This is a genomic window from Streptomyces sp. NPDC052701 (assembly GCF_040678355.1).
GTDB lineage: Bacteria > Actinomycetota > Actinomycetes > Streptomycetales > Streptomycetaceae > Streptomyces.
In genome coordinates this window covers 1-55,829 of the sequence record NZ_JBFATO010000007.1, presented here as the reverse complement: position 1 = coordinate 55,829, position 55,829 = coordinate 1, and the positions used below count along the sequence as shown (strand labels likewise).

Genomic DNA, 55,829 nt, shown 5'->3' with positions numbered 1-55,829 from the left:
GCGAACTGCGCGAGGAGGTCGAGACGGTGTCGCCCCGCGTCGGCCTGATGGACGGTTACGAACGGTTCATGAAGGTCGTCCAGGACTCGCCGGCGCTGCGCTCCCGGATGTGGGCGATCGGCCAGGAGGTGCTCCTCGACCTGGAACGGACCCTGCGCGAGGAGACCGGCGCCCCGGCCGACGACCCGATGCCCGCCCTGATGGCCGGTCAGATCAACTGGCTGCACGAAACCGTCATCGCCACCATCGGACAGCGCATGCTCGCCGGCGGCCGCCCCTCCGAGGTCTCCCGCGAGGTGCTCGCGCTGCTGGACGACATGGAGGAGCTGCTGAGCGAGAAGGTGCTCGGCTACGCCGTCCGGGACGCCGGATGAGCCGCGCCGGTGTGATGTCCGTCATGTGAGACGTGACGCGCATTACTTACCGGTCACACGGGCCCTCACGAGCGCTAGTGTCCGCCGGAGAGAAGAACGACAGCGCGTATCAGGGGAGTCGCACAGTGGCACGGAAGCTCGCCGTCATCGGAGCCGGCCTGATGGGTTCCGGCATCGCCCAGGTCTCCGCGCAGGCGGGCTGGGACGTCGTCCTGCGGGACGTCACCGACGAGGCGCTGACGCGCGGCACCGACGGCATCAAGGCCTCGTACGACAAGTTCGTGAGCAAGGGGAAGATGGAGGCGCACGACGCCGACGCCGCCCTCGCCCGCATCACCGCGACCACCGACCTGGACGCCGCGGCCGACGCGGACGTCGTCGTCGAGGCCGTCTTCGAGAAGCTGGAGGTCAAGCACGAGATCTTCCGCACGCTCGACAAGCTCGTGAAGCAGGACGCGATCCTCGCCTCCAACACCTCCGCCATCCCGATCACCAAGATCGCGGCCGTGACGGAGCGCCCCGAACGGGTGGTCGGCACGCACTTCTTCTCGCCGGTGCCGATGATGCAGCTGTGCGAACTCGTGCGCGGCTACAAGACCAGCGACGAAACCCTCGCCCGGGCCCGGGAGTTCGCCGAGTCGGTCGGCAAGACCTGCATCGTCGTCAACCGGGACGTCGCCGGCTTCGTGACGACCCGGCTCATCTGCGCCCTCGTCGTCGAGGCCGCCAAGCTGTACGAGTCGGGCGTGGCCAGCGCCGAGGACATCGACCTCGCCTGCAAGCTGGGCTTCGGCCACGCGATGGGCCCGCTCGCCACGGCGGACCTCACGGGCGTCGACATCCTGCTGCACGCCACCGGCAACATCTACACCGAGTCCCAGGACGAGAAGTTCGCCGCACCCGAGCTGATGCGCCGGATGGTTGACGCCGGTGACATCGGGCGCAAGAGCGGGCAGGGCTTCTACAAGCACTGAAACCGCACAGGCCCCGGGGGCATCACACCCCGGGGTGAATTCGGTATCGGTTCGCCCGCAGACGGCAACCTCCGGAGGCTTCAAACAGTCAAAGGTTGCATCACCGGTATCGGAACGGGATCGGAACAACGCGGAGTACGAGACGCACGCACGGGGAGCGCATATGCACATCAGGGGCGACCACGTCGAGCTGGTCGTCGGGGGCCGCCTCGACGTGCGCAGCGCGGCGGACGCCCGTACGGTCCTGCACTCGGCCGTCGACGGCGGAGTCGGCGACCTGGTGCTCGACCTGTCCGAACTGGACTCCTGGGACGCCACCGGACTCGGCGTGATCATGGGGGCCCACCGGCGGGCCGGCCGCTGCGGCCGGCGGCTGGTGCTGCGCGGCGTGCCGCCGCAGATGCAGCGCCTGCTGGTGGCCACCCGGCTGCACCGGATCCTGGCGATCGAGGGGGGCATCGGGGTGGAGAGCCTGCCCCGCGTGTGACCCCCGCACGGGTGTGAACCGGATGACCCGGGAGACCCGGCCGACGTCGGCGAATCGTGCGACGCGCACAATCCTCACGAGACTGTGACGTCTCGGACGGCACGGTACCCCGGACTGTCGTGGATACTGAGCGAAGGTTTAGGGTTCGGCTGCCCGCTGCCTTGCCACCCTCAAGCGGGCCCGGACCAGAAGCGACAGCGCGGTGTGCAGCAAGGCCGGGAGGGGCTACAGGCACACGACGCTTTTGGGGGCTTGGACCTATGGACCCGAACACCCGTGGACCCGAGGAGCACGGCCACGACGGCGGGAGCACCTTCCGGTCGAGTGAATCCGAGACCGGGGGAGGCCACCCGGCGCGCCAGCGCCCGCCCAGGGAATCCCTCGCATCCGACTTCGGACAGCACGCACCCGCGCTCGCCCGCACGGTGCAGCTCGTCTCCGGCGACTTCCTGCTGACCGTCAACCCCGTGGACGGCAGCGAGATCGAGGTCCGTCCGCCCGCCGAGCGGCCCGGCCCGCCCGCCAGGCTCGCCGCGGACAAGCGCGCCGAGGCCGACCGCGCGGCCAAGCCGTCCGCGCCGCCCGGCCCGGCGCTGCCCCCGCTGCCGCTGCTGGCCCGCCAGGACGAGCGCGAGCGGCTGGTGAGACTCCTCGCCCGCGGCCGCTCCGTCCGCCTCACCGGCCCCGCCGGCTCCGGCCGCACCCGGCTCCTCGACACCGTCGCCGAGGACTGCGCGGACCTCGCCCCCGACGGCGTCGTGCGTCTCAACGGCCACCACCGCACGGCCGACGACCTGCTGTACGACCTGTTCTACGCCGTCCACGACGCCCCCCTGCACCGCCCGGACCGGGACGAACTGCTGGAGGCCGTCCGGCGGATCGGCGCGGTCGTCGTCCTGGACGACGTCGAGTTCGGCGGCGCCGCCCTGGACGAGCTGCTGGCGGCCACCCCCGAATGCGCCTTCCTGATCGGCGCCACCCCGGACGTCCCCGCGCCCCTGGCCGACACGGCCGTCGAGGAGGTCCTCCTCGGCGGCCTCGACCGCGCGGCCGGCCTCGACCTGATCGAGCACGCCGTCGGCCGCCGCCTCACCGACGACGAGGCCAACTGGGCCGGCGACCTGTGGTTCGAGTCCGAGGGACTGCCGCTCAGGTTCGTCCAGGCCGGCGCCCTGCTGCGGCAGCGCGACCGGCTGCGCGCCGGCACCGGCACCGTCGACGAGTTCGGGGTCTTCGAGGACGCCCGGCCCGGCGACCTGCCCCACGACGCCGCCGAGGGCGACGAGACAGCGCTGCCCCCGCTCGGCGAGGCCGCCGCGCCCGCACCGCTGCTCGCCTCCCGGCTGAGCCCCTCCGCACGGGCCACCCTGCGCTTCGCCGTCGCCCTCGGCGGCGAGGTGCCGCACCAGGCCCACCTGCCCGCCCTGGTCGGCGACACCCACGCGGACGCCGCGCTCGGCGAGCTGGCCGCCTGCGGCCTGGTCTCCCCGGTCGGCGCCCGCTACCGGCTCGCCGCCGGGGTACTCACCCAGCTGGAGGCCGCCGGGTACGCCGACGACATCCAGGACCGGGCGCTGGCCGCCGCCCGGCACTACGCCTGGTGGGCCGGACACCCCTCGGTCACCCCCGAGCGCGTGTGCGCCGAGGCCGACGCGGTGCTCGCCGCCCTCGCCGTCCTGGTGCCGGCCACGGCCCCGTCCGCCGAGGGTGAGGACAGCGCCGCCGTGCGGCTGGCCCGTACGGCCGCGCCCGCCTTCGCCGCGGGCCTGCACTGGAGCGCCTGGGAACGGGCGCTGCGCGCCGGCGCCGAGGCCTCCCGGCTCGCCGGGGACGTCGCCGAACAGGCCTACTTCCACCACGAGCTCGGCGTTCTCGCACTGTGCGGCGGGCAGCTCGAGCGGGCCCGCGCCGAACTGGAGGCCTCCATCGGGCTGCGCGGCGCCCTCGCCGACAAGCGCGGCACCGTCGCCGGCCGCCGCGCCCTCGCCCTGGTCGCGGACCGCTCCGGCGCTCCGCTGGCCCTCGGCGCCGCGGGGCTCGGGCCGACGGCGGGGGAGGAGGTGCCCGACGCCCGTCACGAGGAGTCGGCCTCCCCGCCCCGCGGTGCCCCGGTGGCGTTCCCCGAGCTCCAGCCGCCCACCGACGTGCCGGTGGTCGCCCACCGCGGCGCGCCCGCGCGTCCCGCGCCCGTGCGTCCCGCGCCCTCGCGCAAGGCGCGCGGCGGCCTCAAGGGCCTGGCCCGGCGCAACCTCGTCGCGGCCGGTGCGGGCGCGATGCTCGTCGCCGTGCTCGGCACGGTGGTGACCCTCGGCGCCACCTCCGAGAACGACGCCGGCACCCCGTCCGACCAGGTCGGCGTCAACCCGTCCGCCAGCCAGGGCGTGGACGACGGCACCCTGGGCGCGGACGTGCCCGTGAAGGACGACGGCGGCGACACCGGCGTGGCCACCGGCCGCCGGACCGACCCCGGCCCGGACGGCACCCTCGGCACCTCCGACGATCCGACGCCGACGGGCACGGGGTCGGCGCGGCCGTCGGACGAGCCGAGCGGTACGCAGGGCTCCGGCGATCCGACGCCGACGTCCAAGCCGTCCACGTCCACGCGGCCGTCGTCGCCCACGTCGAAGCCGCCGTCGTCCCAGCCGCCCACGTCCCAGTCGCCGACCTCCGAGCCGCCCACGTCCCAGCCGCCGACGTCCCAGTCGCCGACGTCCGAGCCCCCGCCGTCGACGCCGTCCACCTCCGACTCGGCCAGCGGCCCGGCGTCCAGCGCGCCCGTCTCCTCCAGCGCGCCCGCGAGCGCGCCGGGGAGCGGCGCGCCCGGCAGCTCCGGCCAGGTGATCTGAGGGCCCGTGAGAATCCCCGTGCACGAAAGTCCGTGCACGGAAAGAGGGGCCGGGTCCGTTCCCCGGACCCGGCCCCGCGAACCTCCTGCCGTCGCTCAGAACAACCGCAGCTTGTCGTCCTCGATGCCGCGCAGCGCGTCGTAGTCCAGCACCTGGCAGCCGATGCCCCGGTCGGTCGCCAGGACACGGGCCTGGGGCTTGATCTCCTGGGCGGCGAAGATGCCGCGCACCGGGGCCAGCCGGGGATCGCGGTTCAGCAGCTCCAGGTAGCGGGTGAGCTGCTCCACGCCGTCGATCTCGCCGCGCCGCTTGATCTCGACCGCGACGGTCCGCCCCTCGGCGTCCCGGCACAGGATGTCGACCGGCCCGATGGCCGTCGGGTACTCGCGGCGGATGAGGGTGTAGCCCTCGCCGAGCGTCTCGATGCGGTCGGCGAGCAGCTCCTGGAGGTGCGCTTCCACGCCGTCCTTGATCAGGCCCGGATCCACGCCCAGTTCGTGCGTGGAGTCGTGCATGATCTCCTCCATCGTGATGATGAGCTTCTCGCCCGCCTTGTTGGTGACGGTCCAGACGCCCTCTTCGTCGCCGGAGCCCTCCTTCAGCGTGCAGGGCGGCGACATCCAGTTCAGGGGCTTGTAGGCCCGGTCATCAGCGTGAATCGAGACGCTGCCGTCCGCCTTGACCAGGATCAGGCGGGGAGCCGAGGGGAGGTGGGCGGTGAGCCGCCCGGCGTAGTCCACGGAGCAGCGGGCAATGACGAGACGCATGGTCGGCAACGCTACTCGACGGGCGAGGGTACGCGCGATTCGCCCACCCGTCTCCCGCCACCGCCTCCGTCCGGGCCCGGCGGACCGCCCCACTTGTTCGGGAAAACACACGTTCCCCGATGGCCGATTACCTGCCCACGGGAAGTCCCCCATCTGGGTTCTCCTGGTGCCGTCACGGTCCGTTGCTTACGGTAGGGAACGGGAGGTCGCGGGGCGTGCACGCAGCGTGTCGGCACCGCGAGCTCCCTCATCTGTCCGGCAACCCCTGCTGGTTGGGGGTGCGAGAGGAGAACCCATGTCGCTCGACGTCTCACCGGCCCTACTCGAGCAGGCCGAGCGAGGCGAGGTCGACGATGCAGCCTTCGTCGACTGCGTCCGGACCTCCCTGCCCTACGCGTGGGAGATGATCAGCTCTCTGGTGGCCCAGCTGAAGGTGGACGGCGGCCAGTTCGCCGACAACCAGACGCCCCCGCCGGACGAGCAGGCACGCGGTCAGCTGCTGCGTGCACTCGCGAGTGACGCGATACGCGGTGCGCTGCAACGGCACTTCGGTGTGCGGCTGGCCTTCCAGAACTGCCACCGCGTGGCGGTGTTCCCGCTTGACTCCTCGGTCGACGAGACGCTGGCGCGCTTCACCTCGGTCCGCAGTCAGCTGCTGAACCAGTCGCCGGAGCTGCGCGACTGCTGACGCAGACAGCCGTCGGGCCGCCGCTTCGCACGCGGGAGGGGGGTACGTACCGGAGGGCAGGCCGTCCGTGACGTACCCCGGGGGACGCGAGTCCTCCGGGGGCACGCCCGTCGCAGGACGGGCGGCCGGCTCAGCGGAGTTGGGGCAGCACCTCGGCCCCGAGCCGCCGGACGTTCTCCTCGGTCGCCGCCAGGTCCCCGGAGCCCTCGACGAGCAGGGCGAAACGGGAGATGCCGGTCCGCTCGCTGGTCGCCGCGAGCCGGTCGGCGCACAGACGGGGGCTGCCCACCGGGTGCAGCCCGCAGAGCAGTTCGGTGTACGCCAGCGGATCGCGCATCCGGCGCGCCCGGCCGTCCACCGTGACATGGGCGTCGAGTCCCTGCCTGAGCCAGCCCGGCATCGTCTTCAGCAGGGTCTCCGCCGCGTCCGTGCGCCGGTCGGCGATCTGGCAGACGCCGGCGGACACGTGGGCCGCGGTGTGGATCTCCTCCGCCGGCCGTCCGCCCGCGCGCGCGTGCTGCCGCCACAGGGCGATCATCTCGGCCTTCTCCTCGTCCCCGACGTGCATCCCGAGCAGCATCGGCAGCCCGCGCTCGGCGGCCAGCCGGACACTCGTAGGCGACGTGCAGGCCACGACGACCTCGGGCCCCTCGGTGTCCGTCAGGGCCTCCGACGGCCGCGGTACGACGGGGACTTCGCGGAAGCGGTAGCGCTCCCCGTCGGCCGCCACGGACGGTTCGCGCAGCCAGCGCACCAGCAGATCGAGTGATTCCGGGAACCCCTCCTCGTACGCCCGCAGGCCCGCGCCGAAGACCTCCAGGTCCACCCAGGGCCCGCCGCGCCCCACGCCCAGCGTGAAGCGCCCGCCGCTCGTCAGGTGCAGCAGCGCGGCCTGTTCGCCCAGGGTCACGGGGTGCGTGGTGGGCAGCACGCTCACCGCCGTGCCGACCCGGAGGCGGCGGGTACGGCCCAGCAGCAGGGCGGCCAGTGTGACGGCCGACGGGCAGGTGCCGTACGGCACGAAGTGGTGCTCGGCCAGCCAGACCGTGTCGAGCCCCGCCTCCTCGGCCACCTCGGCCGAGCGGACCGCGCGGTGCAGTGCCTCTCCCTCGCCCTGACCGGGGAACCGGGCCGCCAACACGAAACTTCCCACGCGCATGCTTTCCTGCTTCCTTGACTCCGACGCGGAGCTCCCCACAGGACATAACCGTCCGACACGTACCGAGGACACGGTCGGACGAAGGGATGTGCGGATTGTCTGCAGAACGGGCCGCTCCCGGGGGAGTCCCGGACACCCCGCGGAGGGAGGGCGGCGACGGGTGGCGTACACCTGCCCCCGTCGGCGCCGCGTAGGCTGGACGCGGCCCCTGCTTCCCGTACAGCCCCGTGAGGTGTCCCGTGTCCCCGCGTCGCAACCGACCCAAGGGCGCCGGTTCGTCAGGCCGGAGCGCCGAGGACGACCGCCCCGGCCGCTACGGCGGCTGGCAGTCCTCGGAGACCTGGCAGGGCGAGAACTGGAGCGTGCGTCACGTCGCGGGAGCGAGCGCGCAGGGCAAGTCGTACCGCTGTCCCGGCTGCGACCAGCTGATCCCGGACGGGGTCCCGCACGTGGTGGCCTGGCCCGAGTACGCGGGCGTCGACGACCGGCGGCACTGGCACAGGGCCTGCTGGAACGCCAAGGACCGCCGCACCATGCGGGTGCAGCGGTCCCGGAACGTGCCGAGGTTCTAGGCCCTGCCGGCGGGCTCAGACGTCCCGCCTCTCCAGCAGCGCGAAGGCGCCGGCGAAGACCGCGGCCGTCACGCCGAGGATGATCCACAGGGGATCCCAGCCGGACGGGCCGGACTGGGTGAGCGAGTTGGAGTAGAAGACGCTGAGCTGGTTCGGGATCGAGTACTCGAACAGGGCCTGGCGCACGTCCTCCAGCGAGGACGAGAACATGAACAGTGCGATCACCAGCGGGGCGAGCACGGCGCCGATCATGATCGTGATGGCGCCCGCCGAGTGGCGGATGATCGAGCCGACGGCGAGCGAGACCATGCCGAGCAGCGCGATGTAGAGCGCGATGCCGACCGTGCCCTTCAGCCACTCCCCGGTGGTGGGGTCCTCGATGCCGTTGTCGCTGAGCAGGGCCATGTGCGCGAAGGCGACGAGTGAGGCCGACACCAGCGTCGCCACGAAGGCGACCAGGAAGAAGACGAGGGCCTTCGCCGCGAGGACCCGCCCGCGGCTCGGACAGGCGGTCATCGTCGTGCGGATCATGCCGGTGCCGTACTCCGAGGCCGTGGTCAGCACGCCCAGCGTGATGATGCACATGCTGCCCAGCAGCAGTCCGAAGAAGCCCAGGGACAAGGGGTTCTCGCCCGACAGGTCGGGTTCGGAACCGGCCACCACCAGACCGGTCAGCAGTCCGATGCCGACCACGAGCAGGACGAACACGCCCAGCGTCCACATGGTGGAGCGCACCGATCTGATCTTCGTCCACTCGGAGGCGATCGCGTGCCCGAGGTGCGTGCGCACCACGGGGATCGGCGAGGTGTACGCGGCGTACGGCGAACCGGGGGCCGCCTGCCAGTTGGGCGCGGCCTGCGGCATCGGGGGCTGGGGCGTGCTCATCGGGCGTCCTCGGACTTGGTCAGGTCGGTCGGGGCGGCGGGCTGGGCGGCGGCCTGCTGCTGCGCGGCCGGCGGGGCGGAGGGCCGCGCGGGAGCCGGGTCCACGGGCCGGGCCGGAACCTGGCCCTGGGGCGCGGGCTGGGCGTACGGGTTGGGCACGCCCGCGCCCGGTGCGCCGGCGGCGCCCCCGGGCACGCCCGGCGCGCCGTACGGTCCCGTCGGCGCCTGGGCCGGCGCGCCCTGCGGCACGCCGAACGGCTGACCGCCCTGCTGGGGCGGCGGCGGGGCGTACCAGCCGGGCTGCCCCTGGCCGGGCACCGGCATCGGCGGCTGCGCGCCGGGCGGCAGCGGCTGCTGGAGCCCTTCCTTCTGGTCGATGGTCGAGCGGTAGTCGACCGCGCCCTGCGTCATCCGCATGTACGCCTCCTCCAGGGAGGCCTGGTGCGGCGACAGCTCCCACAGCCGCACGTCGGTCTCGTGCGCGATGTCGCTGATGCGCGGCAGCGGCAGGCCCGTGACGCGCAGCGCGCCGTCCTGCTCGGGCAGGACGTGGCCGCCGGCCTCGGTGAGCGCGGCCGACAGCTTCTCGCGCTGCTGCGGCTCGGTGTCGGGGGTGCGCACTCGCGCGAAGTCGGCTGAATTGGCCGAGATGAAGTCCTTCACGCTCATGTCGGCGAGCAGTTGCCCCCGCCCGATGACGATGAGGTGGTCGGCGGTGAGCGCCATCTCGCTCATGAGGTGGCTGGAGACGAACACCGTCCGCCCCTCCGCCGCGAGCGACTTCATCAGGTTGCGCACCCAGAGGATGCCCTCCGGGTCGAGGCCGTTGACCGGCTCGTCGAACAGCAGCACCTGGGGGTCGCCGAGCAGCGCGGCGGCGATGCCGAGCCGCTGGCCCATGCCGAGGGAGAAGCCCTTGGAGCGCTTGCGGGCCACGTCCTGCAGGCCGACGACGCCGAGCACCTCGTCCACCCGCCGGGCCGGGATGCCCGAGAGCTGGGCCAGGGAGAGCAGGTGGTTGCGGGCGGCCCGGCCGCCGTGCACCGCCTTGGCGTCGAGCAGGGCACCGACCTGGCGGGGGGCGTTGGGCAGTTTGCGGTAGGGGTAGCCGCCGATCGTCACGTGTCCCGCGGTGGGGTTGTCCAGGCCGAGGATCATCCGCATCGTCGTCGACTTGCCCGAGCCGTTCGGCCCGAGGAAGCCGGTGACGGCTCCGGGCCGCACCTGGAAGGAAAGGTTGTACACAGCGGTCTTGTCGCCGTAGCGCTTGGTCAGGCCGACTGCCTCGATCATGCTCCGCACCCATCGCAAGGTTCAGGACAGCGGGGCACACGCCCCCGTAAGGGTTAGGAGGATATCCGCGCGCTGACGGTTCCGCCCAAGAGCGAGTAAAAGGCCGTCCGGCCGCGGCGGCCGCCGCGGCGTCACTGGGCGTCCCGCTTCCTCAGCAGCACGTAACCGCCCGCGAGCGCCGCGAGCACCCACAGCGCCATGATCCCGAGCCCGCCCCAGGGCCCGTACGGCACGTCGTCGTCGACGGGGGGCACCACCTGCATGATCCTGCTGCCGGCCTGGTCGGGCAGGAACCGGCCCACCTTCTCCGTCGCGTCGACGTTGCCCAGGACGGTGGAGATCAGGAAGAAGAACGGCATCAGGATGCCGAGCGACAGCATCGGGGAGCGCAGCATCGTGGCGACGCCCATCGAGAACACCGCGATGAGGGTCATGTACAGGCCGCCGCCGATGACCGCCCGCAGTACGCCGGTGTCGCCCAGGGACGCGCTGTGCTCGCCGAGCATCGCCTGGCCGAGGAAGAACGCGGCGAAGCTGGTGACCATGCCGACGGCCAGGGCGAGCCCGGTGGCGACCGCGATCTTGCTGAACAGGAAGGTGCCGCGCCGCGGCACGGCGGCCAGCGAGGTGCGGATCATGCCGGTGCTGTACTCGTTCGACACGACGAGCACCCCGAACACGATCATCGCGAGCTGACCGAGACTCATGCCCGCGAAGCTGATGAACGTCGGGTCGAAGCCGGCCCGGTCCCGCGCGTCCATGCGGTCGAACTCGCTCCTCGACAGCGCCGAGATCAGCATGCCGAGGGCGATGGTGACCACCATCGCGAGGGAGAGCGTCCAGACGGTGGACGCCACGGAACGGATCTTGGTCCACTCCGATCGGATGACCTGGGTCGCCGCCATCTCAGCCCTTCCTCCAGCCCTCGCCCCACGGCGCCTGCGCCTGCGCCTGCCCGTCGGGCGGCGTCCCGGTGTGTGCGTGGTACTCCACCGACTCGGCGGTCAGCTGCATGAACGCCTCCTCCAGGGAGGCCTGTTGCGGGCTGAGTTCGTGCAGGGTGATCCGGTGCCGGGCGGCCAGCTCACCGATGTGCTCGGCCTTGCCGCCGTCCACCTCCAGCGTCCCGTCCCCGCTCTCCACGGCCGTGATCCCGGCCCGCTGGAGCACATCGAGCAGCAGCTCCCGCTGCGGGGTGCGGATCCGCACGTACGACCGCGAGTTCTGCTCGATGAAGTCGGCCATGGAGGTGTCCGCGAGCAGCCGCCCCTGTCCGATGACGACGAGGTGGTCGGCGGTGAGCGCCATCTCGCTCATGAGGTGGCTGGAGACGAACACCGTCCGTCCCTGTTCGGCCAGGGACTTCATCAGCGTGCGGATCCAGTGGATGCCCTCGGGGTCCAGGCCGTTGACCGGCTCGTCGAACATCAGGATCCGCGGATCGCCCAGCAGCGCGGCGGCGATGCCCAGCCGCTGCCCCATGCCGAGGGAGAACCCCTTGGCCTTCTTCCTCGCGACGGCCGTCAGCCCGACGGTGTCCAACACCTCGTGCACCCGCCGCTTCGGGATGCCGTTGCTCTGCGCCAGGCAGAGCAGGTGGTGGTAGGCGCTGCGGCCGGGGTGCACGCCCCGGGCCTCCAGCAGGGCGCCGATGTACGTCAGCGGGTCCTTGAGCTGGTGGTAGTGCTTGCCGTCGATGCGGACGTCCCCGGCGGTGGGCCGGTCCAGGCCGAGGATCATCCGCATGGTCGTCGACTTGCCCGCGCCGTTGGGACCGAGGAAGCCCGTGACGATGCCCGGCCTGACGGTGAAGCTGAGGTTGTTCACCGCCACCTTCTCGCCGTACCGCTTGGTCAGCCCCTCGAGCTCGATCATGCCGCCCACGCTAGAACGCGACGGTGCCCTCTGCCACCGCAGTGACGGAGGGCACCGAAGGTTTTCAGCCGCCGTGGGCCGGGGCGTTACCGGGACTGCTGGGCCGGGACCCCGCGGGAGATCGGCTCGTCGTCCGTGGACGGCGTGCCGGCCGCGGCCACCGCGGCGCCGGTGAGCGTGGCGAGCATCTCGCGGACGTTCGTCAGCTGGGCGTTGATGGAGTCGCGGCGGTTGGTGAGGGCCGCGAGCTCGCGCTCGGATTCCGAACGGATGCGGTCGGCCTTGGCGTTGGCGTCCGCCACGATGTCCTCGGCCTGGCGCTGGGCCGTCTCCACCGTCTGGCGGGCGCGGCGCTCGGCGTCGGTGCGCAGCTTCTCGGCCTCCAGGCGCAGCTGCTCGGCGCGGTGCTCGATCTCGGCGAGGCGCTTTTCGGCCTTGGCCTGACGGGAGGCCAGGTCGCGCTCGGACTGCTCGCGGCGCTTGGCGAGGTTCGTCTCGAAGTCGGCGGCGGCCTGTGCGGCCTTGGCGCGGGTCTCCTCGAAGAGCGCGTCGGCCTCCTCGCGCTTGGACTGGGCGTCCCTCTGCGCCTCGGACCGCAGCTGGGCGGCGTCGCTCTTGGCCTTCTCGACGATCCGCAGGCCCTCGTCCTCGGCCTTCGCCTTGCGCTCGGCGGCGTACGACTCGGCGTCGTTGCGCACCTGCTGGGCGGCCGACTCGGCGAGCTCACGGTGCTGCTCGGCCGCGCGCCGGGCCTCCTCGCGCAGCTCCTTCGCCTCCTCCTCGGCGAGACGGAGGATCTTCTCCACGCGTGCGCCGAGACCCGCGTACGACGGCTCCGCGTCGGTGACCTGGGCCTGGGCGTTCTGGGTCTCGAGGTGAAGCTCTTCGATGCGCTTTTCCAGAGCGGTGATGCGGGCGAGAGCACTGTCACGGTCGGAGACGAGCTTGGAGATACGTTCGTCCACCTGAGCGCGGTCGTACCCACGCCGCACAAGCTCGAAGCCGTAGGGGGAAGTGTCGCTCATGGGGTTCCTGTCGAATGAGACCGGTGAGGTGATAGAGGGAATCCTAGGGCCCGGAACGGTGTGTCATCGAGCGGATGCACGTTTGATACGGAGAATGAGACCCCTTTTGAGTGGCGAACCGCCGGACGGCTTGCCAAAGAGTTGGTCAAAGGTCCTAGCAGACACCGGATTCGTCCTTCCTGGCTAGCTTTCCGACGACTTGCCACCCGATCGGGTTGCGCCCGCCGCGGCGCCCGCCTTGACCCCGCTGTCCTTGTTCGACGCCGGGGCCTCGAAGGACTCCAACGCCTCCAGGACGTCCTGGACGCGGGAGATCTCGGCGTTGATGTCCTCGCGGCGCCGCATCAGGACCTCCAGTTCGCGGCGGCCCTCCTCGACCGTGCGCCTGGCCTCGCGGATCGCCTCGGCCTTGAGCTCCTCGGCCTCCTTGACGAGCGCCGCCTTCTTCTGCTCGGCCTCCTTCAGCAGGCCCTCGGCCTTCTTCACCGCGGCGATGCGCACCTTGCCCGCCTCGGTGTTGGCCTCGGAGACGAGCTCCTTGGCCTTCGCCTCGGCCTTGGCGAGCTGCTCCTCGGCGGCCTTGATGAGCGCGTCGCAGCGGTCGCCGGCCGACTTCATCGTCTCGGCCGCCTCGCGGCGGGCCCGCTCGTGCAGCTCCTCGATCTCGGAGGTGAGGCGGTCGCGCAGCTCCTCGGCCCGCTCCCTTATCCGGCCGGCGTCCCGGCGCGCGCCGACCAGCAGCTCGTCCGCGTCCGTACGGGCCTTCTCCACCAGGGAGTTGCCCTCGATCGTGGCCTCGGCGACGATCCGCTCGGCCTCCGTGCGGGCCGCGCCGACCATCGTGTCGGCCTGCGCCTCGGCCTCCGCCGTGGTCTTCAGCGCCTGCTGCTGCGCCTCGGTCAGCAGCTTGTCCGCCTCGGCCGTGGTCTCCGTGATGAGCTTGTCGACCTGCTCGGCCGCCTCGGAACGCCGCTTGTTGGCCTCCTTGCGGGCCTCGTCGAGGGTGCGCTCGGCCTCCTCGCGCGCGGAGCCGACGAGCCGCTCCGCCTCCGCCTCGGCGTCCGCCTTGAGGCGCTCGGCCTCGGTGCGGATCCGCTCGGCGTGCGCCTGCGCGGAACCGACCGTCTCGGCGGCCTCGGCGCGCAGCCGCTCGGCCTCCGCCGCCGCCTCGCCGCGGACCCGCTCGGCCTCCGCCGCCGCCTCGCCGCGCAGCCGCTCGGCCTCGGCGACCGTCTCCGTGCGCAGCCGGTCGGTGTCGGCGATCGTCTCGGCCGTGAGCCGCTCCGCCTCGGCGCGCGCCTCGGTGATCAGGGTGTCCGCCTGCGCCGCCGCGTCCGAACGGATGCGGTTGGCGTCCTCGCGGGCGTCCGCCCGGGTGCGCGCGGCGGCCTGGTCGGCCTCGGCGAGCGCGTCCGACGCCTCGGTGCGCACCCGCTGGGCGTGCTCGGCGACGTCCGCGCGGATCCGCTCCGCCTCGGCGATCGCCTCGGACACCGTGCGGTCGGCGAGCGACTTGGCGGCCTCGGACTCCTCCCGGGCCTCCCGGCGCACCCGGTTGGCGTCCTCCGTGGCCCGCTCCCGCTCGGCGTAGGCGTCGGAGCGGACCCGGTCCGCCTCCTCCTCGGCCTCCCGGCGCGTACGGTCCGCCGCGTGCTCGGCGGCGCTGCGCAGCCCGGCGATCTCCTCCTGGGCCTGCTCGTGCAGCCCGGCGACGGAGTCCCGCACCTGCTGGGCGTGCTGCTCGGCCGCGGACACCATCTCGCCGGCGCGCCGGTCGGCCTCCTCGACGAGGCGCACCGCCTCGGCCTGCGCCTCCTCCACGCGCTTGCGCGCGGAGGCCAGCAGTTCCTCGATCTGCTCGCGCGCCCGCTCGCGCTCCTGGTCGGCCTCCTGCCGCGCGGCACCGAGGAGCTCCTCGGCCTCGCGGCGGCGGCGGTTGGCCTCCTCCTGGGCGGCGGCCAGCGTCTCGGACGCCTCGGCGGCGAGCCGTTCGGCGGCGGCCTGCGCCTCGGCCCGCACGCGGTCGGCGGTCTCCTGCGCCTCGGTCTTGAGCCGCTCGGCCTCGGCGGCGGCCTCCGAGCGCAGCCGTACGGCGACGGCCTCACCCTCGGCGCGCGAGGCGGACGCGTCGGACGCGGCCTCGGTGCGCAGCCGGTCGGCCTCCGTCTCGGCCTGCTGCCGCAGCGTACGGATCCGCTCGGCGGCCTCGGTGCGCAGCCGCTCGGTCTCCTCGGCGGCCTCCCGGCGGATCCGCTCGGCCGCCTCGCGGGCGTCGCTCAGCGCCTGCTCGGCGCCGGCCAGGCGCTCCTCGGCCTCCTTCTGGAGCCGCGTCAGCTCCTCGGCGGCCTCCGCCCGCCGGGCCGCGACGGCCCGCTCGGTCTCCTCGCGCAGCTCGCGCGCGGCGCGCTCGGCGTCCGCCTTGAGGGCCTCGGCCTGCTCGGCGGCCTCCTCGCGGTGCCGCTCGGCCTCGGCGCGGGTGCGCTGCAGGGTCTCCTCGGCCTGCCGGCGCAACGTCGTGGCACGCTCGATGGCCTCGGTGCGGACCTTCTCGCTGTCGCTCTGGGCGGTCTGCCGCAGCTCGTCGGCGTCCGCCTTGGCCTTGGCCAGCAGCTCCTCGGCGGTCCTGGCGGCCTCCTCGATCTGCGCCACGGCCTCCTTGCGGGCCTCGGCGCGGATCTTCTCGCCCTCCTCGACGGCGTCGGCGCGCAGCTGCTCGGCCTCGCCGCGCAGCCGGCGGGCCTCCTCCTGCAGCTCGACCGTCTTGGCGCGGTACTCCTTGGTGTCGTCCTTGGCCGCGCCCTTGAGCTGCTCGGCGATGTCGTGCGCCTCGGCGCGCAGCCGGTCCGCCTCGGCCTCGGCCTCCTTGCGGATCCGCTCGGCCTCCTCGGCCGCGGCCCTGGTGGTCTTCTTGGCGTCCTCCGACGCCTTGTTGAGCACGTCCTCGGCGGTCCTGGCCGCCTTGGACAGCTGGGTCGCGGCCTCCTCGGCGGTGACGCTGCGGGCCTTCTCCACGGCCTCGGCGAGCATCTTCTCGGCCTCGGCGCGGGCGTCGGCGACGAGCTGTTCGGCCTCCGCCTTGGTGGCCTCGGCCTCCTTCGTGGCCTCCTCGACCAGCCGGGCGACCTGCTCCTTCGCCGTGCGCGTGCGCGTCTCGTTGGCCGCCTCGGCGGTCGCCAGCGCCTTGGCCGCGGCCTCCTTGGCCTCCGCGACCAGCTTCTCCGCCGCGGCGCGCGCCTCGCGCAGCGCCGTGTCGGCCTGGGCCATGCGCTGCTCGGCGGCCCGGCTCAGCTCCTGGGCCTGGCGGCGCGCGGCCTCCGACTCGCTGACGGTGGAGGTGCGCAGCTGCTCGGCGTGGTCGGTGGCCTCCTGGGCCTGCGTGGAGGCGGCGTTCAGCAGCCGCTCGGCGTCCGCGCGGGCGCGGCGCAGCAGCTGCTCGGCCTCCGCCCGGGCCGCCTCGGCCTCGCTCTGCAGGCGCTGGCGGGCCTCGGCGGTCAGCCGCTCGGCCTCGGCCCGCGCGGCGGCCAGGGCCTGCTCGGCCTCGGCGCGGGACTCCTCCAGCAGCCGGCGGGCCTGCTGCTCGGTGCGGGCGCGCAGCTGCTCCGCCCACGCCACGTTCTCGTTGACGTGCGACTCGACGGTCTGCCGGCGCTCGGCCAGCTCCTGGTCCAGCTGCTGGCGGCGCGTCACCGCCTCCTGGTGCAGCTCCGCCTGGAGCCGGGCGGCCTGCTCGGCGTGCTCCTGCAGGATCCGCTGGGTCTGCGCCCGGGCCTGGCTCAGCTCGCGCTCGGCGTCGGCCCGGATCTGGTCGGCCTGCATCTGCGCGTTGCGCAGCAACTGCTCGGCCTGGTAACCGAGGTCGGCGCTGTCGTAGGCGGGCCGGGACATGATGGTGCGCCGCGCCTCGTGCAGCTTGGCGCGCAGCACCTCGACCTGGTAGCCGAGGTCCTCGGCGTGCTGGATCGCCTTTTCCCGCTCGGTCTTCAGCCGCTTCATCTCGGCTTCGAACCGAGAGAGGTGGTCGACGTCAGCCGCCGGCTCTCGCTCCTGGCTCTCGTAGCCCCGCACTGCGCGGTCCCATCCGTCCCCTGGTCGCAGGTCTCTCCAACGAGCTCCGTCCATCCGCCGGACGGGGCCCCCGGGGAATGGTGTCAGATCAACGGCGGAGCAGGAGCTGCTGCCCCGCTGCTCGTCCCCCGAAACCCGGTCCCCGGCGGTCCCGTCGTCGAGGACGACAGGACCGGGTCACCCTGGATTGAGCGGCGACCGCACCCAACCCTACCGGCCCCTATGTACGAGGGTCAGTGCTCAGGTGACTCAACGGGGGCCGAAGTGACCAGTTCTGTCAGTACTCCGTGGCAGTCCTTGGGGTGCAGGAAGGTGATCCGTGACCCCATGGAGCCGCGCCGGGGCTCCTCGTACAGGACGCGTACGCCCTTGTCGCGGACGGCCGCCGCGTCCCCGTCGACGTCCGCCGTGCCGAAGGCGATGTGGTGGACGCCCTCGCCGTTCTTCGCGAGCCACTTCGCGACCGTGGAGTCCTCGCGGGTGGGTTCGAGGAGCTGCAGGTACGAGGACCCGCCGTCGGACGTATCGTTGATCTTGAGCATGGCCTCGCGCACGCCCTGCTCCTCGTTGACCTCGGTGTGGAACACCTCGAAGCCGTAGGTGGCACGGTAGAACTCGACGGTGGCGTCGAGGTCGTGGCAGGCGATCCCGATGTGGTCGATTCGCGTCAGCATGGATTCAGTGCAGCGCTCCGGAGGTGGTTACGCAACGTGCGCGCGATCACACCGACAGCCCGATGACGGGGTGGAGTACCGCTCAGTACATTCGAAGTAAACCCTCGTTCACTCCTCGGCCGTGCGGGCCGGTAAGGGGATCGCAGCTCATGTCTTCTGGAACTTCTGGTGGAACTTCTGGGACGAACGGCACGACGTCCGTCATCGTCGCGGGCGCCCGGACCCCGATGGGACGGTTGCTCGGTTCGCTGAAGTCCTTCTCCGGAGCCGACCTCGGCGGTTTCGCGATCAAGGCCGCCCTCGACCGTGCGGGGATCGGGGGCGACCAGGTGCAGTACGTCATCATGGGCCAGGTGCTGCAGGCCGGGGCGGGGCAGATCCCGGCGCGGCAGGCCGCGGTCAAGGCCGGCATCCCGATGAACGTCCCGGCGCTCACCGTCAACAAGGTGTGCCTGTCCGGCCTGGACGCGATCGCGCTCGCCGACCAGTTGATCCGCGCGGGTGAATTCGACGTGATCGTCGCCGGCGGGCAGGAGTCCATGACCAACGCCCCGCACCTGCTGCCGAAGTCCCGCGAGGGCTTCAAGTACGGCGCGGTCCAGATGCTCGACGCCATGGCGTACGACGGGCTGACGGACTCCTTCGAGGGCATCGCCATGGGCGAGTCGACGGAGAAGCACAACACGCGGCTGGGCATCGGCCGGGCCGAGCAGGACGAGATCGCCGCGCTGTCCCACCAGCGGGCCGCCGCCGCGCAGAAGAACGGCGTCTTCGAGGCCGAGATCACGCCGGTGGAGATCCCGCAGCGCAAGGGCGACCCGGTGCTGTTCAGCAAGGACGAGGGGATCCGCGGCGACACCACGGTCGAGTCCCTGGCGAAGCTGCGCCCGGCGTTCTCCAAGGACGGCACGATCACGGCGGGGTCCTCCTCGCAGATCTCCGACGGCGCCGCCGCGGTCGTCGTGATGAGCAAGGCCAAGGCGCAGGAGCTGGGCCTGGAGTGGATCGCGGAGATCGGCGCGCACGGCAACGTGGCCGGTCCGGACAACTCGCTGCAGTCGCAGCCGTCGAACGCGATCCGGCACGCGCTGAAGAAGGAGGGGCTGGAGGTCTCCGACCTCGACCTCATCGAGATCAACGAGGCCTTCGCCGCCGTCGCCGTGCAGTCGATGAAGGACCTCGGGGTGTCCTCCGAAAAGGTGAACGTCAACGGCGGTGCCATCGCCCTGGGTCACCCGATCGGGATGTCCGGCGCGCGGCTGGTGCTGCACCTGGCGCTGGAGCTCAAGCGGCGCGGCGGTGGGGTCGGCGCGGCCGCGCTGTGCGGCGGCGGCGGCCAGGGTGACGCACTGATCGTGCGGGTACCGAAGGCCTGACGGCGCTTCCACTTGGTCGATCTTCTCGGGAACGGAGCTGTGATGCAGGACGTCTCCACGCTGGTGGCCCAGGCCAGGCAGGGGCGGCCACGGGCCGTGGCCCGGCTGATCTCGCTGGTGGAGGGGGCGTCCCCGCAGCTGAGGGAGGTCATGGCGGCGCTCGCGCCGCTGGCGGGCGGCGCGTACGTCGTGGGGCTGACGGGCTCGCCCGGCGTCGGCAAGTCCACGTCGACCTCGGCGCTGGTGACCGCGTACCGCAAGCAGGGCAAGCGGGTCGGGGTGCTGGCGGTGGACCCGTCGTCCCCGTTCTCCGGCGGCGCGCTGCTCGGCGACCGGGTGCGGATGTCGGAGCACGCCTCCGACCCCGGCGTGTACATCCGGTCCATGGCGACGCGGGGCCACCTGGGCGGCCTCGCGTGGGCGGCTCCGCAGGCGATCCGCGTCCTGGACGCGGCGGGCTGCGACGTGATCCTCGTCGAGACGGTGGGCGTCGGCCAGTCGGAGGTCGAGATCGCCTCGCAGGCGGACACCTCGGTGGTGCTGCTGGCGCCGGGGATGGGCGACGGGATCCAGGCCGCCAAGGCGGGCATCCTGGAGATCGGCGACGTGTACGTCGTCAACAAGGCCGACCGGGACGGCGCGGACGCCACCGCCCGCGAGCTGAACCACATGCTGGGGCTCGGCGAGGCCCGGGGCCCCGGCGACTGGCGCCCGCCGATCGTCAAGACGGTCGCCGCGCGCGGGGAGGGCGTCGACGAGGTCGTCGAGGCGCTGGAGAAGCACCGGGCGTGGATGGAGGAGCGGGGCGTGCTCGCCGAGCGGCGGCTGGCGCGGGCCGCGCGCGAGGTGGAGACCATCGCGGTCACGGCGCTGCGGGAGCGGATCGGGGACCTGCACGGGGACCGACGGCTGGGGGCGCTCGCGGAGCGGATCGCGGCGGGGGAGCTGGACCCCTACCGGGCGGCGGACGAACTGGTGGCGGGGCTGACGGAGAAGGGCTGACGGAGAGGGGCTGACGGAAGAGGGCCGGCCGGCTGCGTCCGCGGCGGCCCGCGGCCGTCCGGCCGGGGTGCCGTGGCGCCTGCCGCCGGGCTGGGGGCCGGGGCCGCGCCGGGCGTGTGTCCCCGGTCCGGCGGACCGCTGCGCCGGCCGGGCGCCCGGCGAGGACGCCGGGCGCTGCGGGCGGACGCCCCCGGCACGTCCCCTTGCGTGCGTGGGCGGGTGCGCCCGGCCGCGCGCGCTCGTGCCGCGGGGGCGCCGCCCCGGCCGCGGCCTCGCGTACGCGTCAGTCGTCGTCCGAGCGGTCCGCCGTGACCTTGCCCGTGTCCGGGGCGACCCGCCACTCCCGGTCCGCCTTGCCGGCGGCGTGCGTCTCCACCTCCCAGGCCGCGGACCGGCCCTCCTCGTCCAGGTCCACGGACGTCACCGTGCCCTTGCCGGCCGCCGCCTCCGCCGCCTCGGCGGCCGTGACGGACGTGCCCTTCAGCGCCGCCCGCACCCCGGCCGTGTCGTCCTCCTGCTCGGTGCCGGAGCCCAGGACCCTGCCGGTGCCGGGGTCGATCCGGAGGCTGTGCCGGGTGTCGCCGCCGAGGACGTCGACCCGCCAGGCCGCCCTGCCGCCGGCGTCCTCGTCGTTCCCGTCGTTCCCGTCGTCCTCGGCGTCCAGCTCCGCGGAGACCACCGTGCCCGGCGTGTGCTCGAGCGCGGCGGCGATGGCCTCCGGGGCCGTCACGTCCACGCGGGCGGGGCGGTCGCCGTCGCCCTCGCGGGCATCGTCGCCGTCCTCGCGGGCGCCGTCGTCCGACGCCCGGGCGTCCACCGTCCGGCGCGCCGTGTCCTCGTCGTCGCCCGTGACCGCGAGGGCCGTGGCCGTGCCGCCCCCGATCAGGGCGGCGGCCGCCACCGCGGCGATCACGATGTTGCGCTTCATGCGGGTTCCTCCGGAGTCGCTTCGTTTCCGATGTCCCCAAGGTCGCCGACCGGGGCTGAGGGGGAGCTGAAGGCTCCTGAAGGGATCTTCAGGTTGGTTTTGCGACGCTTGACCCATGCGCCTTTTGATCGTGGAGGACGAGAAGCGGCTGGCCCTGTCGCTGGCCAGGGGCCTGACGGCCGAGGGGTACGCCGTGGACGTCGTCCACGACGGGCGGGAGGGACTGCACCGGGCCTCGGAGGGGGCCTACGACCTCGTCGTCCTCGACATCATGCTGCCGGGGCTGAACGGGTACCGGGTCTGCGCCGCCCTGCGCGCCGCCGGGCACGGCGTACCGATCCTGATGCTCACCGCCAAGGACGGCGAGTACGACGAGGCCGAAGGGCTCGACACGGGCGCCGACGACTACCTGACCAAGCCGTTCTCCTACGTCGTCCTCGTCGCCCGCGTCAAGGCGCTGCTGCGGCGGCGCGGCCGGGGCCCCGGGGCCTCGCCGGTGCACGTGCACGGCGACCTGAGGGTGGACACCGCCGCCCGCCGGGTGTTCCTGGACGAGGACGAGGTGACGCTCACCGCCAAGGAGTTCTCCGTGCTGGAGCAGCTCGTGGTGCGGGCCGGCGAGGTGGTGTCCAAGGCGGAGATCCTGGAACACGTCTGGGACTTCGCGTACGAGGGCGATCCGAACATCGTCGAGGTGTACGTCAGCGCCCTGCGGCGGAAGCTGCGCGCCGGGCTCATCCGGACCGTGCGCGGTGCCGGGTACCAGCTGGAGGCGGCGTCGTGAGACGGCTGTTCGGGTCCGTGCGGGCCCGGGCGACGCTCGCCGCCACCCTGGTGGTGGCCGTGGCGCTCGTCGCGGCCGGTGCCGCTGTGCTGCTGTCCCTGCGGTCCAACCTGGTCGGCGAGGCCGGCACCGAGGCGGAACGCTCGGCGCGCGCGGTCGCCGCCGAGCTCGCCGCGCGGACGCCGTACGACCGGCTCTCGGGCCTGGACGGCGACCACGAACCGGTGCAGGTCGTCGACGGGGACGGAAGGCTCGTCGCGGCGAGCGAGGACCTGGAGCGGATCAGCGGCACCGGCACGGACGCGGTCGAGCCGCAGGCCCCGGCCAAGGGGCGCGGGGACGGCGACGACGGCCCCGCGGACGCCGACGACCCGGACGGGTCCCCCGGACCCGGTGAGATCGCCGGCGGGGCCACCTTCACCAACGGCTCCGCGACGATCGACGGCGAGACGGCCGACTACCGGTTCGCCGCCCTGGAGGTGGAGACCCCCGACCGGGGCCGCCTCACCGTCCACGCGGGCGCTCCGCTGGCCGCCGAGCACGGGGCCGTGCGGACCGCGCTGAGCGTCATGCTGATCGGGTTCCCGCTGCTGCTCGGGGTCGTGGCGGGGGTGACCTGGCTGGTCACCCGGCGCGCGCTGCGGCCGGTGGAGGGGATCCGCCGGGAGATGGCCGCGATCACCGCGTCCGAGGACCTCGCGCGCCGCGTGCCGGAGCCGGACACGCACGACGAGGTCGCCCGGCTGGCCCGCACCACCAACCAGACGCTCGCCGCCCTGGAGAGCTCCGTGGAGCGGCAGCGGCGGTTCGTCGCCGACGCCTCCCACGAGCTGCGCAGTCCGATCGCCTCGCTGCGGACCCAGCTGGAGGTGGCCGTCGCCCACCCGGAACTGCTCGATCTGGAGGGCGCCGTCGAGGACACCGTACGGCTGCAGCGACTCGCCGCCGATCTGCTGCTGCTCGCCCGGCTGGACGCGGGGGAGCGGCCGGCGCCCGACGCCCGCGTCGACCTGGCCGCGCTCGTGCGGGAGGAGGCCGCGGGGCGGGAGGGCGTGACGGTGGACGCCGAACCGGTGGAGGTGGCCGGGTCCCGGGGACAGCTGGGACGTGTGCTCGCCAATCTGCTCGACAACGCGCAGCGGCACGCCCGCTCGGCGGTCGCGGTGACCGCTCGGCGGGAGGGGGACTGGGCCGTGGTCGGGGTCGCCGACGACGGGGACGGTGTGCCCGCGGCCGACCGTGAACGGATCTTCGAGCGGTTCGTCCGGCTGGACGCCGCCCGCAGCCGGGACGACGGCGGCGCCGGGCTGGGCCTCGCCATCGCCCGGGACGTCGCCGTACGGCACGGCGGCACGCTCACGGCCGGCGCGGCGCCGGCGGGCGGAGCCCTGTTCGAGCTGCGCCTGCCGGTCGCCTAGGTGTGCTGTCCGGATCAGGCCGGGCCCGCCGGGTCAGGGGCGGCCGCGCTGGCTCCGCAGGTGCTCGGCGATGGGCTTGAGGGCCTTGTCGAGTTCCGTCAGGGCCTCGGGGGACAGCAGGTCGATGAAGTGCCTGCGCACGGAGGCCACGTGGTGCGGCGCGACCTTCTTCATGGTCTCCATGCCGTGCTCGGTGAGGACCGCGTAGAGCCCGCGGCGGTCCGACTCGCAGTTCTCACGGCGGACCAGGTTCGCGTTCTCCATGCGGGTGATCTGGTGCGAGAGCCGGCTCTTGGACTGGAGGGTGGCGGAGGCGAGGTCGCTCATCCGCATCCGCAGGTCCTCCGACTCGGAGAGGTTCACCAGGATCTCGTAGTCGTTCATTGTCAGGCCGAACGGCTGGAGGTCCTTCTCGAGCTGGTACGTCAACAGCCTGTTGACCTCCAGGTGGGTGCGCCAGGCGCACTGCTCCGCATCAGTCAGCCAGCGGGTGGCCGTCTCGGTCTCCATGAATGAAGTCTACCTAAGAAGTTGAATTGCGAACTAGTGAGGGTCTTGGTGGCGCGGTGTGCGCCGGGAGCGCGCCGGTGTGCACGCGTTCGATGTCACACTCCGCAGACTACCGCTCACAGCCCGAAGCGACGCTGGAGGTCTCCCAGCTGTCCGGGAAGGCGCGGTGCCCCGGACTGCTGTCCCTGGGGCGCCGGCGTTCCGCCGCCGGGCACGCCCGCATCCTGCACGACGGCCCCCGTCGCCTGCTCGGGCATCAGCGTCTCGGACGACTGCAGCAGCACCGTGCCCGCCCCCACGAACTCGAACTGGTGCTCCTCCCCGGAGACCCCGCCGAGGCCCGTCAGCGCACGTAGACCGCCCAGTACGCCGGTCATGTACCCGTGGTCGTAGTGGTGGCACGGCGAGGGGCAGTCGGCCCAGCCGACGAGCGCCTGCGGGTCCACCCGGACCGGGGGTTCCATGAACACCACCGGACCGTTGGATGCGGCGACGAACTTTCCGGTTCCGATCAGCGTCAGGAAACCCGGCACGATCGACTGCTTCAGCGACAGACTTGGCTGAAAAGCAAGCAAGTTGCCCGAGCGAATGGTCAGGTTGCCGTCCTCGAGGTCGTACGAGTTCACGTCGAAGGCCCGGTCGGCGAGGAGCATCTTGCCCGAGCCCTCCGCCACGACCCAGTCGCTCGCGTGCAGAGGCGAATGGAAGGACGTGCGGACGAGCCGGTCGAGCCGGCCGTGCCCGACGCCGTTGAAGTCGATCGAGCCGTAGTAGGCGATCATCTTCCCCTTCTGCAGGAACCACTGGCTCCCCTTGAGCTCCACGCAGAAGGTGTAGGGGGTGACGTTGTCGTCGGCGGGCAGGGTCGCGGGGTCGAAGACCGCCGGGCCGGCGCCCGGCATTCCGTAGGTGCTCACAGCTTCTCCTCCGAGGCCTGGACGTACACCGCGCCGTTGCCGCTGAGCTCCAGCTGGAACGCCTCGCCGGAGCCGCGGCCCACCATGTCCCGCCAGCCCAGGGCCGTGGACAGCTTGTTGCGGACGTCGCCGTGGTGGGCGACGTAGGCCTGCGGGTCGACGTGGACCGGGCGCTGCGGGGTGATCGGGATCTCGAAGACGCCGCCGTGGGCCATGACGGCGACGGATCCGTGCCCCTGCAGCGTCGTGGTGAACAGCCCCTGGCCGGTGACCTGGCCGCGGACCATGCCCATCACGCCGCCCTGCGCGCCCAGGAACATCGTGCCCTGCCGGAGCGTGCCCTCGAAGGCGAGCAGGCGGTCCGCCTCCACGTACAGCGTGTCGCCGGCGAGCTCGATGACGTGGACGTGGTGGCCGCCGTGCCCGAACAGGACGGTGCCGCTGCCCTCGACGGTCATCAGGGGCGTGTCCTCGTCCGCGATCCGGCGGCCGATCATCGACATCACCCCGCCCTGTCCGCCGGCGGTGTTGGGGGTGAAGGACACCTCGCCGCGGTAGGCGAGCATCGCCCCGCGCTGACTGAACAACCGCTGCCCGGGGGTCACGGTCGCCTCGACCATCTTCGCGTTGATCTCCCGGAAGGCCATGTCACACCTCCCCCGCGATCGTGTTCCGCTCGCTCGGCTGCACGTACACCAGCCCGTCCCCCTCGAAGCGCATCTGGAAGGCCTCGCCGCCGCCTTCCCCGAGCAGTGTGCGGAACGTCACACCCGACTGGAAGGACTGCCGCAGGTTCCCCTGGTGCGCCACGTAGGCGCCCGGGTCGACGGTCAGCGGGTACTGCGGGCCGACCCGCAGCACCACCGCCGGGCCGTCGGACACGATCGCCGCCTGGCCGTGGCCCTCGACGGTCGTCGTGAACAGCCCGTTGCCCTGCGAGGCCCCGCGCAGCCCCGTGAAGCTCGTGCCGGTGCGCAGCCCGCCGTCGGCCGCGAGCAGGTTGCTCGACTCCACGTACAGCGTGTCCCCCCGGAGTTGCACGAGGTTGATCTCGGAGGCCCGGTCGGCGAACCAGCAGGTCCCCTGCCCCTTCACCTCCATCAAGGTCATCTGCTCGCCGGTCAGCCGCCGGGTCACCATTCCCCGCAGGCCCTCGCCGCCGCCGCTGAGCTTCTTGAAGGCCATCCGGCCGTCGTACGCCACCATCGAGCCGTTCTTCGCCTTCACGGCGTCCCCGGTCATGTCGACGGCGAGCACCCTGCTGCTCTGAAGTCGGAACATCGCCACGCCGGTGACGGTAGCCCGCCGGGCGTGCTGTCCGACAGGGCTCAATGGCGGAGAAGGTCCCGGAATCACCCTCAGGGGCCGGGAAGGCGGCCCCCCGGCCGGGTCCCGCGCGGCGGTTTGCCACAATGGGCGTGCGCTTGTGCGTGCGTTCACAAGCCGTCCGACCGTCAGACCGCCGACGTCTCTGCCACCGAAGGTGACCCGTGGACATCAAGACCGCCGCCGCCCTCCGCCGCCTCCGCCTGGTCTCGGGCCCCGAGGCGATCTCCTTCCTGCTCCTGCTCGTCTGCTCGGTGCTGAAGCGGACCACGGACTTCAACGCCGTGCCGGTGATGGGCATGGTGCACGGCGTCCTGTTCGTGCTGTACGTGATCTTCTGGGCGGACGCCTGGAACCGCGCCAAGTGGCCTGTGGGGACCGCCGCCCTCTACTTCGTCCTCTCCGTGCTGCCCGCCGGCGGCTTCTTCGCCGAGCGCAGGCTGCGCCGTGAGTCCGAGGACGCGGTCGTCGCCTCGCGCGTCCGCGGGGAAGGGGCCGTGAAGGCATGATCGTCGCCTTCTCCGTGACGCCGCTGGGCGTGGGCGAGGACGTGGGAGAGTACGTCGCCGACGCCGTCCGCGTGGTGCGCGAGTCGGGCCTGCCGCACCGCACCGACGCGATGTTCACCTCGGTCGAGGGTGAGTGGGACGAGGTCATGGACGTCGTCAGACGCGCCGTCGCCGCCGTCGAGGCGCGGGCGCCGCGCGTGTCCCTGGTCCTCAAGGCGGACATCCGCCCCGGGGTGACCGACGGCCTCACCTCCAAGGTGGAGACCGTGGAGCGGTACCTGGCGGCCGAGTAGGGCGCCCCGGTCCACCGGACGGACCCGGCCCGCACGGGCCGGGTTTTTTCGTGCCCGCCGTTTGAGCGATCGCTCAAACGGGTGTACGTTCCTGCCCGAAGTGTTTTGAGCAGTCGCTCAAAACAGCCGTCGGACCGGGGGACCACATGGGGCTGTACGCAGAAACACGCATCCGCGCCGACCTCGACGACCTGTGGGCGCGTACGCAGGACCCCGCCCGGCACCGACGCTGGGACCTGCGCTTCACCGAGATCGACCACCTCCCGCGCGAGGAGGGCGGACCGCAGCGCTTCCGGTACGCCACGCGCGTGCTGCCCTTCCTCACGGTCGCCGGCACCGGAGTCTCGGCGGGGGAGAGGGAGCGCCCCGACGGCACCCGCACCTCCGCCCTGCGCTTCGCCTCACCGCACCCGCTCTCCCTGCTCGCCGAGGGCGGCGGCTACTGGCGCTACGTCCCCGACGGCGACGGCGTCCGCTTCCTCACCGGCTACGACTACCGCCCCCGCTGGGGCGCCTTCGGGACGCTCGCCGACCGGCTGCTGCTGCGTCCCGTCCTGGGCTGGGCGACGGCCTGGTCCTTCGACCGCCTGCGCCTGTGGCTGGAGCACGGCGTCACCCCGGAACGCGCCCGGTGGAACTGGCTCGCGGAACTGGCGGTCCGCGCCCTGGTGATCGCCGCCGCGTGCGCCGGCTTCCGGCTGGAGCCGGCCGTCGGCCTCCTCGGCCCGCTCGCACCCGCGGCGGCCTGCACCTTCCCCCTGCTCCTCACCCTCGCCGTCGCGCTGGCCCTGTTCGCGTCCCCCCTGCCCCGCACCCCCGCCGCCCGCCGCTGCCTGCGCCGGCCGCCCGCGCGCGCCCGCGCGCCGCGCGTCCTGCGCACCCTGGAGAACCCGCGATGAGCTCGATCTTCCGTACGGCCATGGGCGCCGACTTCGACCGCCTCCACCCCCAGCTGCGGCGCCGCTTCTCCGTGGGCCTGGCGAGCGGCCGGGCGTGCACCGGCCGGGGCGTGATGGAGCGGATCTGGCACGGCGGCGCCTTCGTGAAGCCGTTCCTGGCGCTGGGCGCCACCCGCAACATCCTCGTCCCGCGTGAGGGCCGTCACATCCCCTTCACCATCGAGAACGTGCCGTACACCGACTCCCACGGCCGTGAGACGGTGACCTTCGTGCGCACCTTCGACCTGCCCGGCCGCCCCCGCCGCTTCGACGCCCAGATGGTGCTCGGCCCCCAGGGCGACCGCGTCCTCGACTACCTCGGCACCCACCAGCACCTCGCCAGTGAGCTCCACTTCCGCGCGGAGCCCGACGGCTCGCTGCTCGTCCGCTCCGGGGAGCACCGCTTCCGGGAGGGCGTGGTGGACGTCCGCGTCCCCGAGCTGATCGGCGCCACCGCCGAGGTCCGCGAGTCCTACGACGACGCCGGCCGCTTCCGCATCCGGGTCCGCGTCGTGAACCGGTACTTCGGCCCCCTCTTCGGCTACGAGGGCTCCTTCACCGCCGCCTACCAGGACGTCGCGGCCTGCGGCGTGCGCCCCGGTCTGCGCCCGGTGCGCGAGGAGGGGCGCGCATGAGCCCGGACACGGCCAGGTCCCAGGAGACCAGGACCAGACTCCTGGAGGGCGCGCTGCGCACGCTCACCGAGCAGGGCATCGCCAAGACCTCGGCCCGCACCGTCGCGGCGGCCGCGGGCGTCAACCAGGCGCTGGTCTTCTACCACTTCGGCTCGGTGGACGAACTGCTCGCGGCGGCGTGCCGGTACGGGGCCGAGCGGTCGGTGGCGCTGTACCGGGACCGCCTGTCCACCGTCTCCTCCCTGTCCGAACTGCTGGCCGTCGGCCGCGAGATCCACGAGCAGGAGCGGGCCGGGGGCCACGTGGCCCTGCTCGGCCAGCTCCTCGCCGGCGCGCAGACCCACCCCAGCCTCGGGCCCGCCACGGCGGCGGGCCTCGACCTGTGGATCGCGGAGCTGGAGAAGGTCCTCACCCGGGTCCTCGCGGGCACGCCGTTCGGGGAGTTCACCGATCCGGCGGGACTCGCGCGGGCCGTGGCGGCCTCCTTCGTGGGGATCGAGCTGTACGAGGGCGCGGACGCGGCGGGGGCGACCGCGGCGCTGGACGCGCTGGAGCAGCTGGGGGGCCTGGTCAGCGCCCTGGAGGAACTCGGCCCGGTGGCCCAGCGGGCGGTGCGGCACCGGCTGCGCCGGACCGGCCGCCGCTGACCCGGGAAGCGGTCGTGCCCTGCGGTCCCCGGGGCGCCGCCGCGGCGGCCCGGGGCGGACGGAGCCGGCGGGGAGGGGACGGAGGCGGCCGCCCGGAAGACCGGGCCGGACCGAAGGACGAGACAGGGCTGACCAGCATATGACCGGCCGGTAAGGTCGGGTTCGTGCCGAAGCCCCTCAGTCTCTCCTTCGATCCCATCGCCCGCGCCGACGATCTGTGGAAGCAGCGCTGGGGAAGCGTCCCGTCCATGGCCGCGATCACCTCGATCATGCGGGCGCACCAGATCCTGCTCGCCGAGGTCGACGCGGTGGTCAAGCCGTACGGACTGACGTTCGCGCGGTACGAGGCGCTCGTGCTGCTCACCTTCTCGAAGTCCGGCGAGCTGCCGATGTCCAAGATCGGCGAGCGGCTCATGGTGCACCCCACGTCCGTGACGAACACCGTCGACCGCCTGGTGAGGTCCGGCCTGGTGGACAAGCGCCCCAACCCCAACGACGGGCGCGGCACCCTCGCCAGCATCACCGACAAGGGCCGCGAGGTGGTCGAGGCGGCCACCCGCGACCTGATGGCGATGGACTTCGGGCTCGGATGCTACGACGCGGAGGAGTGCGCGGAGATCTTCGCGATGCTCCGCCCGCTGCGGATCGCGGCGGGAGACTTCGAGGAGGAGTGACCCGGGGAGCGCCCCGGGGCGGGATCCCCCGAAAGGGGTGGTTAGGCTCGACGGCATGAAGAAGAGCGTCCTGACCCGCTACCGCGTGATGGCCTACGTCACCGGCGTCCTGCTGGTCCTGCTGACCGTCGGCGTCGTCGCCAAGTACCTGCTCGAGCTGGACGGCGCGGACGCCTTCACGCGCGTCGTCGGCATCGCGCACGGCTGGCTGTACGTCCTGTACCTGGTCTTCGCCTTCGACCTGGGCTCCAAGGCGAAGTGGCCGGTCGGGAAGCAGGTGTGGGTGCTGCTGGCCGGGACCGTCCCCACGGCCGCGTTCTTCGTGGAGCGCAGGATCAGCCGCGAGCTGGAGGCGGGGACCGCGGACGGTTCGCCCGCGGCCGCCGAGGTGTAACCGGTACCGCCGTACGGACCAGCGTGCGGCGGTCTGCCATCGACATTTACTAGGACGTCCTAGTAAATTCGAAGCATGGACGCTGACGCCATAGAGGAGGGCCGCCGTCGGTGGCAGGCCCGGTACGACGCCGCGCGCAAGCGTGACGCTGACTTCACCACGCTCTCGGGGGATCCCGTGGAGCCGGTGTACGGGCCCCGGCCCGGGGACAGGTACGAGGGGTTCGAGCGGATCGGGTGGCCGGGGGAGTACCCGTTCACCCGCGGGCTCTACCCGACCGGCTACCGAGGGCGTACGTGGACCATCCGGCAGTTCGCCGGGTTCGGGAACGCCGAGCAGACCAACGAGCGCTACAAGATGATCCTGGCCGCCGGCGGCGGCGGGCTGTCCGTCGCCTTCGACATGCCGACGCTCATGGGGCGCGACTCCGACGATCCGCGCTCGCTCGGCGAGGTCGGCCACTGCGGCGTGGCGATCGACTCGGCGGCCGACATGGAGGTGCTGTTCCGGGACATCCCGCTGGGCGACGTCACCACGTCGATGACGATCAGCGGGCCGGCCGTCCCCGTCTTCTGCATGTACCTGGTCGCCGCCGAGCGGCAGGGCGTCGACCCCGCCGTGCTGAACGGCACGCTGCAGACCGACATCTTCAAGGAGTACATCGCCCAGAAGGAGTGGCTCTTCCAGCCCGAGCCGCACCTGCGCCTGATCGGCGACCTGATGGAGTACACCAGCGCCGGCATCCCGGCCTACAAGCCGCTGTCCGTCTCCGGCTACCACATCCGCGAGGCCGGGGCGACCGCCGCGCAGGAGCTGGCGTACACGCTGGCGGACGGCTTCGGGTACGTCGAGCTGGGGTTCAGCCGCGGGCTGGACGTGGACGTGTTCGCGCCCGGGCTGTCCTTCTTCTTCGACGCGCACGTCGACTTCTTCGAGGAGATCGCCAAGTTCCGCGCCGCGCGCCGGATCTGGGCCCGCTGGATGCGGGACGTGTACGGCGCGAGGAGCGAGAAGGCGCAGTGGCTGCGGTTCCACACGCAGACGGCCGGCGTCTCGCTGACCGCGCAGCAGCCGTACAACAACGTCGTCCGCACGGCCGTGGAGGCGCTGGCGGCGGTGCTGGGCGGGACGAACTCGCTGCACACCAACGCGCTCGACGAGACGCTCGCGCTGCCGAGCGAGCAGGCGGCCGAGATCGCGCTGCGCACGCAGCAGGTCCTGATGGAGGAGACCGGGGTCGCCAACGTCGCGGACCCGCTGGGCGGTTCCTGGTACGTCGAGCAGCTGACGGACCGGATCGAGGCGGACGCCGAGAAGATCTTCGACCGGATCAGGGAACGGGGGCTGCGGGCCCACCCCGACGGGCAGCACCCCATCGGGCCGATGACCTCCGGGATCCTGCGCGGGATCGAGGACGGCTGGTTCACCGGGGAGATCGCCGAGTCGGCGTTCCGGTACCAGCAGGCGCTGGAGAAGGGCGACAAGAAGGTCGTGGGCGTCAACGTCCACACCGGTTCCGTCACCGGCGACCTGGAGATCCTGCGGGTCAGCCACGAGGTGGAGCGCGAGCAGGTGCGCCTGCTGCGCGAGCGGAAGGCCGCGCGCGACGGGGCGCGGGTGCGTGCCGCGCTCGACGCGATGGTCGAGGCCGCCCGGTCCGACACCAACATGATCGAGCCGATGCTGGAGGCCGTGCGGGCCGAGGCGACGCTCGGGGAGATCTGCGGGGTGCTGCGGGACGAGTGGGGGGTCTACACGGAGCCGGCCGGCTTCTGACGCCTGACGCGCGGGACCGCCGGCGGGCCGCCGCGAACCGGCGGCCCGCCGCCGGGATCTGTCGTCGCGGGGCCCGCCCTCCGGGCGGACGGCGGGAATTCGACGACAGGCCCTAGCCGGCCGCTCGCGTCAGCCCCAGCAGCAGCACCCGTGTGAGGCCGCGCACCCACTCCTCGTCCGCCGGTTCCGCGCTCACCAGCGTGCGGTGCACCACCGCGCCCGCCACCATGTCGAAGATGAGGTCGGCCGTGCGGGCGGCTTCCGCGGGATCGTCCTCCGGCGGCAGCTCGCCGCGTTCCTGCGCGCGGGACCTGCCCTCCAGGACCAGTCGCTTCTGGCGGTCGACGATCGACGTGCGGATGCGTTCGCGCAGGGCCTCGTCGCGGGTGGCCTCCGCCACCACCGCCATCAGGCCGCTCTTCGCCTCCGGGCGGGCGAGGATCGCGGCGAACTGCAGGACCACGCCCTCGACGTCGGCGGCGAGGCTGCCGCGGTCGGGGAGGCGGAGCTCGTCGAAGAGTTCCGCCACCGCGTCGACCACCAGTTCGTTCTTGCCCGCCCAGCGGCGGTAGAGGGTCGTCTTCGCCACCCCGGCGCGCGCGGCGACGTCCCCCAGCGTGAGCCCGGACCAGCCCAGTTCGACCAGGGCCTGGCGCGTCGCGGCCAGGATCGCCGCGTCGGCGGCGGCGCTGCGGGGACGGCCGGTGCGGACGGCCGGCCTGCGGGTCTGCATCCCACGACGATAACCGGCCGTTCTCGCGCGGCCGTGAGGGAGATCACCGGCGGGGGGTGTTCCGGCGGCCCTGCGTGCCATTACGCTACGACTCGTAGCGAAAGCACGTGCGACCGACGTGCCCGAGCGACGACCACACGGCGTGGGTGGGGACCCGGCGCCGGAATCGCACACGGCCGGACCGGCTTTCACGCCGTTTTTCACATGCGCGCGCGGGACGGGGGAGGATAGACGCATGCAGCCACGGAACATGTCCATGAGCGGAGTCGTCGACCTCGCCGCGGTGAAGGCCGCCCAGGAGGCCAAGGCCAAGGCGGAGCAGGCGCGCGCCCAAGCGGCCCGGCAGGGCGGCGGGACCGGGGCCGTCTCCCCGGCCGATCTCGTCATCGACGTCAGCGAGTCCACCTTCGAGCGCGACGTCCTGCAGCGGTCCACCGAGGTCCCGGTCGTCATCGACTTCTGGGCCGAGTGGTGTCAGCCCTGCAAGCAGCTGAGCCCCGTCCTGGAGCGGCTCGCCGTCGAGTACGACGGGCGCTTCCTCCTCGCCAAGATCGACGTCGACGCCAACCAGATGCTGATGCAGCAGTTCGGCGTCCAGGGGATCCCGGCCGTCTTCGCGGTGGTGGCGGGCCAGGCGCTGCCGCTCTTCCAGGGCGCCGCGGGCGAGGCGCAGATCCGGCAGACCCTGGACCAGCTGGTGCAGGTCGCCGAGCAGCGCTTCGGCCTGACCGGCCTCACCGTCGACCCGGACGCCGAGCCGGGCGGCGAGCAGGCGGCCCCCGCCCGGCCCGCCGGACCGCACGACGCCCTGCTGGAGGCCGCCGTGCGGGCGCTGGACTCGGGCGACCTGAGCGGTGCCGTCCAGGCGTACAAGAACGTGCTGAACGAGGACCCGGGGAACGAGGAGGCCAAGCTCGGCCTCGCCCAGGCCGAGTTGCTCCAGCGCGTGCAGGGGCTGGACCCGCAGCGGGTGCGCAAGGAGGCGGCCGAGAAGCCGGGTGACGTGCAGGCGCAGGTCGCCGCCGCGGACCTGGACCTGGTCGGCGGGCACGTCGAGGACGCGTTCGGGCGGCTCATCGAGACCGTGCAGCGCACGGCGGGGGACGACCGGGACACCGTACGGGTGCGGCTGCTGGAGCTGTTCGAGGTCGTCGGTCCCGAGGACCCGCGGGTGATCGCGGCCCGCCGGGCACTGGCGCGCGCCCTGTTCTGAGCGGGGCGGCGGCCCGGTTCCCCGCCCCGCCGCCCGGCGTCCGGGCCGCTGGGGCCCGGGCGACCGCACTGCCGGCAGAGGATCACGGCGGCCGCGCTTTGCCAAATCTTGGCAATCGCGGCCGCTGTTACTGCCAGTAAGTCATGGCTGTCGGTCTGTCGGAGTCTGTCCAGCGATCAACAGCTTTGTCCCGCCGTCGGGCGCCACCCAGCGTCGCCGGTCGAGATCAGCGGGTCGTCCCTCGGTTATCCCCCCGTTACTAGCGAGTAACGATCCCCCTTGTGCGGGCGGCGAGAATGCACCACGATCGGCCACGCTCGGTCCATTCCCGCACCCCGACAGCCGGTCGGGTCGCGGGACTTCCTGGGTCCCCACCGAGCAGAGCCGGCGGCAGTGGCGCCGGCTCTCGGGCAGGGGGGTCTTCGCCCGTCGGCGAAGCCTGCCCAGCAGGGTTGTGCGTGATGCGTGTCAGGCGCGACCAGTGGTTGTCGCTCGGGGGTGATCGCCGGTGATTCGGGTGCTTTCGTGCGCCGTCGAGCGCGGGCGCTCTCCTTCCCGAGGACGTAGCACTTCTCCATCCCTGCCGGCTGAGCCGCCATCCGAGGCGAGCCAGGTCAGGAGATGTACGTCCGAGAAGGAGGAAACATGGAGTCCCAGGTGCGTGGCGGGACCAGATGGAAGCGGTTCGCTGTGGTCATGGTGCCCAGCGTCGCCGCGGCCGCAGCGGTGGGTGTCGGGCTCGCGCAGGGTGCGCTTGCCGCGTCGTTCAGCGTCTCCGGCCAGCAGTTCAAGGTGACGGCCGGTCACCTGCACGGCGAGGGCTTCGCCCAGTACGGCGGCATCGACAGCGTCTACACCAAGACCGACGGCAAGGAAAAGACACAGGTTCCGGTGGCGATCTCGTCGTTCGACGACGCGACGATCACCGAGATGTGCCAGTCGGTCAAGACCGTGATCCCCCTCATCAACAAGACGGTCTACCTCCGTCTCGACGCGGGGCACAAGGGCGAGGCGGTAACGGCCCACAACCTCTACATCGACGTCGCCCAGCTCGACGCCGACGCGAAGTTCACGAACATCGACATCGGCGTCGCGGTCAAGGACAAGACCCGCGGCCCCGACGTCAAGCAGGGCGAGAACGTGCTGCCGGGCGGCTTCGCCCAGCAGGCGGAGTCGGCCGACCTCTACGGCGTCGAGCAGACGGCGTGGGCGACCACGGCCGGCACGTTCACGCTCAACGACCTGTCGATGCGTCTCGGCACGGACTCCAAGATGGAGTGCTACTGACGGATTCCGTCACCGGGGTGTCCCGGGGCGGCTGAGCCGCCCCGGGGGGCGGGGAAGCCGAGGCTTCCCCGCCCCGCCGGCCCGGTTCGGCCGCGCGCCGGGCACCTCACCGACCCAGACTTCCGGCTTCTCCACGCCTACGGCCGAGCCGGTACGTACTTCCACCGGACCCAGGGAGCTGTTTTTCCATGAGTGCCGAGACTCCGGTCCAGAGCGCCGGGACCCTCACCCGGCTGCGTCTGCGATTCCGCGACTGGCGGGGCACCCGGCCGTTCTGGGCAGGCCTGCTCACCCTGCTCGGCGGAGTGCCGATCGCCTACTTCCCCTACGCCACCCTCAAGCTGGGCACCATGTCGCTCACCATGGCGACCACCGCGGGTGCCGGTTCCCTCATCATCGGCGTCCTCCTGGTCACCTTGGGCCTGACCATGTGGTTCCAGCAGGCGACCCGTGTCTTCGCCGGCATCGCGTCGATCATCCTCGCCCTGGTGTCCCTGGTCGTCTCCAACATCGGCGGCTTCGTCATCGGCTTCCTGCTGGCGCTGATCGGCGGCGCGCTCGCCGTCTCCTGGGCGCCGGGCAAGGCGGAGGCCGCGGGCGCCGGGCGGCGGGAAGCCGGCCGGGGACCGGCGGGAGAGGGCGCCGCGGAGAACGCCCCTGAGGGCACCGCCGGTGAGCCCGGCCGGCCGTACTCCCGCAACGAGGCCGGCGACGGCGGCCCGGCGGACGGCGCCTGGGCCGGGGACCGCGACGGGGGGCACCGTGTCGGCTGACGAGGTCCACGGCGAGAACCCCGCGGCCCCGGCGCGGGTGAGAACGGGGCCGCGCCACGCGGCCCCCAGGAAGCCGCTGTTCACCAGGTTCCACATGCCGGCCGGCAAGGCGATAGCCCTGGCGGCGATGCCGACCGCGGTCCTCATGGGGATGGGGTTCACGCCGACGCTCGCCGTCGCGGACAGCAACAACTCCTCCAAGCCGTCGTCGAACAACCTGACGGCCGAGGAGTACAAGGAGTGCGTGGCGGCGCTGGAGGAGGACGGCGAGGACGGCGCCTCCGCGTCCCCCACGCCCTCGCCCTCGGCGAGCGGCAGCGCCTCCGGAGGGCAGGACGGCGCGGCGGAGCCGAGCCCCTCGGCCTCCGCCGGCGGAACGGACGAGGGGGCGGCAGGCCCGTCGGGTCCCAAGGGCTCGGGCGGGACGGGGAGTTCGAAGGAGCCGGGAGGGCCGTCCTCTTCGTCGGATTCAGGTTCCGACGACAAGGGCGACCGGGCCGAGCCCGCGCCCGCCCCGTCCGCGAGCAAGCCCGCGCCGGACGGCGGCGGCCCGGCCGCCACGCCGTCCCCGGCGCCGTCCGGGAGCAGCGGCAACCTGCTGGAGGGCATCGGCGACGTCATCACCGGTGTCCTCACCGGTGGCGCCGGGTCCACGACGAGCCCCGTCCCCACGCCGTCCGCGTCCGTCCCGCCGTCCGCCCCGGCGACGTCCGGCAGCGCGGAGCAGGACACGCCCGGTCCCGCGAAGGGCACCGCCGAGAAGGCCACCGACGCGGCGGAGGAACCCTCCGGCGCGCCGTCCGGAGCGGCCGGGGACACCGCGGGGAAGGCCGAGCCGGCTGCCGAGGAGACCGAGCCGGCCGCCGGGGAAACCGCCCCGGCCACCGAGGAGCCGGCCGCCGAGGCCACCGCCTCGCCGAGCCCGTCCGCGAGCCCCACCGCGGACCCCGAGGACTGCCCGGCCGCCACGGACGCCGAGGGCGGCGTCGACAACAAGATCCTGCTGCCGGACGACCCCTGGTTCCTGGAGGCCAGCTCCCTGACGCTGAGGGGCGCCGACTACCAGGGCATCGTCGAGGTGCGGACCGCCAGCGGCAGCGTCAAGAAGGTGCTGAAGTACGTCATCTCCGGCGGCACCGACATCGACGACCTGCACCAGCTCGTCAAGGACAGGCAGTCCGGCAAGACCCACCACGTGCAGGCGGCCAAGGGGTCGACGTCCACGATCACCGACGGCGACACGGTGATGTACACGGAGAGGATCTCGGGCAACCTGCTCGGCCTGATCCCGGTCACCTTCGACCCGGAGCACCCGCCGCCGCTGAACATCCCGCTGATCTACTTCACCGACGTGACGGTCCAGCAGGCCGGCCAGTTCGGCGGCACGCTGACCGTTCCGGGGCTGCGTCAGTACACGACCGGCTGAGCGCCGCCCTCGCGAGCCCTGCCGGGAGCCGCGCAGGACTGTGCCCCGCCGGGAGTCCGGCGGGGCACAGTCGCGTTCCGGGCGGTGGGCGGACACCCGGGGTCAGTCGTCCTCGTCCTCGGCGGCGAGGCGCGGCAGGACGTCGGTGTCCATGCCGTACTCGCCGAAGAGGTCGACCAGGGCCCTGGTCATGGCGTCCAGGCCCCCTTCACGGACGATCACGAGGTCGGGGATCTGGAGGTACAGGCCACCGGCGCACTCACCGGTGGCGGACCAGCGGTCCATCACCTCGGCGATCTTCCGGGGAGTCATGAAGCTCGCGCTCCACCCCTTGCCGTCACGGGCCCGGATGATCGCGTCGACGTCCTCGACCGTGTCGGCGTCGTCGTCCAGACCCAGTACGTACGTGACGGAGAAGTCGGCCGTCTCCACGGTCACCAGCGGTTCATGAGCCATAGATCTTCAGCAGCTCCTTGATGACGTGCGGCTCGTTCGGTTTGTCGGACTTGCCGACGATCTCGAAGCCGCCGTCGACCTCGCGGAAGAAGAGCCGTGCACCCTTGTCGCCCCGAAGGTAGCGGATGCCGTGCGACAGCGCCTTGGAACCCCTGCCCGGCTGGTCGTTGCCGTCCAGGAGTTTGTCGATGAGCTGGTTCATCTCGCGCTGCACGTCCTGGTTCCTCGTGGACTTCTCGGCCAGCTTGGCGAGCTTGCTGTTCTTGCCGAGCGCCGAGGTCACGCAGATCTTCGGCTTGCCGGCGGAGGCGGTGGCCTTGCCGGCCGGTGCGGCGGGTGCCCCGGCCTTCGCGGAGGCACCGTGGACCGCGGCCCGCTGGACGGCGGCGCCTGCCGCTGCGAGGCACGCGACAGCGCTCTCGCCCTTCTTGACCCGGTCCAGGACCGTACGGAGCCGGTCCAGGGTGTCCTTGGCCTTGTCCAGCTTCTCCCAGAAGGAGTGGATGCCGCTGCCGATCCGGTAGATCGCCTTGGCGACCGCCGGGAACTTGGTGACGGCCGCGCCGACGAGGACGACGTTGGCCAGCGTCCACAGGCAGCTCTCGACGTCGCGCTTGGTGAAGCACTTCTTGGCGTCGTTGTAGCCCAGCTCGTCCAGGAGGATCTGGCCGCCGTTGGCGACCACCCAGTCCATGACGTCCATGGCCAGGAGCTGCTTGGCGCTGCGGAACTCGTCCACGCAGGACTGACCGCACTGGGCGAGGAGCAGGGCCTCCTCGTCCTGGGTGAGGTCCGGTCCCGTGTCGGGCTCGGGGCCCTCCATCGCGGCCTCGCGGGCTTCCTCCTGCTCCTTGAGGAACTCCTCCTCGGCGCGGTCGGCCGCCTCGTCGGCCGCCTTCGCGTCCTCGTCGGCGTTGGCCGCGGACTTCTCCGCGGCGTCGGCGTCCTTCTCGGCCTGGGTGGCCGCCGAGTCCGCGGCGCCGGCGTCGCGGGTGGCGGCGTCGGCGGAGGCGCGGGCGTTCGCGGCGCTCTTCTCGGCCTCGGTGGCCTCGTTGTTCGCCGCGGCGGCCTCGCTGGAGGCGTCGCGGGCGGCGCTGTCGGCGTAGAACCAGTCCGTGCCTGCCTGGGCGACGTACTCGCTGGTCCTGGCGTCGGCCTTCTTCGCCGCCTCGGCGGCCTCGGCCGCCTCCGCCGCCGAAGCGCGTGCCGCGGCCGCGGACGTGAGCGCGGCCGCCGCGTCGGCGGCCGCCGCCGCTGCCGCCTGTGCGGCGAGCTTGGCGTCGCCGGCGGCCTTGTCGGCCAGCGCCTTGGCATCGGCGGCGGCCTTGGCGGCCTCCTTGGCCTTGGCGGCGGCCGCGGCGGCCTGCTGCTCGGACAGCGACAGCGAGGTCTGGCCGATCAGGACCGCGAAGGCGGCCGCGGAGTCCGACTCCCGGTACGGGGTGCCCACCGCGATGGCGGTGTTGGCGGGCTTGATCACCTCGGTCGCCGAGTCGCGGGCCGCGGAGGCCGCCTGGCCGGCCGCATACGCGTGGCCGGCGGTCACGGCTGCCCAGGACCTGGTCCTGGCGGCCTCGGCGCGGGCCGCTTCGGCCTCCTGGCTCGCCTTGAGGGAGGCGGCCTGGGCCTTCTTGGCCTCCTGCTCGGCCTTGGCGGCGTTCGCCGACGCGGCCTCGGAGGCGCCGATGGCCTCGGCGGCCGCGGCGTGCGCGACCGCGCCCGCGGCGGTGGCCGTCCGGTAAGCCGACCACGCCTTGTCGGCGGCCGCGCGGGAGCGCTGCGCCGCGGCCTCGGCACGGGTGGCGGCGGCGCGGGCGTTCCGCGCCGCGGTGCTCGCCTCGTCCGCGTCGGCGTGCGCCCGGGTGGCCGCGGCGGCCGCGTCGCCGGCGGCGGCTCGGGCGGCGGTGGCCGCTTCCCGGGTCTCGCCCGCGGCGCTGGTGCCGACGGCCGCCGCGGCGGCCGACTCCAGGGCGGCGGCTCGGGCGGCGGTGGCCTTCTTGTCGCGCTCCGCCTCTTCGGCCTTCTCGCGTGCGGCGGCGGCCCTGCCCTCGGCGAGGAGCGCCACGGTGAGCTGCTCGTCGGCCGTCCTGGCGGCGCCCTCCGCCCGGGTGCGGGCCTGACCGGCCGTCTCACGCTCGCCGGCCGCGCGCTGCTCGGCCGCCTGTGCCTTGGCGCGTTCGTCGGCCGCGGTCTGGCGCTCCTTCGCGGCGAGGGCCTTCTCCCGCTCGGCCTTGGCGCGCTGCTCCTTGGCGGTCTGCGCCGCGACGCGGGCCGTCTCCTGCGCCCGCTCGGCGGTGGCCTGCGCGTTCTTCGCCTTCGTGGCGTTGGCGGCGGCCTCCTTGGCCAGCGCGTCCGCGGACACCCGGGCCGCCTTCGCCTGGGCGGCCGCCTCCTGCGCGGCGATCCGCCGGAACTCGGTGTTGACGGCGTGCGCCTGGGTCCGGGAGAGCGCGAACAGCGCCTTGCTGTCCGCCACCGTCGCCTTGGCGGCGTTCACGGCGGTCTGGGTGGCCTTCGCCGCCGCCTGGGCCGCCGCGTACGAGGCCTTGGCGACCTGCACCGACTGCTGGGCGTACAGCAGCCCCCGGCCGCGCGGCGTCTTGGCCGCGTCGGCGATGGCGTACGCGTCGTTCTGCGCGCCGGCGGCCTGCTCGGAGGCCGTCTTGGCGGCGGCCACCGCCTTGTTTGCGAGGGCCAGTTGGTCGGCGGCCCGCTTCTGGGCGTTGGCCAGGTCCGTCTTGGCCTGGGTGAACACCGCGGGCTTGGGCCGGTGGATGTCGTCCTTGGGCTGACCCGCCCAGTACTTCTGCCACAGGAGGATCTGGTCGGCCAGCCAGGCCTGCCCGATGGACTCGATCATCGCCTCGGTGGCCTTGCGGGCCTCCGCCGACGCGGTCGTCTCGGCGGCCATGATGGTGGCTCGGGGCTTGGCCTGGGCGGCGTACTCCTGCTCCCACTCCTGATGGGCCGTCAGGACCACGGGAGTGAGGATCCGCCGGGCGTCGACCGGGTTGAAGCTGTCGCAGCCGCCCCAGGCGACCTTGAGGGCCTCGACCTCCATGCGGTACTCGGCGGAGCCCTCCTCCAGCGGCTCGGTGACGAAGCCGCCGTGCCTGAGGAAGGCGGCGATGTCGCTGGCGGTGGTGTAGTTGTGGGGGCCGCGGACGTCGGTGTCCCCGAGCATCGTGCGGGCGGCCATGTCGTTCCAGCTGTCCTGGCCCTCGATCTCGGCGGCGATCTTCCTCGCCTTGTCGACCGAGGCCGGGGTGGGCACGCTGCGGCCGTCCTGCCCGAGCCTGCCGTAGAGGTCGCGCTGCGGGCCGAGGGTGAAGGCCACGATGTCCGCGTCGAACTCGGGGGCGTGGTAGCTGGTGCCCGAGTCCCAGCCGGTCTGCGCGTAGACCTTGTTGGCGGTCTCCCAGCGCTCCTTGCGGTCCTGGGAGTCCCGGAGGTACTGGATGACACCGTCGTTGTCCTTCGAACGGGCGTCACCGAGGGTGCCCATTCCGAGGTGGACGCCGTCGAGGGCGGTGGCGAGTTCGGCCGTGGTGCCGTTCAGCGCCTTGGCGGCCGCGGCCTTCATGGCGGGCCCGCCGACGTGCAGGGCCACCCCTGCCATGCACCGGTTGATCCGGTCCGTCGCCCCGATGCTGATCCGGGGACTGCCGGCGTCCGGGTCCTCGGGAACCGGTTCGTCGGCCCGGGCGGGCACCGCGTACACCAGTCCCGTCAGCACGGCGGACGCCGCCATGAGGGCGGTGCCCGCTAACCCCCTTGAGAGCAGAGCTCTTCGCATATTCCTGCCTGTCTTGTGGACCAATGGTCAGCCCAGGCAGAGAGGCAGGCACGGCTGTGCCGCAGCCGAGATCGGACGGCGGACGGTGGTCGACGTCCGGTGATGTCCGATGCCCTGGTCAAAGGTTTCCGCGTGCTGGTCGGGCACGCTCCCCCGCACCCTCTCCCCAAGGGCCGGACAAGAGTTACACAGGCAACGGAAATCCGGTAGGGCGTTTTTCCGACCCACTGGTCACCGGGAGCACCCTGACACCGGGGGCGTCCCCCTGCCGTGTCGGGCAGGGGGACGCCCCCGGTGTCGTACGGGAACCGCGCGGTCCCTTCCGGATCAGTTCGCGGAGCCGTTGCCCAGGTGGTGGACGCGGACCATGTTGGTGGTGCCGGGGACGCCGGGGGGCGAGCCCGCGGTGATGACCGCGATGTCGCCCTCGTTGAACAGGCCCATCTTGACCATCTCCTGGTCCACCAGGTCGACCATCTCGTCGGTGCTGTTCACGAACGGCACGACGTACGGCTCCACGCCCCAGCTCAGGGTCATCTGGTTGCGCGTCGACTCGTCGGTGGTGAACGCGATGATCGGCTGGGCCGCGCGGTAGCGGCACAGGCGGCGGGCGGTGTCGCCGGACTGGGTGAAGGCCACCAGGGCCTTGCCGCCGAGGAAGTCGGCGATCTCGCAGGCGGCGCGGGCCACCGAACCGCCCTGCGTGCGCGGCTTCTTGCCCGGCACCAGCGGCTGCAGGCCCTTGGAGAGCAGCTCCTGCTCGGCGGCCTGGACGATCTTCGACATCGTCCGGACGGTCTCGATCGGGTACGCGCCCACGCTCGACTCGGCCGACAGCATGACCGCGTCGGCGCCGTCCAGGATCGCGTTGGCCACGTCGGAGGCCTCGGCGCGGGTCGGGCGGGAGTTGGTGATCATCGACTCCATCATCTGGGTCGCCACGATCACCGGCTTGGCGTTGCGCCGGCACAGTTCGATCAGACGCTTCTGCACCATGGGGACCTTCTCGAGCGGGTACTCGACGGCCAGGTCGCCGCGGGCGACCATCACGCCGTCGAACGCCATCACGACGTCCTCCATGTTCTGCACCGCCTGCGGCTTCTCCACCTTGGCGATGACCGGGACCCGGCGGCCCTCCTCGTCCATCACGCGGTGCACGTCGTGCACGTCCTTGGCGTCGCGGACGAAGGACAGGGCGACCAGGTCGCAGCCCATGCGCAGCGCGAAGCGCAGGTCCTCGACGTCCTTCTCGGACAGCGCCGGGACGTTGACGGCCGCGCCGGGCAGGTTGATGCCCTTGTGGTCGGAGACGACACCGCCCTCGATGACGATCGTCCGCACCCGCGGGCCCTCGACCTCGGTGACCTTCAGCTCGACGTTGCCGTCGTTGATGAGGATCTGGTCGCCCTTGGCCACGTCGCCGGGCAGGCCCTTGTAGGTCGTCCCGCAGATCGTCTTGTCGCCCGGGACGTCCTCGGTGGTGATGGTGAACTCGTCACCGCGCACCAGCTCGACCGGGCCCTCGGCGAAGGTCTCCAGGCGGATCTTCGGGCCCTGCAGGTCGGCGAGGACACCGATGGCCCGGCCGGTCTCCTTGGCGGCGGCACGGAGGCGGTCGTACCGCCCCTGGTGCTCGGCGTGCGTGCCGTGGCTGAAGTTGAAGCGGGCCACGTTCATGCCGGCTTCGATCAGCGAGACCAGCTGCTCGTGGGAGTCGACCGCGGGGCCGAGAGTACAGACGATTTTCGAACGGCGCATGGGGCGATCCTATCGGTTTGTTTCGCTACGGAATATTCCGTCTGGCGGAAAATACAAAAGGGCGGGATGCCGCTCAGGTGAGATTCACCGAGTCCTTTACCAGCGCGTAGGTCTGCGTCGCGATCTCCAATTCCTCGTCCGTCGGCACCACGGCGACCTTCACCCGGGCGTCGTCGGGCGAGATCAGCCGCGGCCCGTCGCCGCGTACGGCGTTCCGTTCGGGGTCCACGGCCAGGCCCAGCCCTTCCAGGCCCGCCACCGCCGCCCGGCGCACCGGTGCCGCGTTCTCGCCGACCCCGGCGGTGAAGGCCACGGCGTCCACCCGTCCGAGAACGGCGTAATAGGCGCCGATGTACTTCTTCAGGCGGTGAATGTAGATGTCGAAGGCCAGCTTCGCCCGCTCGTCGCCCTGGTCGACGCGACGCTGGATCTCCCTCATGTCGTTGTCACCGCACAGGCCGATGAGACCGCTCTTCTTGTTCAGAAGAGTGTCGATCTCGTCGGCGGACATTCCCCCAACACGCATCAAATGGAAGATGACGGCCGGGTCCATGTCTCCGGACCGCGTACCCATCACGAGCCCCTCCAAAGGCGTCAGCCCCATGGAGGTGTCCACGCACCTGCCGCCCCTGACCGCCGAGGCCGACGCCCCATTGCCCAGGTGCAGCACGATCACGTTGACCTCGGACGGATCCTTGCCCAGCAGCCTCGCCGTCGCCCGGGAGACGTACGCGTGCGAGGTGCCGTGGAAGCCGTAGCGGCGGATGCGGTGCGCGTCGGCGGTCTCGACGTCGATGGCGTAGCGGGCGGCCGGCTCCGGCATCGTCGTGTGGAAGGCGGTGTCGAAGACGGCGACCTGCGGGAGATCGGGCCGCAGCGCCCGGGCCGTGCGGATGCCGGTCAGGTTGGCCGGGTTGTGCAGCGGAGCCACCGGGATCAGCCGCTCGATCTCGGCGAGCACGGCGTCGTCGACGACGGTCGGCTCGGTGAAGCGCTTCCCGCCGTGCACGACCCGGTGCCCGATCGCGGCCAGTTCGGGGGAGTCCAGGCCCAGGCCGTCCGCGGCGAGTTCCTCCGCCACGGCCTTCAGGGCGGCGTCGTGGTCGGGGATCGGGGCGGTGCGCTCGCGGGTGTCGCCGCCGGAGTGGAGCGGGGTGTGCCTGAGCCGGGAGGTCCGCTCGCCGATCCGCTCGACCAGCCCCACCGCCAGCCGGCTGCTGTCGCGCATGTCCAGCAGCTGGTACTTCACCGACGAGGAGCCGGAGTTGAGGACGAGGACACGGGAGGAGGGGGCCGGGCGCTGCTCGCCGGACGGGACGGTGGTGGAAGACGGGCGGGCGGAACTCACTGGGCGGCTGCCTTCTCGCTCGGGGACGGGTCGGGGGACTGGGCCTGGATCGCCGTGATGGCGACGGTGTTGACGATGTCCTGGACGAGGGCGCCCCGGGACAGGTCGTTGACCGGCTTGCGCAGACCCTGCAGCACCGGCCCGACGGCGATCGCGCCGGCCGAGCGCTGCACGGCCTTGTAGGTGTTGTTGCCGGTGTTCAGGTCGGGGAAGATCAGCACGCTCGCCTGCCCGGCCACCTCCGAGCCCGGCAGCTTGGTCGCCGCGACCGACGGCTCCACGGCCGCGTCGTACTGGATCGGTCCCTCGATCTTCAGGTCGGGCCGGCGCGCGCGCACGAGCTCGGTGGCCTCGCGCACCTTGTCGACGTCGGCACCGGAGCCGGAGGTGCCGGTGGAGTACGACAGCATCGCGATCCGCGGCTCCACGCCGAACCGGGCGGCGGTCGCGGCCGACTGGATGGCGATGTCGGCGAGCTGCTCGGCGTCCGGGTCGGGGTTGACCGCGCAGTCGCCGTAGACGAGGACCTTGTCGGCCAGGCACATGAAGAACACCGACGAGACGATCGAGGCGTCCGGCTTGGTCTTGATGATCTCGAAGGCGGGGCGGATCGTCGCGGCCGTGGAGTGCACGGAGCCGGACACCATGCCGTCGGCCAGCCCCTCCTGGACCATCAGCGTGCCGAAGTAGTTCACGTCGGAGACCACGTCGTACGCCAGCTCCACGGTGACGCCCTTGTGGGCGCGCAGCGCCGCGTACTTCTCGGCGAAGGCGTCGCGCAGCTCGGAGACGGCCGGGTCGATGAGCTGGGACTCGCCGAGGTCGATGCCGAGGTCGGCGGCCTTCTTGCGGATCCGGTCGACCGGGCCCAGCAGGGTGAGATCGCAGACACCGCGGCGCAGCAGCACCTCGGCGGCGTGCAGCACGCGCTCCTCGGTGCCCTCGGGCAGGACGACCCTGCGCAGGTCGGAGCGGGCCTGCTCCAGCAGCTTGTGCTCGAACATCATCGGGGTGACGCGGCCGCTGCTGGGCGCGGACACCCGCCCGATCAGGTCGGCGGTGTCGACGTGGCGCTCGAAGAGGCCGAGCGCGGTCTCCGCCTTGCGCGGGGTGGCCGCGTTGAGCTTGCCCTCCAGGGAGGACAGCTGCTCGGCGGTGGGGAAGCTGTTGCCGGGCACCGAGACGACCGGGGTGCCGGGGGCCAGGCGGGCGGCCAGGGTGAGGACGTCGTCGCCCGGCACCTCGTTCAGGGTGAGCAGCACGCCGGCTATCGGCGGGGTGCCGGCGCTGTGCGCGGCCAGCGAGCCGACGACCAGGTCGGCGCGGTCGCCCGGGGTGACGACCAGGCAGCCCGGGGTCAGGGCGTTCAGGAAGTTCGGCAGCATGGCGCCGCCGAAGACGAAGTCGAGCACGTCCCGGGCGAGCCCGGACTCGTCGCCGAGCACCACCTTGGCGCCCAGGGCGTGCACGATCTGGCTGACCGTGGGCGCGGACAGGGCGGGCTCGTCGGGCAGGACGTAGCAGGGTACGGGGAGCCGGCCGGCGAGCTGCGCGGCGATCTCGTCCCGGTCCTCGCGGGCCACCCGGTTGGTGACCATGGCGAGGACGTCGCAGCCCAGGGTGTCGTAGGCGCGGTAGGCGTTGCGGGTCTCGGCCAGCACCGACTCGGCCGCCTGCCTGCGCCCGCCCACGACGGGGATGACGGAGGCGCCGAACTCGTTCGCCAGCCGGGCGTTGAGGGACAGTTCGTCCGGCAGCTGGGTGTCGGCGAAGTCGGTGCCCAGGACGAGGACCACGTCGTAGTCGCGGGCGACCAGGTGGAAGCGCTCGACGAGGGCGGCCACCAGCTCGTCCGTGCCCCGCTCGGCCTGGAGGGCGGACGCCTGGTGGTAGTCCATGCCGTAGACGGTGGCCGGGTCCTGGGACAGCCGGTAGCGGGCCCGCAACAGGTCGAAGAGGCGGTCGGGACCGTCGTGGACGAGGGGACGGAACACCCCCACCCGGTCGACCTGCCGGGTCAGGAGTTCCATGACCCCCAGCTCGACGACCTGGCGGCCGTCGCCGCGGTCGATACCGGTCACGTACACGCTGCGGGTCACGCGCGGTCTCCGTTTCGTCTTCGGGTCGGTCTTCGGGGTCGGTCTTCGGGGTCGGTCTTCGAGGGGCTGGGCCTTCGAGGGGCCCGGTCACAAAAATCGCCCACCGAGGTGAGCAGAACCCTCTTGACAATACCTCCGTTGATGGATAAGGCGCCCGTCAGAGTGGGGGTCGGCGCCGGGTTGCGGGCCATGAAAGAATCGGCACTGGCTCACCGGTATCCACAGCGAGCAGGAGACACAGCACGATGCGTATCGGAGTTCTCACCGCAGGCGGCGACTGCCCCGGCCTGAACGCAGTGATCCGGTCGGTCGTGCACCGAGCGGTCGACAACTACGGTGACGAGGTCATCGGCTTCGAGGACGGCTACGCGGGCCTGCTGGACGGCCGCTACCGCAGCCTCGACCTCAACGCGGTCAGCGGCATCCTGGCCCGCGGCGGCACCATCCTCGGATCCTCCCGCCTGGAGCGCGACCGGCTGCGCGAGGCCTGCGAGAACGCCTCGGACATGATCCACGAGTTCGGCATCGACGCGCTGATCCCGATCGGCGGCGAGGGCACGCTGACGGCGGCCCGGATGCTGAGCGACGCCGGCCTGCCCGTGGTCGGCGTACCGAAGACGATCGACAACGACATCTCCTCCACCGACCGCACCTTCGGCTTCGACACCGCGGTCGGCGTCGCCACCGAGGCGATGGACCGCCTGAAGACGACCGCGGAGTCCCACCAGCGGGTGATGGTCGTCGAGGTCATGGGCCGGCACGCCGGCTGGATCGCCCTGGAGTCCGGCATGGCGGCCGGCGCGCACGGCATCTGCCTGCCCGAGCGCCCCTTCGACCCCGCCCACCTGGTCAAGATGGTCGAGGAGCGCTTCGCCCGCGGCAAGAAGTTCGCGGTGATCTGCGTCGCGGAGGGCGCCCACCCCGTCGACGGCACCATGGACTACGGCAAGGGCGCCATCGACCAGTACGGACACGAGCGCTTCCAGGGCATCGGCACGGCCCTCGCGCACGAGCTGGAGCGGCGCCTGGGCAAGGAGGCCAAGCCGGTCATCCTCGGCCACGTCCAGCGCGGCGGCACGCCGACCGCGTACGACCGGGTGCTCGCCACGCGTTTCGGCTGGCACGCGGTGGAGGCCGCGCACCAGGGCGAGTTCGGCAAGATGACCGCGCTGCGCGGCAACGACATCGTGATGGTGCCGCTGGCGGAGGCCGTGACCGAGCTCAAGACGGTGCCGAAGTACCGCATGGACGAGGCGGAGTCGGTGTTCTAGGGCCTGTCGTCGAACTCCCGTCGTCCGCCCGGAGAGCGGGCCCCGCGGCGTCGGGTGCGTGCTCCCGGCGTGCCGGGCGCGGGCCCTCGTACGAGATGTACTCGGGTCTGCGCCCGGTGCGGCGAGAGTGCGTGCAGGGCGTCGCGGGGCAGGCGGGAGTCCGACGACAGGCCCTGGACCCGGACGGAAGGGAGCCGCGCGGGCGGCGGGGGCGTCGGACGGCGGGCGCCGTCGTCCGCGCGCCGGACGCCGGGGTCACCCCCTGACCGCGCCGCCCAGCGCGAACCCTCCGCCGAGCTTCCGGGCGATCAGCACGTACAGCATGATCACCGGGGTCGAGTAGACGATCGAGAACGCGGCGAGCTGCCCGTAGGCCACCATCCCGCGGTTCCCGAAGAACTCGTTGATGCTCACCGACGCGGGCATCCGGTCCGGGGTGAGCAGGAGCATGAAGGGCACGAAGAAGTTGCCCCACGTCATCACGAACGAGAAGACCGTCACCACCGCCGTCCCCGGACCCATCAGCGGCAGCACGATCCGCACCAGGGACTGCAGGGCGCTCGCCCCGTCGGTCCAGGCCGCCTCCTCCAGCTCCTTCGGCACGCCGTCCATGAAGTTCTTCATCAGCCAGATGGCGAAGGGGAGTTGGGAGGCGGTGAAGAAGAGGATCGCCCCCCGGGCCGTGTCGATGAGATCCACCCGCACGAACAGCGCGTACACCGGCACCATGATCGCCGTGACGGGCAGGCCGGTGGCGAACAGGATCGTCAGCAGGAACGGGCGGTTCAGGCGGGAGCGGAACCGGGAGAGGGGGTAGGCGGCGAGCGCCGCGCACACCACCGTCAGCGCGGTCGCGCCCCCGCACAGGACCAGGCTGTTCAGCAGGGGGGTGAAGGTGATGTCGGAGGTCAGGACCGCGTCGAAGTGGTCGAGCGTGAGCCCTTCGGGGGCCTTCACCCGCAGGTCCGCCCGCGGGTCCAGGGAGGACAGCACCACCCAGGCCAGGGGCAGGGCGAAGGCGGCGGCGACGGCCAGCAGCCCCGCGTCGGCGGCCAGGCGGCGGGCGGTGCGGCGGGAGATGGGGCGGGAGGCGGAGCGGGAGGTGGAGCGGAAGATGGAGGGAAGAGCCATGGCGGTGGTCAGACCTCCGTCCGCAACAGGCGCGTGTACAGCAGGGAGAACAGGGAGCCGACCAGCAGGAGCAGCAGGGCGACCGCGGTGCCGTAGCCGATCAGGCTGTTCTGGAAGGCCTGCTCGTACATGAACAGGGGCAGCGTCTGGCTCCGCCCGCCCGGACCGCCCCTGGTCATCACCCAGATCAGTCCGAAGACGGACAGCGTCTGCAGCGTGATGAGCATCAGGTTCGTGCCGATGGAGCGGCGGATCATCGGCAGCGTGATGTGCCACAGGCGGCGCCAGCCGCCCGCCCCGTCGACCTCGGCCGCCTCCGTGACCTCCTGGGGGATCCCGTCGAGTGCCGCCGAGTAGACGAGCATGGAGAAGGCCGTCCCGCGCCAGACGTTGGCGAAGGACACGGCCAGGACGGGGAGGGTGAAGAGCCAGTTCTGGGAGGGCAGGCCGAGCCAGTCCAGGAGGGCGTTGAGGGTCCCCTCGCGGCGGAAGAACGCGTAGAGCAGGAACCCGGCCACCACCTCCGGCAGCACCCACGCCGTGACCACGACGCCGCCGGTGAGCGTGCGGACCGGCTTCGAGGCGCGCCGCATGAGAACCGCCAGCGCCAGACCGAGGGTGTTCTGCCCGACGAGGGCGGACAGGACGGTGAACACGACGGTCAGCCACACGGCGTTGAGGAACTCCTCGTCCCGCAACGCCCGGCGGAAGTTGTCGAGGCCGACGAACGACTCCTGCGCCTGCCCGGTGAGCTGGAGGTCGGTGAAGGCGATCCAGACGCAGTAGCCGATCGGCCCGGCCAGGAAGAGCAGCAGGAGGACGACGGCGGGGGAGAGGGGCAGGAGGCGGGCCAGGAAGCGGCGGACGGGGCGGGGCCGGGGTGCGGCGGGCCGCGGGGCGGGCCGCCCCGGGGGTGTCCTGGCGCGGTCCGGGCCGGCCTGCGGCGCGGTGGTCATGGGCGCCGTCCGCTCACTTCTCGACGACCTGGCCGTCGGTGGCGTCCCTGAGGGCCTCGTCGTACCCGCGCGCGGCCTCCTCCACCGACATGTCCCCGGTCGTCACCCCCTCCATCGCCTCCTGGATGGCGGTGGAGACCCTCGGGTACGCCGGATAGGCCGGGCGGTAGTGGGTGTGGGCGACCAGGTCCGTGAAGAACTCGATGCCGGGCCGGGCGGTGGTGTACGCGGGGTCGTGAGCGACGTCCTCGCGCACGGCGATGCCGGAGTTGGCGACGTACCACTTCCTGGCGTTGTCCTCGGTCTGCATCGTCCTGACGAACTCGAAGGCCAGGTCCGGATTGGCCGCCCTGGCCGGGATCGACCAGGCCCAGCCGCCGGACATGCTGACCCGGCCGGGGGCCTGGCCGTGCTGGGTGGGCATGGCGGCGAGGCCGAGTTCGTCCTGCCACCCGGGCCACGCGTGGCCGCTGCCCTTCAGCCAGTCCTGCGGGAGCCAGGAACCGTCCAGGGCGATCCCGAGCCTGCCCTCGGGCAGCCACTCGCCCCGCACCCGGGTCATGACGTTGGGGTCGAGGGCGTCGGAGACGTCCGGGCCGAGCTTCTCCCGGTAGACGGTCTCCACGAAGGAGAGGGCGTCCTCGAAGCCCCGGCTGCCGGCGATCCACTTCTTGCTGCCCTTGTCGTACAGGGGGTCCTCCGTCCCGTCGCCGGTGCCGTACAGCAGCATCTCGAAGGTCTGCATGGTGGCGGCCTCGCCGACGGGCTTGCCGGTGTAGACGTTCAGGGGGATGACGCCGGGGACCCCGCGCTTGATGGCCCGGGCGGCGGCGAGGACGTCCTGCCAGGTCCTGGGCTGCCAGGCGGCGGGCAGGCCGGCCTTCTCGAAGACGTCCCTGCTGTACCACAGGGCGCGGGTGTCGGTGCCGTCCGGGACGCCGTACGTCTTGCCGTCCTCGCCCCTGGCGGCGGCCTTCGCCGTGTCGGTGAACCGGTCCCAGTCGGGCCACTTCTCCAGATAGGGATCGAGGGGTTTCAGATAGCCGCTGGCGATGTCCGAGTTGATGAGGAAGGTGTCCTCGTAGACCAGGTCCGGGGCGGTCCTGGCGGAGCGCAGCATCTGCTGGAGCTTGGTGTAGTACTCCGAGTCCGGCGCTTTGACGGGGACCAACTCGACCTTCTTGCCCGGGTGTTGCTTCTCGAACTGCTCCTTGACGTCCGCGAGGTAGGTGTCCATCACCTTGATGGAGTTGTCCGTGGACTGCTTGAAGGAGACCTTGAGGGTGTCCGGGTCGCTGCCGGAGCCGTCGCCGCAGGCGGTGAGGGCGGTGGCGGCGGCCAGGACGGTGGCGAGGAGGGGGGTGAGGGCGGCGGTGGGGCGCACGGGCATGACCTCCTGCGGACGCACGTCGTTGTGGCCGGGGGTTGTCTGCCCAGTGAACGTAAGAGGGGCGGTCCGGTCAGGTCAATGAGTCTGCGGCGGATCGCCGTGCGGCGGCCTTCGCGGGGCGGCGCGGCGCACGCCCCCTCAAGGCGCCGGCAAGTGGCCCGCGCACAGGGGGAGTCGGCCGCGGGGGAAGGGAACCACGACGTGCCGCAGACCCCGGGAAGCAACGACCTCACCGTCGGCCGGCTCCTGCTCGCCGAGGCACCGACCGTCCTCGGGCTCGCCGCCCAGGTGGTCTCCTGCGCCCGGCCCCCCGGCGCCGCCCGGGACACGGCGGACTCACCGCCCCGTCACCCACCGGTACCGCAGCTCCGGCCGCCCCACCGTCCCGTACTGGGGGCGCCGGGCCGCCCGGCCCGCGTCCACCAGGTGTTCCAGGTAACGGCGGGCCGTGATGCGGGAGATGCCCACCGCCTCGGCGACCCCGGCCGCGGTCAGGCCCTCCGCGCTGTCGCGCAGGACGGCGGTGACCCGTTCCAGGGTCGGGGCGCTGAGCCCCTTCGGGAGCGCCGCCGGGCCCGGTGCCCGCAGGGCCGCCAGGGCCCGGTCCACCTCGTCCTGGCCGCTCGCCTCCCCCGCGGCCCCCCGGAACTGCGCGTACCGCACCAGGCGGTCGCGCAGCGTCGCGAACGTGAACGGCTTCAGCACGTACTGCACGACCCCCAGCGACACCCCCTCCCGCACCACCGCCAGATCACGCGCCGAGGTCACCGCTATCACGTCCGCGTGGTACCCGGCCGCCCGCAGCGAGCGCGCCAGTTGCAGCCCGTGCCCGTCCGGCAGGTGCAGGTCCAGCAGGAGCAGGTCGACGGCCGTCCGGTCCAGCCAGCGCCGCGCCTCGGCCCCGGTGTGCGCCTTGCCCACGGCCACGAACCCCGGCACCCGGCCGACGTACAGGACGTGCGCGTCGGCGGCGACCGGATCGTCCTCCACGACCAGCACGCGGATGGGCTGCTCGTTCGTCATGCGTCGCCTCCGGAGGCCGGGGAGCTCGCCGGGCGCGGAGGGACCGCGCCTTCGGCGACAGGGTCGCGCAGCGGCAGCCGCACCTCGAACCGCGCTCCGCCGCCGGCCGCCCCGGCGACCGTCAGCGAGCCGCCGTGCCGGGTCGCCGCCTGCCGCACGAGCGCCAGGCCCAGCCCCCGGCCGCCCGGCCCGGACGGCTTGGTCGTGAAGCCCCGCCGGAAGACCGCCTCGGCGTGGGCGGGATCCACGCCCGGCCCGGTGTCGCAGACCCGCAGGACCAGTTCCGCGTCGCCCTCGGTGAGGGCCGTGACCGTCACCCGCGGACGTACCCCGCCCTGCGCCGCGTCCACGGCGTTGTCGATCAGGTTGCCCAGGATCGTCACCAGGTCCCGGGCCGGCAGCGAGGGCGGCAGCAGACCGTCGTCCAGGCGGCTGTCCTGCGACACCACCAGCTCCACGCCCCGCTCGTTCGCCTGCGCCGTCTTGCCCAGCAGCAGCGCCGCCAGCACCGGTTCGCCCACCGCCGCGACCACCTGGTCGGTCAGGGCCTGGGCCAGTTCCAGCTCCGCCGTGGCGAACTCGACCGCCTCCTGCGCGCGGCCCAGCTCGATCAGGGAGACCACCGTGTGCAGACGGTTGGCCGCCTCGTGCGCCTGGGAGCGCAGCGCCTGGGTGAAGCCGCGCTCGGAGTCCAGCTCGCCCATCAGGGACTGCAGCTCGGTCACGTCGCGCAGGGTGACGACCGTGCCGCGCCGTTCGCCGCCCGACACGGGCGAGGTGTTCACCACCAGCACGCGGTCCGCGGTCAGGTGCACCTCGTCCACCCGCGGCTCCGACGCCAGCAGGGCGCCCGTCAGCGGGGCCGGCAGGCCGAGATCGGCCACCGGCCTGCCCACCACCTCGCCCGGTATGCCCAGCAGCTCCCGACCCCCGTCGTTGACCAGCGCCACCCGGTACCGCCCGTCCAGCATCAGCAGCCCCTCGCGCACGGCGTGCAGCGCGGCCTGGTGGTAGTCGTACATGCGGCTGAGCTCGGTGGCGTTCATGCCGTGGGTGTGGCGGCGCAGCCGGGCGTTGACGACGTAGGTGCCGATCGCACCGAGGGCGAGGACGCCGGCCGCGACGCCGATCAGCGCGGCGACCTGGCTCTGCACCCGCCGGGTGATCGCCTCCACCCGGATGCCCGCGCTGACCAGGCCGACGATCCGGTCGCCGTCCCGGACGGGCGTGACCGCGCGGACCGACGGGCCGAGGGTGCCGGTGTAGGTCTCGGTGAAGGTCTCCCCGCGCAGGGCCCGGTCCGTGTGGCCGCGGAAGCGCCGGCCTATCTGGTCCCGGTCGGGGTGGGTCCAGCGGATGCCCGCCGGGCTCATGATCGTGACGAAGTCGACCTCGGTGTCGCGCATCACCCGCAGGGCGTACGGCTGGAGCTCGGCCGTCGGGCCGGGGGAGCGGATCGCCTCCAGGACGGAAGGGGAGTCGGCGACCGAGCGGGCCACCGCCCTGGCCTGGCGGCCCGCGGCGTCCTCGGCCTGGCTGCGGTCGCTGAGGTAGGTGAACAGCGCGTATCCCGCCACCACGACCGCCATCAGCACGGCCTGCATGGCGAAGAGCTGGCCCGCCAGGCTGCGGGGTCTCGGGAGCGGGAGGCGCATGCCGTCAGTCTGCCTCGTGGCCGATTGTGAACTAAATGAACGGAAGGGTGACCGCGCTCACAGCGCGGGCCATAGTCACGGCATTCCCCGAACCGCATCCGCGGGAGCACCGCTCCCGCCCCCGGACGTGAGCCGCACGCCGGTGATGCCGACGACGACGTCAAGGAGGGCCGCCGTGACCAGCACAGCCGATACGGCACCTGCCGCACCCGAAGCCAAGCGGGACCGCACGCACTATCTCTACATCGCGGTGATCGTCGCCGTCGCCCTCGGGATCGCCGTGGGCCTGGCGGCGCCCGACTTCGCGGTCGGGCTGAAGCCGATCGGCACCGGGTTCGTGAACCTGATCAAGATGATGATCTCGCCGATCATCTTCTGCACGATCGTGCTGGGCATCGGCTCGGTGCGCAAGGCCGCCAAGGTCGGTGCCGTCGGCGGCATCGCGCTGGGCTACTTCATGGTGATGTCGCTGGTGGCGCTGGGCATCGGCCTGGTCGTCGGCAACGTCCTGGAGCCGGGCACGGGCCTCGCGGTCACCGATGCGGTCAAGGAGACCGGCCAGGCGCAGGTCGACGCCGAGGCCAAGGACACCACCGAGTTCCTGCTGGGGATCATCCCGACCACGATCGTGTCCGCCTTCACCGAGGGCGAGGTCCTGCAGACCCTGCTGATCGCCCTGCTCGCCGGCTTCGCGCTGCAGGCCATGGGTCCGGCCGGGCAGCCGGTCCTGCGCGGTGTCGAGCACATCCAGCGACTTGTCTTCCGCATCCTGGCGATGATCATGTGGGCCGCCCCGGTCGGTGCCTTCGGCGCCATCGCCGCCGTCACCGGCTCGGCGGGCGTGGACGCGCTCAAGAGCCTCGCCGTGCTGATGCTCGGCTTCTACGTCACCTGCGTGCTGTTCGTCTTCCTCGTGCTCGGCGCGCTGCTGCGGGTCGTCGCCGGCCTGAACATCCTCACGCTCTTCAAGTACCTGGGCCGCGAGTTCCTGCTGATCCTGTCCACCTCCTCCTCCGAGTCCGCGCTGCCGCGGCTCATCGCGAAGATGGAGCACCTGGGCGTCAGCAAGCCGGTGGTCGGCATCACCGTCCCGACCGGCTACTCCTTCAACCTCGACGGCACCATGATCTACATGACCATGGCCTCGCTGTTCATCGCCGACGCCATGGGCACGCCGATGTCGGTCGGCGAGCAGATCCCGCTGCTGCTCTTCCTGCTGGTCGCCTCCAAGGGCGCCGCCGGTGTCACCGGCGCGGGCCTGGCGACCCTGGCCGGCGGCCTGCAGTCGCACAAGCCCGCCCTGGTCGACGGGGTCGGCCTGATCGTCGGCATCGACCGCTTCATGAGCGAGGCCCGCGCCCTGACCAACTTCGCGGGCAACGCGGTCGCCACCGTCCTGATCGGCACCTGGACCAAGGAGATCGACAGGGAGCGGGTGGACGACGTCCTCGCGGGCCGGGTGCCCTTCGACGAGACGACCCTCCTGGACGACGGCCACGGCTCGCCGGCCGGCGCCGCCGTACCGGAACCGGAGCGGGAGGGCGGGGCGAAGGAACTCGCCAAGGCCTGACGGACTCCGGACGGCCGGCCCCGCCTGAACCGGGGCCGGCCGTCCGGCCCTGCCCGGCCGTGCGGCCGTGGCGAGTTTCGTCGCCCCCCCCACCCCCTACCGTTACGGGAACGCGGCCCCCGCCCGCGCGCCCT

General features: G+C 72.6%; 49 protein-coding genes (1 of these 49 running past the window's edge). 24 read left to right on the top strand and 25 right to left on the bottom strand.

Features of this window, described 5'->3' with window-relative positions:
• From AB0L29_RS11215 to AB0L29_RS11200, 4 genes are all read left to right on the top strand, one after another.
• Nucleotides 1-374: the 3' portion of a TetR family transcriptional regulator gene (locus tag AB0L29_RS11215; protein WP_365825711.1), read on the top strand. It extends 268 nt beyond the left edge of the window; only the last 374 of its 642 coding nucleotides appear in the window; its start codon lies beyond the left edge, outside the window; the stop codon is at nucleotides 372-374.
• Between the two features lie 125 nt (nucleotides 375-499).
• Entirely contained in the window at nucleotides 500-1,348 is an 849-nt protein-coding gene (locus AB0L29_RS11210) for a 3-hydroxyacyl-CoA dehydrogenase family protein (protein WP_365825709.1), read from the top strand.
• Between the two features lie 163 nt (nucleotides 1,349-1,511).
• Nucleotides 1,512-1,835, top strand: coding sequence for an STAS domain-containing protein (locus tag AB0L29_RS11205; protein ID WP_365825707.1), 324 nt, complete (start codon nucleotides 1,512-1,514; stop codon nucleotides 1,833-1,835).
• A 260-nt stretch (nucleotides 1,836-2,095) separates the two neighbouring features.
• Nucleotides 2,096-4,681: an ATP-binding protein gene (locus tag AB0L29_RS11200; RefSeq protein ID WP_365825705.1), complete on the top strand. Its 2,586-nt coding sequence runs from the start codon at nucleotides 2,096-2,098 to the stop codon at nucleotides 4,679-4,681.
• A gap of 95 nt (nucleotides 4,682-4,776) precedes the next feature.
• On the opposite strand, the gene nucS is transcribed toward AB0L29_RS11200, so the two are convergent.
• Nucleotides 4,777-5,448, bottom strand: coding sequence for an endonuclease NucS (nucS, locus tag AB0L29_RS11195; protein ID WP_365825703.1), 672 nt, complete (start codon nucleotides 5,446-5,448; stop codon nucleotides 4,777-4,779).
• Nucleotides 5,449-5,743: 295 nt separating this feature from the next.
• On the opposite strand from nucS, the gene AB0L29_RS11190 reads away from it, so the two are divergent.
• On the top strand, nucleotides 5,744-6,136 hold the full coding sequence (locus AB0L29_RS11190; RefSeq protein WP_365825701.1) for an SCO5389 family protein: 393 nt from the start codon (nucleotides 5,744-5,746) through the stop codon (nucleotides 6,134-6,136).
• Nucleotides 6,137-6,266: 130 nt separating this feature from the next.
• Here the strand turns inward: AB0L29_RS11190 and AB0L29_RS11185 are convergent, their stop codons facing one another.
• Nucleotides 6,267-7,295, bottom strand: a complete 1,029-nt coding sequence (locus AB0L29_RS11185) for an LLM class flavin-dependent oxidoreductase (RefSeq protein WP_365825699.1) — start codon at nucleotides 7,293-7,295, stop codon at nucleotides 6,267-6,269.
• A gap of 239 nt (nucleotides 7,296-7,534) precedes the next feature.
• Here AB0L29_RS11185 and AB0L29_RS11180 point away from each other — a divergent pair, with 239 nt between their 5' ends.
• Nucleotides 7,535-7,867, top strand: a complete 333-nt coding sequence (locus tag AB0L29_RS11180; protein ID WP_365825697.1) for an ATP/GTP-binding protein — start codon at nucleotides 7,535-7,537, stop codon at nucleotides 7,865-7,867.
• 15 nt (nucleotides 7,868-7,882) lie between these two features.
• Here the strand turns inward: AB0L29_RS11180 and AB0L29_RS11175 are convergent, their stop codons facing one another.
• From AB0L29_RS11175 to mce, 7 genes are all read right to left on the bottom strand, one after another.
• Nucleotides 7,883-8,752, bottom strand: coding sequence for an ABC transporter permease subunit (locus AB0L29_RS11175; protein WP_365825695.1), 870 nt, complete (start codon nucleotides 8,750-8,752; stop codon nucleotides 7,883-7,885).
• On the bottom strand, nucleotides 8,749-10,044 hold the full coding sequence (locus AB0L29_RS11170; RefSeq protein ID WP_365825693.1) for an ABC transporter ATP-binding protein: 1,296 nt from the start codon (nucleotides 10,042-10,044) through the stop codon (nucleotides 8,749-8,751). Before AB0L29_RS11170 ends, AB0L29_RS11175 begins: the two co-directional genes overlap by 4 nt.
• Before the next feature lie 131 nt (nucleotides 10,045-10,175).
• A complete protein-coding gene (locus AB0L29_RS11165) occupies nucleotides 10,176-10,949 on the bottom strand; it encodes an ABC transporter permease (protein ID WP_365825691.1) in 774 nt (257 codons plus the stop codon).
• A 1-nt stretch (nucleotide 10,950) separates the two neighbouring features.
• Nucleotides 10,951-11,919: an ABC transporter ATP-binding protein gene (locus AB0L29_RS11160; RefSeq protein WP_365825689.1), complete on the bottom strand. Its 969-nt coding sequence runs from the start codon at nucleotides 11,917-11,919 to the stop codon at nucleotides 10,951-10,953.
• Nucleotides 11,920-12,005: 86 nt separating this feature from the next.
• Nucleotides 12,006-12,944, bottom strand: coding sequence for a cellulose-binding protein (locus AB0L29_RS11155; RefSeq protein WP_365825687.1), 939 nt, complete (start codon nucleotides 12,942-12,944; stop codon nucleotides 12,006-12,008).
• Between the two features lie 183 nt (nucleotides 12,945-13,127).
• Complete coding sequence (gene scy, locus AB0L29_RS11150; RefSeq protein WP_365825685.1) at nucleotides 13,128-17,009, bottom strand: polarized growth protein Scy; 3,882 nt, start codon at nucleotides 17,007-17,009, stop codon at nucleotides 13,128-13,130.
• Between the two features lie 233 nt (nucleotides 17,010-17,242).
• Entirely contained in the window at nucleotides 17,243-17,683 is a 441-nt protein-coding gene (mce, locus tag AB0L29_RS11145) for a methylmalonyl-CoA epimerase (RefSeq protein WP_365825683.1), read from the bottom strand.
• Nucleotides 17,684-17,832: 149 nt separating this feature from the next.
• Here mce and AB0L29_RS11140 point away from each other — a divergent pair, with 149 nt between their 5' ends.
• Together AB0L29_RS11140 and meaB are read left to right on the top strand one after the other, a co-directional pair.
• Nucleotides 17,833-19,059 carry an acetyl-CoA C-acetyltransferase gene (locus AB0L29_RS11140; protein ID WP_365825681.1) on the top strand — a complete coding sequence of 409 codons (1,227 nt, stop codon included), beginning with the start codon at nucleotides 17,833-17,835 and terminating at the stop codon, nucleotides 19,057-19,059.
• 42 nt (nucleotides 19,060-19,101) lie between these two features.
• Complete coding sequence (gene meaB / locus AB0L29_RS11135; RefSeq protein ID WP_365825679.1) at nucleotides 19,102-20,061, top strand: methylmalonyl Co-A mutase-associated GTPase MeaB; 960 nt, start codon at nucleotides 19,102-19,104, stop codon at nucleotides 20,059-20,061.
• 283 nt (nucleotides 20,062-20,344) lie between these two features.
• Here the strand turns inward: meaB and AB0L29_RS11130 are convergent, their stop codons facing one another.
• Nucleotides 20,345-20,989, bottom strand: a complete 645-nt coding sequence (locus AB0L29_RS11130) for a PepSY domain-containing protein (RefSeq protein WP_365825677.1) — start codon at nucleotides 20,987-20,989, stop codon at nucleotides 20,345-20,347.
• Between the two features lie 115 nt (nucleotides 20,990-21,104).
• Between AB0L29_RS11130 and AB0L29_RS11125 the strand changes: the two genes are divergently transcribed.
• Together AB0L29_RS11125 and AB0L29_RS11120 are read left to right on the top strand one after the other, a co-directional pair.
• Nucleotides 21,105-21,773, top strand: a complete 669-nt coding sequence (locus tag AB0L29_RS11125) for a response regulator transcription factor (RefSeq protein WP_365825675.1) — start codon at nucleotides 21,105-21,107, stop codon at nucleotides 21,771-21,773.
• Complete coding sequence (locus tag AB0L29_RS11120) at nucleotides 21,770-23,191, top strand: ATP-binding protein (RefSeq protein ID WP_365825673.1); 1,422 nt, start codon at nucleotides 21,770-21,772, stop codon at nucleotides 23,189-23,191. Before AB0L29_RS11125 ends, AB0L29_RS11120 begins: the two co-directional genes overlap by 4 nt.
• 33 nt (nucleotides 23,192-23,224) lie before the next feature.
• On the opposite strand, the gene AB0L29_RS11115 is transcribed toward AB0L29_RS11120, so the two are convergent.
• The 4 genes from AB0L29_RS11115 to AB0L29_RS11100 all read right to left on the bottom strand — a co-directional run bounded on the left by AB0L29_RS11115 (nucleotide 23,225) and on the right by AB0L29_RS11100 (nucleotide 25,899).
• Complete coding sequence (locus AB0L29_RS11115) at nucleotides 23,225-23,701, bottom strand: MarR family transcriptional regulator (RefSeq protein ID WP_365825671.1); 477 nt, start codon at nucleotides 23,699-23,701, stop codon at nucleotides 23,225-23,227.
• Nucleotides 23,702-23,817: 116 nt separating this feature from the next.
• Nucleotides 23,818-24,618: an AIM24 family protein gene (locus AB0L29_RS11110; protein WP_365825669.1), complete on the bottom strand. Its 801-nt coding sequence runs from the start codon at nucleotides 24,616-24,618 to the stop codon at nucleotides 23,818-23,820.
• Nucleotides 24,615-25,265, bottom strand: coding sequence for an AIM24 family protein (locus AB0L29_RS11105; RefSeq protein WP_365825667.1), 651 nt, complete (start codon nucleotides 25,263-25,265; stop codon nucleotides 24,615-24,617). Before AB0L29_RS11105 ends, AB0L29_RS11110 begins: the two co-directional genes overlap by 4 nt.
• 1 nt (nucleotide 25,266) lies before the next feature.
• The gene (locus AB0L29_RS11100) at nucleotides 25,267-25,899 is read right to left on the bottom strand and encodes an AIM24 family protein (RefSeq protein ID WP_365825984.1); all 633 of its coding nucleotides are present in this window, start codon (nucleotides 25,897-25,899) and stop codon (nucleotides 25,267-25,269) included.
• A gap of 209 nt (nucleotides 25,900-26,108) precedes the next feature.
• On the opposite strand from AB0L29_RS11100, the gene AB0L29_RS11095 reads away from it, so the two are divergent.
• From AB0L29_RS11095 to AB0L29_RS11060, 8 genes are all read left to right on the top strand, one after another.
• Nucleotides 26,109-26,453, top strand: a complete 345-nt coding sequence (locus AB0L29_RS11095; RefSeq protein WP_365825665.1) for a DUF3817 domain-containing protein — start codon at nucleotides 26,109-26,111, stop codon at nucleotides 26,451-26,453.
• Nucleotides 26,450-26,746, top strand: a complete 297-nt coding sequence (locus AB0L29_RS11090; protein ID WP_365825663.1) for an MTH1187 family thiamine-binding protein — start codon at nucleotides 26,450-26,452, stop codon at nucleotides 26,744-26,746. Before AB0L29_RS11095 ends, AB0L29_RS11090 begins: the two co-directional genes overlap by 4 nt.
• 146 nt (nucleotides 26,747-26,892) lie before the next feature.
• Complete coding sequence (locus AB0L29_RS11085; protein ID WP_365825661.1) at nucleotides 26,893-27,645, top strand: hypothetical protein; 753 nt, start codon at nucleotides 26,893-26,895, stop codon at nucleotides 27,643-27,645.
• Complete coding sequence (locus tag AB0L29_RS11080; protein ID WP_365825659.1) at nucleotides 27,642-28,319, top strand: DUF4166 domain-containing protein; 678 nt, start codon at nucleotides 27,642-27,644, stop codon at nucleotides 28,317-28,319. Before AB0L29_RS11085 ends, AB0L29_RS11080 begins: the two co-directional genes overlap by 4 nt.
• Nucleotides 28,316-28,966, top strand: a complete 651-nt coding sequence (locus AB0L29_RS11075) for a TetR/AcrR family transcriptional regulator (RefSeq protein WP_365825657.1) — start codon at nucleotides 28,316-28,318, stop codon at nucleotides 28,964-28,966. Before AB0L29_RS11080 ends, AB0L29_RS11075 begins: the two co-directional genes overlap by 4 nt.
• A 164-nt stretch (nucleotides 28,967-29,130) precedes the next feature.
• Nucleotides 29,131-29,640, top strand: a complete 510-nt coding sequence (locus tag AB0L29_RS11070; protein WP_365825655.1) for a MarR family transcriptional regulator — start codon at nucleotides 29,131-29,133, stop codon at nucleotides 29,638-29,640.
• Between the two features lie 55 nt (nucleotides 29,641-29,695).
• Complete coding sequence (locus tag AB0L29_RS11065; RefSeq protein ID WP_365825653.1) at nucleotides 29,696-30,034, top strand: DUF3817 domain-containing protein; 339 nt, start codon at nucleotides 29,696-29,698, stop codon at nucleotides 30,032-30,034.
• 75 nt (nucleotides 30,035-30,109) lie between these two features.
• Nucleotides 30,110-31,810: a methylmalonyl-CoA mutase family protein gene (locus AB0L29_RS11060; RefSeq protein ID WP_365825651.1), complete on the top strand. Its 1,701-nt coding sequence runs from the start codon at nucleotides 30,110-30,112 to the stop codon at nucleotides 31,808-31,810.
• 112 nt (nucleotides 31,811-31,922) lie between these two features.
• Here AB0L29_RS11060 and AB0L29_RS11055 read toward each other — a convergent pair whose 3' ends face one another.
• On the bottom strand, nucleotides 31,923-32,543 hold the full coding sequence (locus tag AB0L29_RS11055) for a TetR/AcrR family transcriptional regulator (RefSeq protein WP_365825649.1): 621 nt from the start codon (nucleotides 32,541-32,543) through the stop codon (nucleotides 31,923-31,925).
• A 235-nt stretch (nucleotides 32,544-32,778) separates the two neighbouring features.
• On the opposite strand from AB0L29_RS11055, the gene AB0L29_RS11050 reads away from it, so the two are divergent.
• From AB0L29_RS11050 to AB0L29_RS11035, 4 genes are all read left to right on the top strand, one after another.
• Nucleotides 32,779-33,756, top strand: coding sequence for a tetratricopeptide repeat protein (locus tag AB0L29_RS11050; RefSeq protein ID WP_365825647.1), 978 nt, complete (start codon nucleotides 32,779-32,781; stop codon nucleotides 33,754-33,756).
• A gap of 645 nt (nucleotides 33,757-34,401) precedes the next feature.
• Nucleotides 34,402-35,043 carry a DUF6230 family protein gene (locus tag AB0L29_RS11045; RefSeq protein ID WP_365825646.1) on the top strand — a complete coding sequence of 214 codons (642 nt, stop codon included), beginning with the start codon at nucleotides 34,402-34,404 and terminating at the stop codon, nucleotides 35,041-35,043.
• A gap of 188 nt (nucleotides 35,044-35,231) precedes the next feature.
• Complete coding sequence (locus AB0L29_RS11040; RefSeq protein WP_365825644.1) at nucleotides 35,232-35,816, top strand: DUF6114 domain-containing protein; 585 nt, start codon at nucleotides 35,232-35,234, stop codon at nucleotides 35,814-35,816.
• Nucleotides 35,806-37,242, top strand: coding sequence for a hypothetical protein (locus AB0L29_RS11035; protein WP_365825642.1), 1,437 nt, complete (start codon nucleotides 35,806-35,808; stop codon nucleotides 37,240-37,242). Before AB0L29_RS11040 ends, AB0L29_RS11035 begins: the two co-directional genes overlap by 11 nt.
• Before the next feature lie 102 nt (nucleotides 37,243-37,344).
• Here AB0L29_RS11035 and AB0L29_RS11030 read toward each other — a convergent pair whose 3' ends face one another.
• The 5 genes from AB0L29_RS11030 to pta all read right to left on the bottom strand — a co-directional run bounded on the left by AB0L29_RS11030 (nucleotide 37,345) and on the right by pta (nucleotide 46,699).
• Entirely contained in the window at nucleotides 37,345-37,698 is a 354-nt protein-coding gene (locus AB0L29_RS11030; protein WP_365825640.1) for a hypothetical protein, read from the bottom strand.
• Nucleotides 37,688-41,449 (bottom strand): hypothetical protein, encoded by a 3,762-nt coding sequence (locus AB0L29_RS11025; RefSeq protein ID WP_365825638.1) that lies wholly within the window; start codon nucleotides 41,447-41,449, stop codon nucleotides 37,688-37,690. Before AB0L29_RS11025 ends, AB0L29_RS11030 begins: the two co-directional genes overlap by 11 nt.
• A gap of 372 nt (nucleotides 41,450-41,821) precedes the next feature.
• Nucleotides 41,822-43,252 carry a pyruvate kinase gene (gene pyk, locus AB0L29_RS11020; RefSeq protein WP_365825636.1) on the bottom strand — a complete coding sequence of 477 codons (1,431 nt, stop codon included), beginning with the start codon at nucleotides 43,250-43,252 and terminating at the stop codon, nucleotides 41,822-41,824.
• A gap of 73 nt (nucleotides 43,253-43,325) precedes the next feature.
• The gene (locus AB0L29_RS11015; protein WP_365825634.1) at nucleotides 43,326-44,600 is read right to left on the bottom strand and encodes an acetate kinase; all 1,275 of its coding nucleotides are present in this window, start codon (nucleotides 44,598-44,600) and stop codon (nucleotides 43,326-43,328) included.
• Complete coding sequence (gene pta, locus AB0L29_RS11010) at nucleotides 44,597-46,699, bottom strand: phosphate acetyltransferase (RefSeq protein ID WP_365825632.1); 2,103 nt, start codon at nucleotides 46,697-46,699, stop codon at nucleotides 44,597-44,599. Before pta ends, AB0L29_RS11015 begins: the two co-directional genes overlap by 4 nt.
• Nucleotides 46,700-46,944: 245 nt before the next feature.
• Here pta and AB0L29_RS11005 point away from each other — a divergent pair, with 245 nt between their 5' ends.
• Nucleotides 46,945-47,970, top strand: coding sequence for an ATP-dependent 6-phosphofructokinase (locus AB0L29_RS11005; protein ID WP_365825630.1), 1,026 nt, complete (start codon nucleotides 46,945-46,947; stop codon nucleotides 47,968-47,970).
• A gap of 255 nt (nucleotides 47,971-48,225) precedes the next feature.
• Here the strand turns inward: AB0L29_RS11005 and AB0L29_RS11000 are convergent, their stop codons facing one another.
• From AB0L29_RS11000 to AB0L29_RS10980, 5 genes are all read right to left on the bottom strand, one after another.
• Nucleotides 48,226-49,101, bottom strand: coding sequence for a carbohydrate ABC transporter permease (locus AB0L29_RS11000; RefSeq protein ID WP_365825628.1), 876 nt, complete (start codon nucleotides 49,099-49,101; stop codon nucleotides 48,226-48,228).
• An 8-nt stretch (nucleotides 49,102-49,109) separates the two neighbouring features.
• Complete coding sequence (locus AB0L29_RS10995) at nucleotides 49,110-50,057, bottom strand: sugar ABC transporter permease (protein WP_365825626.1); 948 nt, start codon at nucleotides 50,055-50,057, stop codon at nucleotides 49,110-49,112.
• A 13-nt stretch (nucleotides 50,058-50,070) separates the two neighbouring features.
• On the bottom strand, nucleotides 50,071-51,447 hold the full coding sequence (locus AB0L29_RS10990) for an ABC transporter substrate-binding protein (RefSeq protein WP_365825624.1): 1,377 nt from the start codon (nucleotides 51,445-51,447) through the stop codon (nucleotides 50,071-50,073).
• Nucleotides 51,448-51,783: 336 nt separating this feature from the next.
• On the bottom strand, nucleotides 51,784-52,470 hold the full coding sequence (locus tag AB0L29_RS10985; protein WP_365825622.1) for a response regulator: 687 nt from the start codon (nucleotides 52,468-52,470) through the stop codon (nucleotides 51,784-51,786).
• On the bottom strand, nucleotides 52,467-54,125 hold the full coding sequence (locus tag AB0L29_RS10980; RefSeq protein ID WP_365825620.1) for a sensor histidine kinase: 1,659 nt from the start codon (nucleotides 54,123-54,125) through the stop codon (nucleotides 52,467-52,469). The genes AB0L29_RS10985 and AB0L29_RS10980 overlap by 4 nt, the downstream gene beginning before the upstream one ends.
• A 175-nt stretch (nucleotides 54,126-54,300) precedes the next feature.
• On the opposite strand from AB0L29_RS10980, the gene AB0L29_RS10975 reads away from it, so the two are divergent.
• On the top strand, nucleotides 54,301-55,695 hold the full coding sequence (locus AB0L29_RS10975; RefSeq protein WP_365825618.1) for a cation:dicarboxylase symporter family transporter: 1,395 nt from the start codon (nucleotides 54,301-54,303) through the stop codon (nucleotides 55,693-55,695).
• Nucleotides 55,696-55,829 lie beyond the last annotated feature (134 nt).

Excerpts from the sequence above, each read along its gene's own strand:
- AB0L29_RS11045 (WP_365825646.1), top strand. The coding sequence starts at position 34,402 with ATGGAGTCCCAGGTGCGTGGCGGGACCAGATGGAAGCGGTTCGCTGTG.
- AB0L29_RS11100 (WP_365825984.1), bottom strand. The coding sequence starts at position 25,899 with ATGTTCCGACTTCAGAGCAGCAGGGTGCTCGCCGTCGACATGACCGGG.
- AB0L29_RS10980 (WP_365825620.1), bottom strand. The coding sequence starts at position 54,125 with ATGCGCCTCCCGCTCCCGAGACCCCGCAGCCTGGCGGGCCAGCTCTTC.
- AB0L29_RS11130 (WP_365825677.1), bottom strand. The coding sequence starts at position 20,989 with ATGAAGCGCAACATCGTGATCGCCGCGGTGGCGGCCGCCGCCCTGATC.
- AB0L29_RS11050 (WP_365825647.1), top strand. The coding sequence starts at position 32,779 with ATGCAGCCACGGAACATGTCCATGAGCGGAGTCGTCGACCTCGCCGCG.
- AB0L29_RS11115 (WP_365825671.1), bottom strand. The coding sequence starts at position 23,701 with ATGGAGACCGAGACGGCCACCCGCTGGCTGACTGATGCGGAGCAGTGC.
- AB0L29_RS11040 (WP_365825644.1), top strand. The coding sequence starts at position 35,232 with ATGAGTGCCGAGACTCCGGTCCAGAGCGCCGGGACCCTCACCCGGCTG.
- AB0L29_RS11175 (WP_365825695.1), bottom strand. The coding sequence starts at position 8,752 with ATGAGCACGCCCCAGCCCCCGATGCCGCAGGCCGCGCCCAACTGGCAG.
- AB0L29_RS11170 (WP_365825693.1), bottom strand. The coding sequence starts at position 10,044 with ATGATCGAGGCAGTCGGCCTGACCAAGCGCTACGGCGACAAGACCGCT.
- nucS (WP_365825703.1), bottom strand. The coding sequence starts at position 5,448 with ATGCGTCTCGTCATTGCCCGCTGCTCCGTGGACTACGCCGGGCGGCTC.
- AB0L29_RS11105 (WP_365825667.1), bottom strand. The coding sequence starts at position 25,265 with ATGGCCTTCCGGGAGATCAACGCGAAGATGGTCGAGGCGACCGTGACC.
- AB0L29_RS11000 (WP_365825628.1), bottom strand. The coding sequence starts at position 49,101 with ATGGCTCTTCCCTCCATCTTCCGCTCCACCTCCCGCTCCGCCTCCCGC.
- AB0L29_RS11060 (WP_365825651.1), top strand. The coding sequence starts at position 30,110 with ATGGACGCTGACGCCATAGAGGAGGGCCGCCGTCGGTGGCAGGCCCGG.
- AB0L29_RS11165 (WP_365825691.1), bottom strand. The coding sequence starts at position 10,949 with ATGGCGGCGACCCAGGTCATCCGATCGGAGTGGACCAAGATCCGTTCC.
- AB0L29_RS11085 (WP_365825661.1), top strand. The coding sequence starts at position 26,893 with ATGGGGCTGTACGCAGAAACACGCATCCGCGCCGACCTCGACGACCTG.
- AB0L29_RS10995 (WP_365825626.1), bottom strand. The coding sequence starts at position 50,057 with ATGACCACCGCGCCGCAGGCCGGCCCGGACCGCGCCAGGACACCCCCG.
- AB0L29_RS10990 (WP_365825624.1), bottom strand. The coding sequence starts at position 51,447 with ATGCCCGTGCGCCCCACCGCCGCCCTCACCCCCCTCCTCGCCACCGTC.
- AB0L29_RS10985 (WP_365825622.1), bottom strand. The coding sequence starts at position 52,470 with ATGACGAACGAGCAGCCCATCCGCGTGCTGGTCGTGGAGGACGATCCG.
- AB0L29_RS11030 (WP_365825640.1), bottom strand. The coding sequence starts at position 37,698 with ATGGCTCATGAACCGCTGGTGACCGTGGAGACGGCCGACTTCTCCGTC.
- AB0L29_RS11025 (WP_365825638.1), bottom strand. The coding sequence starts at position 41,449 with ATGGCGGCGTCCGCCGTGCTGACGGGACTGGTGTACGCGGTGCCCGCC.
- AB0L29_RS11200 (WP_365825705.1), top strand. The coding sequence starts at position 2,096 with ATGGACCCGAACACCCGTGGACCCGAGGAGCACGGCCACGACGGCGGG.
- AB0L29_RS11005 (WP_365825630.1), top strand. The coding sequence starts at position 46,945 with ATGCGTATCGGAGTTCTCACCGCAGGCGGCGACTGCCCCGGCCTGAAC.
- meaB (WP_365825679.1), top strand. The coding sequence starts at position 19,102 with ATGCAGGACGTCTCCACGCTGGTGGCCCAGGCCAGGCAGGGGCGGCCA.
- AB0L29_RS11055 (WP_365825649.1), bottom strand. The coding sequence starts at position 32,543 with ATGCAGACCCGCAGGCCGGCCGTCCGCACCGGCCGTCCCCGCAGCGCC.
- AB0L29_RS11190 (WP_365825701.1), top strand. The coding sequence starts at position 5,744 with ATGTCGCTCGACGTCTCACCGGCCCTACTCGAGCAGGCCGAGCGAGGC.
- AB0L29_RS11090 (WP_365825663.1), top strand. The coding sequence starts at position 26,450 with ATGATCGTCGCCTTCTCCGTGACGCCGCTGGGCGTGGGCGAGGACGTG.
- AB0L29_RS11140 (WP_365825681.1), top strand. The coding sequence starts at position 17,833 with ATGTCTTCTGGAACTTCTGGTGGAACTTCTGGGACGAACGGCACGACG.
- AB0L29_RS11080 (WP_365825659.1), top strand. The coding sequence starts at position 27,642 with ATGAGCTCGATCTTCCGTACGGCCATGGGCGCCGACTTCGACCGCCTC.
- AB0L29_RS11075 (WP_365825657.1), top strand. The coding sequence starts at position 28,316 with ATGAGCCCGGACACGGCCAGGTCCCAGGAGACCAGGACCAGACTCCTG.
- AB0L29_RS11065 (WP_365825653.1), top strand. The coding sequence starts at position 29,696 with ATGAAGAAGAGCGTCCTGACCCGCTACCGCGTGATGGCCTACGTCACC.
- AB0L29_RS11160 (WP_365825689.1), bottom strand. The coding sequence starts at position 11,919 with ATGATCGAGCTCGAGGGGCTGACCAAGCGGTACGGCGAGAAGGTGGCG.
- AB0L29_RS11125 (WP_365825675.1), top strand. The coding sequence starts at position 21,105 with ATGCGCCTTTTGATCGTGGAGGACGAGAAGCGGCTGGCCCTGTCGCTG.
- AB0L29_RS11185 (WP_365825699.1), bottom strand. The coding sequence starts at position 7,295 with ATGCGCGTGGGAAGTTTCGTGTTGGCGGCCCGGTTCCCCGGTCAGGGC.
- AB0L29_RS11205 (WP_365825707.1), top strand. The coding sequence starts at position 1,512 with ATGCACATCAGGGGCGACCACGTCGAGCTGGTCGTCGGGGGCCGCCTC.
- pyk (WP_365825636.1), bottom strand. The coding sequence starts at position 43,252 with ATGCGCCGTTCGAAAATCGTCTGTACTCTCGGCCCCGCGGTCGACTCC.
- AB0L29_RS11155 (WP_365825687.1), bottom strand. The coding sequence starts at position 12,944 with ATGAGCGACACTTCCCCCTACGGCTTCGAGCTTGTGCGGCGTGGGTAC.
- mce (WP_365825683.1), bottom strand. The coding sequence starts at position 17,683 with ATGCTGACGCGAATCGACCACATCGGGATCGCCTGCCACGACCTCGAC.